Source organism: Streptomyces sp. NPDC048718 (assembly GCF_043198875.1).
Classification (GTDB): Bacteria; Actinomycetota; Actinomycetes; order Streptomycetales; family Streptomycetaceae; genus Streptomyces.
The window spans coordinates 1-57204 of record NZ_JBICVG010000002.1 but is presented as its reverse complement, the minus strand read 5'-3'; the positions used below and the strand labels follow the sequence as shown (position 1 = coordinate 57204).

The 57204-nt window shown below is 71.8% G+C and carries 45 protein-coding genes and 7 pseudogenes (1 of these 52 only partly in view); 28 read left to right on the top strand and 24 right to left on the bottom strand.

The window, feature by feature from the left end; all coding sequences use genetic code 11:
• A protein-coding gene (locus tag ACGFRB_RS03345) for a glycoside hydrolase family 6 protein (RefSeq protein ID WP_393238352.1) crosses the window boundary here: on the bottom strand, positions 1–32 show its beginning. The gene continues 1717 nt to the left of window position 1, outside the view; 32 of the gene's 1749 nt are visible here — the first part of the coding sequence; it begins with the start codon at positions 30–32; its stop codon lies off the left edge, out of view.
• Between the two features lie 17 nt (positions 33–49).
• Positions 50–511, bottom strand: a pseudogene (locus ACGFRB_RS03340) (cellulase family glycosylhydrolase); the annotation flags it as partial.
• A 345-nt stretch (positions 512–856) separates the two neighbouring features.
• Here ACGFRB_RS03340 and ACGFRB_RS03335 point away from each other — a divergent pair.
• Positions 857–3769: a glycoside hydrolase family 48 protein gene (locus tag ACGFRB_RS03335; RefSeq protein ID WP_393238349.1), complete on the top strand. Its 2913-nt coding sequence runs from the start codon at positions 857–859 to the stop codon at positions 3767–3769.
• Positions 3770–3979: 210 nt separating this feature from the next.
• Here ACGFRB_RS03335 and ACGFRB_RS03330 read toward each other — a convergent pair whose 3' ends face one another.
• Together ACGFRB_RS03330 and ACGFRB_RS03325 are read right to left on the bottom strand one after the other, a co-directional pair.
• The gene (locus tag ACGFRB_RS03330; RefSeq protein WP_393238346.1) at positions 3980–4519 is read right to left on the bottom strand and encodes a hypothetical protein; all 540 of its coding nucleotides are present in this window, start codon (positions 4517–4519) and stop codon (positions 3980–3982) included.
• Positions 4520–4747: 228 nt separating this feature from the next.
• Complete coding sequence (locus tag ACGFRB_RS03325) at positions 4748–5935, bottom strand: MerR family transcriptional regulator (RefSeq protein ID WP_393238343.1); 1188 nt, start codon at positions 5933–5935, stop codon at positions 4748–4750.
• 221 nt (positions 5936–6156) lie between these two features.
• On the opposite strand from ACGFRB_RS03325, the gene ACGFRB_RS03320 reads away from it, so the two are divergent.
• From ACGFRB_RS03320 to ACGFRB_RS03310, 3 genes are read left to right on the top strand one after another with little or no spacing between them, the layout of a single operon-like run.
• Positions 6157–7131: an RNA polymerase sigma factor gene (locus tag ACGFRB_RS03320; protein ID WP_393238340.1), complete on the top strand. Its 975-nt coding sequence runs from the start codon at positions 6157–6159 to the stop codon at positions 7129–7131.
• A complete protein-coding gene (locus tag ACGFRB_RS03315; RefSeq protein ID WP_393238337.1) occupies positions 7124–8920 on the top strand; it encodes an SDR family oxidoreductase in 1797 nt (598 codons plus the stop codon). Before ACGFRB_RS03320 ends, ACGFRB_RS03315 begins: the two co-directional genes overlap by 8 nt.
• 5 nt (positions 8921–8925) lie before the next feature.
• Positions 8926–10308: a cryptochrome/photolyase family protein gene (locus tag ACGFRB_RS03310; protein WP_393238334.1), complete on the top strand. Its 1383-nt coding sequence runs from the start codon at positions 8926–8928 to the stop codon at positions 10306–10308.
• A gap of 121 nt (positions 10309–10429) precedes the next feature.
• Here ACGFRB_RS03310 and ACGFRB_RS03305 read toward each other — a convergent pair whose 3' ends face one another.
• Both ACGFRB_RS03305 and ACGFRB_RS03300 read right to left on the bottom strand, forming a co-directional pair.
• Positions 10430–12037, bottom strand: coding sequence for an FAD-dependent oxidoreductase (locus tag ACGFRB_RS03305; protein ID WP_393238331.1), 1608 nt, complete (start codon positions 12035–12037; stop codon positions 10430–10432).
• A gap of 153 nt (positions 12038–12190) precedes the next feature.
• Positions 12191–13381: a lycopene cyclase family protein gene (locus tag ACGFRB_RS03300; RefSeq protein ID WP_393239413.1), complete on the bottom strand. Its 1191-nt coding sequence runs from the start codon at positions 13379–13381 to the stop codon at positions 12191–12193.
• A 519-nt stretch (positions 13382–13900) separates the two neighbouring features.
• Here ACGFRB_RS03300 and ACGFRB_RS03295 point away from each other — a divergent pair.
• Genes ACGFRB_RS03295 through ACGFRB_RS03280 form a run of 4 tightly spaced genes read left to right on the top strand, consistent with a single transcriptional unit; the run spans position 13901 to position 19066 of the window.
• On the top strand, positions 13901–15325 hold the full coding sequence (locus tag ACGFRB_RS03295) for a polyprenyl synthetase family protein (RefSeq protein ID WP_393238328.1): 1425 nt from the start codon (positions 13901–13903) through the stop codon (positions 15323–15325).
• Positions 15322–16911, top strand: a complete 1590-nt coding sequence (gene crtI / locus ACGFRB_RS03290; protein ID WP_393238325.1) for a phytoene desaturase family protein — start codon at positions 15322–15324, stop codon at positions 16909–16911. The genes ACGFRB_RS03295 and crtI overlap by 4 nt, the downstream gene beginning before the upstream one ends.
• Entirely contained in the window at positions 16908–18017 is a 1110-nt protein-coding gene (locus ACGFRB_RS03285) for a phytoene/squalene synthase family protein (RefSeq protein ID WP_393238322.1), read from the top strand. Before crtI ends, ACGFRB_RS03285 begins: the two co-directional genes overlap by 4 nt.
• Entirely contained in the window at positions 18014–19066 is a 1053-nt protein-coding gene (locus ACGFRB_RS03280) for a DUF5914 domain-containing protein (protein ID WP_393238319.1), read from the top strand. Before ACGFRB_RS03285 ends, ACGFRB_RS03280 begins: the two co-directional genes overlap by 4 nt.
• 336 nt (positions 19067–19402) lie before the next feature.
• On the opposite strand, the gene xylA is transcribed toward ACGFRB_RS03280, so the two are convergent.
• Positions 19403–20572: a xylose isomerase gene (xylA, locus tag ACGFRB_RS03275; RefSeq protein WP_393238316.1), complete on the bottom strand. Its 1170-nt coding sequence runs from the start codon at positions 20570–20572 to the stop codon at positions 19403–19405.
• 132 nt (positions 20573–20704) lie between these two features.
• Here xylA and xylB point away from each other — a divergent pair, with 132 nt between their 5' ends.
• Positions 20705–22258 (top strand): xylulokinase, encoded by a 1554-nt coding sequence (xylB, locus tag ACGFRB_RS03270; RefSeq protein ID WP_393238313.1) that lies wholly within the window; start codon positions 20705–20707, stop codon positions 22256–22258.
• 167 nt (positions 22259–22425) lie between these two features.
• Here xylB and ACGFRB_RS03265 read toward each other — a convergent pair.
• Positions 22426–22560 (bottom strand): annotated as a pseudogene (locus ACGFRB_RS03265) (lactate utilization protein C); the annotation flags it as partial.
• A gap of 88 nt (positions 22561–22648) precedes the next feature.
• Positions 22649–23104 carry a MarR family transcriptional regulator gene (locus ACGFRB_RS03260; protein ID WP_363008230.1) on the bottom strand — a complete coding sequence of 152 codons (456 nt, stop codon included), beginning with the start codon at positions 23102–23104 and terminating at the stop codon, positions 22649–22651.
• A 398-nt stretch (positions 23105–23502) separates the two neighbouring features.
• Between ACGFRB_RS03260 and ACGFRB_RS03255 the strand changes: the two genes are divergently transcribed.
• Complete coding sequence (locus ACGFRB_RS03255; RefSeq protein WP_393238310.1) at positions 23503–24963, top strand: MFS transporter; 1461 nt, start codon at positions 23503–23505, stop codon at positions 24961–24963.
• A gap of 199 nt (positions 24964–25162) precedes the next feature.
• Here ACGFRB_RS03255 and ACGFRB_RS03250 read toward each other — a convergent pair whose 3' ends face one another.
• Positions 25163–26029: a LysR family substrate-binding domain-containing protein gene (locus ACGFRB_RS03250; protein ID WP_393238307.1), complete on the bottom strand. Its 867-nt coding sequence runs from the start codon at positions 26027–26029 to the stop codon at positions 25163–25165.
• A 157-nt stretch (positions 26030–26186) separates the two neighbouring features.
• On the opposite strand from ACGFRB_RS03250, the gene ACGFRB_RS03245 reads away from it, so the two are divergent.
• Both ACGFRB_RS03245 and ACGFRB_RS03240 read left to right on the top strand, forming a co-directional pair.
• The gene (locus tag ACGFRB_RS03245; RefSeq protein ID WP_363008234.1) at positions 26187–26591 is read left to right on the top strand and encodes a DUF5997 family protein; all 405 of its coding nucleotides are present in this window, start codon (positions 26187–26189) and stop codon (positions 26589–26591) included.
• Between the two features lie 365 nt (positions 26592–26956).
• The gene (locus ACGFRB_RS03240; RefSeq protein WP_393238303.1) at positions 26957–29203 is read left to right on the top strand and encodes a PQQ-binding-like beta-propeller repeat protein; all 2247 of its coding nucleotides are present in this window, start codon (positions 26957–26959) and stop codon (positions 29201–29203) included.
• Here the strand turns inward: ACGFRB_RS03240 and ACGFRB_RS03235 are convergent.
• Complete coding sequence (locus tag ACGFRB_RS03235) at positions 29200–30036, bottom strand: methyltransferase domain-containing protein (RefSeq protein WP_393238300.1); 837 nt, start codon at positions 30034–30036, stop codon at positions 29200–29202. The two genes, ACGFRB_RS03240 and ACGFRB_RS03235, sit on opposite strands and share 4 nt — an antisense overlap.
• A 32-nt stretch (positions 30037–30068) precedes the next feature.
• A complete protein-coding gene (locus tag ACGFRB_RS03230; protein WP_393238297.1) occupies positions 30069–31022 on the bottom strand; it encodes a LysR substrate-binding domain-containing protein in 954 nt (317 codons plus the stop codon).
• 416 nt (positions 31023–31438) lie between these two features.
• Between ACGFRB_RS03230 and ACGFRB_RS03225 the strand changes: the two genes are divergently transcribed.
• A complete protein-coding gene (locus tag ACGFRB_RS03225) occupies positions 31439–32701 on the top strand; it encodes an MFS transporter (protein WP_393238294.1) in 1263 nt (420 codons plus the stop codon).
• Between the two features lie 267 nt (positions 32702–32968).
• On the opposite strand, the pseudogene ACGFRB_RS03220 reads toward ACGFRB_RS03225, so the two are convergent.
• Positions 32969–33265: pseudogene (locus ACGFRB_RS03220) on the bottom strand (YrdB family protein); the annotation flags it as partial.
• 78 nt (positions 33266–33343) lie between these two features.
• Positions 33344–33709 carry a hypothetical protein gene (locus ACGFRB_RS03215; RefSeq protein WP_363008243.1) on the bottom strand — a complete coding sequence of 122 codons (366 nt, stop codon included), beginning with the start codon at positions 33707–33709 and terminating at the stop codon, positions 33344–33346.
• A gap of 85 nt (positions 33710–33794) precedes the next feature.
• Between ACGFRB_RS03215 and ACGFRB_RS03210 the strand changes: the two are divergent.
• Both ACGFRB_RS03210 and ACGFRB_RS03205 read left to right on the top strand, forming a co-directional pair.
• Positions 33795–34052, top strand: a pseudogene (locus ACGFRB_RS03210) (2-phosphosulfolactate phosphatase); the annotation flags it as partial.
• 165 nt (positions 34053–34217) lie between these two features.
• A pseudogene (locus ACGFRB_RS03205) lies at positions 34218–34681 on the top strand (2-phosphosulfolactate phosphatase); the annotation flags it as partial.
• Positions 34682–34778: 97 nt separating this feature from the next.
• On the opposite strand, the gene ACGFRB_RS03200 reads toward ACGFRB_RS03205, so the two are convergent.
• Positions 34779–34970, bottom strand: coding sequence for a ferredoxin (locus tag ACGFRB_RS03200; protein WP_363008247.1), 192 nt, complete (start codon positions 34968–34970; stop codon positions 34779–34781).
• Positions 34971–34984: 14 nt separating this feature from the next.
• Positions 34985–36175 carry a cytochrome P450 gene (locus ACGFRB_RS03195; RefSeq protein ID WP_393238290.1) on the bottom strand — a complete coding sequence of 397 codons (1191 nt, stop codon included), beginning with the start codon at positions 36173–36175 and terminating at the stop codon, positions 34985–34987.
• Between the two features lie 345 nt (positions 36176–36520).
• Here ACGFRB_RS03195 and ACGFRB_RS03190 point away from each other — a divergent pair, with 345 nt between their 5' ends.
• Positions 36521–37057 (top strand): hypothetical protein, encoded by a 537-nt coding sequence (locus tag ACGFRB_RS03190; RefSeq protein WP_363008251.1) that lies wholly within the window; start codon positions 36521–36523, stop codon positions 37055–37057.
• 80 nt (positions 37058–37137) lie between these two features.
• On the opposite strand, the gene ACGFRB_RS03185 is transcribed toward ACGFRB_RS03190, so the two are convergent.
• Positions 37138–38178: a vWA domain-containing protein gene (locus ACGFRB_RS03185; protein ID WP_393238286.1), complete on the bottom strand. Its 1041-nt coding sequence runs from the start codon at positions 38176–38178 to the stop codon at positions 37138–37140.
• Positions 38179–38456: 278 nt separating this feature from the next.
• On the opposite strand from ACGFRB_RS03185, the gene ACGFRB_RS03180 reads away from it, so the two are divergent.
• Positions 38457–39032 carry a tetratricopeptide repeat protein gene (locus tag ACGFRB_RS03180; protein ID WP_393238284.1) on the top strand — a complete coding sequence of 192 codons (576 nt, stop codon included), beginning with the start codon at positions 38457–38459 and terminating at the stop codon, positions 39030–39032.
• A 161-nt stretch (positions 39033–39193) separates the two neighbouring features.
• Here ACGFRB_RS03180 and ACGFRB_RS03175 read toward each other — a convergent pair whose 3' ends face one another.
• The 3 genes from ACGFRB_RS03175 to ACGFRB_RS03165 form a co-directional block, all read right to left on the bottom strand.
• Positions 39194–40213 carry a carbon-nitrogen hydrolase family protein gene (locus ACGFRB_RS03175; protein WP_393238281.1) on the bottom strand — a complete coding sequence of 340 codons (1020 nt, stop codon included), beginning with the start codon at positions 40211–40213 and terminating at the stop codon, positions 39194–39196.
• A 297-nt stretch (positions 40214–40510) separates the two neighbouring features.
• Entirely contained in the window at positions 40511–40879 is a 369-nt protein-coding gene (locus tag ACGFRB_RS03170; RefSeq protein ID WP_363008259.1) for a nuclear transport factor 2 family protein, read from the bottom strand.
• 223 nt (positions 40880–41102) lie between these two features.
• Complete coding sequence (locus tag ACGFRB_RS03165) at positions 41103–41513, bottom strand: PPOX class F420-dependent oxidoreductase (protein ID WP_393238277.1); 411 nt, start codon at positions 41511–41513, stop codon at positions 41103–41105.
• A gap of 385 nt (positions 41514–41898) precedes the next feature.
• Between ACGFRB_RS03165 and ACGFRB_RS03160 the strand changes: the two genes are divergently transcribed.
• Entirely contained in the window at positions 41899–42681 is a 783-nt protein-coding gene (locus ACGFRB_RS03160) for a hypothetical protein (RefSeq protein ID WP_393238274.1), read from the top strand.
• Positions 42682–43333: 652 nt separating this feature from the next.
• Here ACGFRB_RS03160 and ACGFRB_RS03155 read toward each other — a convergent pair.
• Complete coding sequence (locus ACGFRB_RS03155) at positions 43334–43624, bottom strand: hypothetical protein (RefSeq protein ID WP_393238271.1); 291 nt, start codon at positions 43622–43624, stop codon at positions 43334–43336.
• Positions 43625–44570: 946 nt separating this feature from the next.
• Between ACGFRB_RS03155 and ACGFRB_RS03150 the strand changes: the two genes are divergently transcribed.
• From ACGFRB_RS03150 to ACGFRB_RS03140, 3 genes are all read left to right on the top strand, one after another.
• Positions 44571–45521, top strand: coding sequence for a dihydrolipoamide S-succinyltransferase (locus tag ACGFRB_RS03150; protein ID WP_393238268.1), 951 nt, complete (start codon positions 44571–44573; stop codon positions 45519–45521).
• Positions 45518–46120, top strand: a complete 603-nt coding sequence (locus tag ACGFRB_RS03145; protein ID WP_393238265.1) for a hypothetical protein — start codon at positions 45518–45520, stop codon at positions 46118–46120. Before ACGFRB_RS03150 ends, ACGFRB_RS03145 begins: the two co-directional genes overlap by 4 nt.
• 1123 nt (positions 46121–47243) lie before the next feature.
• Positions 47244–48064 (top strand): IS5 family transposase gene (locus tag ACGFRB_RS03140; protein WP_393238262.1). Its coding sequence is split into 2 segments (ribosomal slippage): positions 47244–47604 and positions 47604–48064, totalling 822 coding nucleotides; the frame shifts between segments, so codons are not numbered across the junction.
• A 200-nt stretch (positions 48065–48264) separates the two neighbouring features.
• Here ACGFRB_RS03140 and ACGFRB_RS03135 read toward each other — a convergent pair.
• Positions 48265–49227 (bottom strand): LysR family transcriptional regulator, encoded by a 963-nt coding sequence (locus ACGFRB_RS03135; protein WP_393238259.1) that lies wholly within the window; start codon positions 49225–49227, stop codon positions 48265–48267.
• An 89-nt stretch (positions 49228–49316) separates the two neighbouring features.
• On the opposite strand from ACGFRB_RS03135, the gene ACGFRB_RS03130 reads away from it, so the two are divergent.
• The 5 genes and pseudogenes from ACGFRB_RS03130 to ACGFRB_RS03110 form a co-directional block, all read left to right on the top strand.
• A complete protein-coding gene (locus ACGFRB_RS03130; protein ID WP_393238257.1) occupies positions 49317–50237 on the top strand; it encodes a zinc-binding dehydrogenase in 921 nt (306 codons plus the stop codon).
• Positions 50234–51226: an alpha/beta hydrolase family protein gene (locus ACGFRB_RS03125; protein ID WP_393238254.1), complete on the top strand. Its 993-nt coding sequence runs from the start codon at positions 50234–50236 to the stop codon at positions 51224–51226. Before ACGFRB_RS03130 ends, ACGFRB_RS03125 begins: the two co-directional genes overlap by 4 nt.
• Complete coding sequence (locus tag ACGFRB_RS03120) at positions 51223–51969, top strand: glucose 1-dehydrogenase (RefSeq protein ID WP_393238251.1); 747 nt, start codon at positions 51223–51225, stop codon at positions 51967–51969. The genes ACGFRB_RS03125 and ACGFRB_RS03120 overlap by 4 nt, the downstream gene beginning before the upstream one ends.
• 281 nt (positions 51970–52250) lie before the next feature.
• A complete protein-coding gene (locus tag ACGFRB_RS03115) occupies positions 52251–52706 on the top strand; it encodes a hypothetical protein (protein WP_393238248.1) in 456 nt (151 codons plus the stop codon).
• Positions 52707–52997: pseudogene (locus ACGFRB_RS03110) on the top strand (ATP-binding protein); the annotation flags it as partial.
• 44 nt (positions 52998–53041) lie between these two features.
• On the opposite strand, the gene ACGFRB_RS03105 reads toward ACGFRB_RS03110, so the two are convergent.
• Entirely contained in the window at positions 53042–53671 is a 630-nt protein-coding gene (locus ACGFRB_RS03105; protein ID WP_393238246.1) for a hypothetical protein, read from the bottom strand.
• Positions 53672–54029: 358 nt separating this feature from the next.
• Here ACGFRB_RS03105 and ACGFRB_RS03100 point away from each other — a divergent pair, with 358 nt between their 5' ends.
• Positions 54030–54416, top strand: a complete 387-nt coding sequence (locus ACGFRB_RS03100; RefSeq protein WP_393238243.1) for a hypothetical protein — start codon at positions 54030–54032, stop codon at positions 54414–54416.
• Between the two features lie 958 nt (positions 54417–55374).
• On the top strand, positions 55375–55779 hold the full coding sequence (locus ACGFRB_RS03095) for a DUF6193 family natural product biosynthesis protein (RefSeq protein WP_363012659.1): 405 nt from the start codon (positions 55375–55377) through the stop codon (positions 55777–55779).
• Position 55780: 1 nt separating this feature from the next.
• On the opposite strand, the pseudogene ACGFRB_RS03090 reads toward ACGFRB_RS03095, so the two are convergent.
• Positions 55781–56646: pseudogene (locus ACGFRB_RS03090) on the bottom strand (IS5 family transposase).
• Positions 56647–57204: the final 558 nt, after the last annotated feature.

Below are 57204 nucleotides of genomic sequence, written 5' to 3'. Positions count from 1 at the left end.
AGCAGTGCGGTGCGGCTGGTTGTGCGGCTCATGGGGGTGGGTGTCCCTTTCATTGTCCGTTCGGACCGCGCAGGTGGTCGCGCAGCCCGATGTCGAATGCGGTGGGGGTTTTGTCGTACGAACCGATCAGGGCGGGCCCGGAGGAGCAGTCCCAGGTGTTTCAGGTCCAGCCCAGGTAGGACAGGCCGTGCTCGTCGAACCACGTCATGACGCGGTCGGTGAAGCCGTGCCCGCACGTGTTCTCGCCGATCTCGCCCGCGATCAGGGGGACACGGGCGGCGACCGGGGCGAGCTGGGAGTTCCAGCACGTCTCGTCGACACAGGCGTTGAAGTTGTAGACGTGCCAGGCGGCGGCGATGCTGCCCGCCGGGTCGGTGGGGGCGTACGCGAGCCACTGGCTCAGGTCGTTGGAGTAGGCGAGTCCGGGCGCCAGGAGCACATTGCGTGCCCCGGTCGCGCGGACCGCGTCCACCAGGCCTTGCATGCCGGCGACCTCGGAGCCGATGCCGGGGCGGTGCTCGCCGCCGTGAGCGCCGCTCCCGCGAGCAGCGCCGGCAGACGTGGGGGATGTCGCATGAGCGATCCTCACGGCGAGGGCACCCCCGAACAGGGTGCCGACGGGCTGGAACCGCTCCCACTGGTCCGGCGACCGTAGCGCCAACTTCCGTTCAGCAAAAGGGAGTCGGTGAATTTTCACCGAGGTTGCCTTCGACTCTTCGGCTGTCTTGACGGGCTGTTCCCCGTTCTGCACAGTGGGAGCGCTCCCACTGGTTCAGAGCTTGACCGCGCCGCCCGTCCCCCCGGCCGGCGCCGGCACCACCCCCCTCCGCATCCGAGCCGCGAGGAGAACCACGTCATGCCACCACGACCACGTCGGTCGCGCGGTGCGCTCGCCGCCGCGCTCATCGCCACCCTCGCCCTGCCCGCAGGACTGCTGGCCGCAGGACCCGCCGCCACCGCGGCCGCCGCCGTCCAGTGCAGCGTCGACTACAAGACCACGAACGACTGGGGCTCCGGCTTCACGGCCGACGTGACCCTCACCAACCGCGCCACCACCCCGCTCGACGGCTGGAGCCTGAGCTACGCCTACACCGGCGACCAGCACCTCAGCAGCGGCTGGAACGGCACCTGGAGCCAGTCCGGCAAGACCGTCACCGTCACGGGCGCCGACTGGAACCGCACCGTGGCCGCGGGCAGCGCCGTCACCGCCGGCGCCCAGTTCGCGTACACCGGCACCAACGCGGCGCCGACCTCCTTCAGCGTCAACGGCACCCCCTGCACCGGCGCCCACCAGCCTCCCGTCACCGTCCTCACCAGCCCGTCCGCCGGCGCCGTGTACACCGTGGGCAACACGGTCCCGCTCGCCGCCACCGCGGCCGCCGCCGACGGCGCCACCGTGAGCAAGGTCGAGTTCTACAGCGACACCACCCTGCTCGGCACGGACACCACCGCGCCCTTCACCTTCGACGCGACCTCTCTCGCGGCCGGCACCCACTCGCTGTACGCCAAGGCGACCGACTCCCTCGGCGCCTCCGGTGAATCCACCCCCGTGGGCATCACCGTCGCCGCCGGACCCGCGCTCGTCGCCACCCCCGCCCAGCTCTCCGTACGGCAGGGCACGAGCGCCACGTTCGACCTGAAACTGTCCACCCAGCCCTCCGCGAACGTCACGGTGAGCGTCGCCCGCAGTTCCGGCGTCACCGGTCTCACCGCGAGCCCCGCGACCCTCACCTTCACCCCGGCGAACTGGAACACCGCCCAGAAGGTGACCGTCACCGCCGCGCAGACCGGCACCGGCAGCGCCGTGTTCACCGCGACCGCCCCCGGCCACACCAAGGCCGAGGTCACCGCCACCCAGCTGGCCGCCTCCTCCACGTACGAGGCCCGCTTCCTCGACCTCTACGCGAAGATCACCAACCCGGCCAACGGCTACTTCTCGCCCGAGGGCATCCCGTACCACTCCGTCGAGACCCTGATCGTCGAGGCCCCCGACCAGGGCCACGAGACGACCTCGGAGGCCTACAGCTACCTGGTCTGGCTCCAGGCCATGTACGGCAAGGTCACCGGCGACTGGACGAAGTTCAACGGCGCCTGGGACACCCTTGAGCGGTACATGATCCCGACCCACGCCGACCAGCCCACGAACTCTTTCTACAACGCCTCCAAGCCCGCCACCTACGCGCCCGAATGGGACGAGCCGTCCCAGTACCCGGCCCACCTCGACTCCGGCGTGACCTCCGGCAACGACCCGATCGCCGCCGAGCTGAAGAGCGCGTACGGCACCGACGACATCTACGGGATGCACTGGATCCAGGACGTCGACAACACCTACGGCTACGGCAACGCGCCCGGCAGCTGCTCCGCCGGCCCCACCAAGACCGGCCCCTCGTACATCAACACCTTCCAGCGCGGCCCGCAGGAGTCCGTCTGGGAGACCGTCACCCACCCCACCTGCGACGCGTTCACATACGGCGGCAAGAACGGCTACCTCGACCTGTTCACCGGCGACAGCTCGTACGCCAAGCAGTGGAAGTTCACCAACGCGCCCGACGCCGACGCCCGCGCCGTCCAGGCCGCCTACTGGGCCGACATCTGGGCCAAGGAGCAGGGCAAGGGATCTCAGGTCGCCGGCACCGTCGGCAAGGCCGCCAAGATGGGCGACTACCTGCGCTACGCCCTGTTCGACAAGTACTTCAAGAAGGCGGGCGACTGCGTCGGCCCGACCGCCTGCCCGGCCGGCAGCGGCAAGAACAGCTCGCACTACCTGCTGTCCTGGTACTACGCCTGGGGCGGCGCCACCGACACCTCCGCGGGCTGGGCCTGGCGCATCGGCTCCAGCCACGCCCACGGCGGCTACCAGAACCCGCTCGCCGCGTACGCGCTGAGCAGCTACGCCCCGCTCAAGCCCAAGTCCTCCACGGGCGCGGCCGACTGGGCCACCAGTCTCACCCGGCAGCTGGAGTTCTACCGCTGGCTCCAGTCCGACGAGGGCGCCATCGCGGGCGGTGCCACCAACAGCTGGCAGGGCCGCTACGCCACCCCGCCGGCCGGTACCCCCACCTTCCACGGCCTGTTCTACGACGAGCAGCCCGTCTACCACGACCCGCCGTCCAACCAGTGGTTCGGCTTCCAGGCCTGGTCGATGGAGCGCGTCGCCGAGTACTACCAGCAGACCGGTGACACCCAGGCCAAGACCGTCCTCGACAAGTGGGTGTCGTGGGCGCTGTCGAAGACCACGATCAACCCCGACGGCACCTACCGCATCCCCTCCACCCTCCAGTGGAGCGGTGCCCCCGACACCTGGAACGCCACCAGCCCCGGCGCCAACAAGAGCCTGCACGTCACCGTCGCCGACTACACCGACGACGTCGGCGTGGCCGCCGCCTACGCCAAGACCCTGACCTACTACGCGGCCAAGTCCGGCAACGCCGACGCCAAGCGCGTCGCCAAGGCCCTGCTCGACGGCATGTGGACGCACGACCAGGACACCCTGGGCATCGCCGTCCCGGAGACCCGCACCGACTACAAACGCTTCAACGACCCCGTGTACGTCCCGAGCGGCTGGACCGGCACCATGCCCAACGGCGACCGGATCGACTCCTCGTCCACCTTCTCCTCCATCCGCTCCTTCTACAAGAAGGACCCCGCCTGGCCGAAGATCGAGGCCTACCTGGCGGGCGGCGCGGCCCCCGTCTTCACCTACCACCGGTTCTGGGCCCAGGCGGACATCGCCCTGGCCATGGGCTCGTACGCTCAGCTGCTCGAATAGCCCGCCCCGCGTTGAGCAGACGCTGTTCGTACGAATCGGCCGGGCGGTCCCGCGTGGGGGCCGCCCGGCCGCACGCCGTCCACCGGACGCCGTGCGGAGGCCGGTCCCGTGCGGAGGCCGGTCCCGGGTGGACCGGTCGGCGGGTGGAACGACCGACGGGGGTGCCGGCGCGGGGGGCGGTTGGGCGCCCGCGCGGGCAGGCCCCTGAGGCTAGGAACGCTCGACTGCGTCGAGGGCGTGTTCTTTGAGGAAAGCGCCCGCATGGGCCGCGGCTTCCTGCACGGTCGCGTGGCGCGTCCCCTCGGTGATCGCGGCGGATGCTCCATCAGCACCCACGCCCGTCCAGCTCCAGTCACCGGAAGGTGCCTGCACCAGTTCGGCGGTCCCCCCGAACAGCGCGAGCGTGCTCCTGCCCGCCGACGCGGGCGCCGAGCGGCTGACCGCGTCGGGCCATTTCTTACGGGCACCCTGCCGGGTGATACCCCAGACAGCGCCCAACTGCTCGTAACTGGCGCCGTAGGAACCGGCGGTTGCCGCCGCGTGCGCGGTCAACCGCCTGACCTCGGCATCCACCATCTTCCAAGCGGCCAGGACGGACAGTGTCACTTCGAGGGGATCTGCTTCCCACATGCGGTCCGCGGGCAGCCCGGTCTGTCGGGAGCGGATCGCCGTGGCCAGCGGATTCAGGGCGTCATGCAGCGCCTTGTCGAGTTCTGCCTGCTCTTCCGGGGTGATCTCGGAGACGGTCATGCGACAACTATAGTTTCCCAATCTCCAGTTGGAAACCAAAGTTTCCAACTGTGTCCCGCTCGCTCGCGGCCCGACCATATCGGCGACACGGCCCTCCAGTGCTGTGCCAGGCGTCTTTCGCCGGCGGCCCGCCCGTTCCGCCGGATGATGTAGCGGCGGACACGCGGCCCCGTTCCCGATGGTGGACTGTGTCGGCGCCACGGGGGGCGAACGTTGCTTGACGAGACGCTAGCCCGACCGGAAACCGCCCCGGACGGTGCCGTCCGGGGCGTACAGACCGTGCAGCAGCCCGACGGCGTCCCCGAGCCCCGCGCAACGGGGGAAACCGCGCACCCCCCGCCGGTCCCAGCCCGGCCCCGCGGGCAGCACGAGGGGACGCCCGCGCGCACCGGCGGCACCCCAGCGCAGCCCGTCGAGCCGCCGCGCCAGCGCGGCCGATGCCGTGGAGCGGGCCTGAGACCACAGCACGACCGCCGCCGGACCGGTTCGCCGTACACACGCCAGGAGCGCTTCCACGGGAACGGCCGCCCCGAGCATCCGGCACGGCACGCCCCGCTCGGCAAGAGCGGCGTACAGGGCCTCGATCGGCAGCGCGTGCTGCTCGTCGGGCGCGCACGCCAGGACGACCGGCGGCGCCCCGGCCGGGACAGCGGCCCGGGGCAGCAGCAGCGGCGCGCTGCGCAGGGCGGTGGAGACATGCCAGGACAGCAGGTGCTCCACCTCCACGTAACGGTCGGCGGAGGACGCCCACTTACGGCCCACGGCACGCAGGGTCGGCACCATGATCTCCTCCCACGCCCCGACCAGCCCGTGGGTCCCGACGGCCTCCAGAAGCCCGGACTCCACCCGTGCGGAGTCCAGCCGCACGGCGGCGCGGGCCAGGCCCCGGCACTCCAGCCGTACGTCGCCCAGGGGCAGACCGCTGCCGGCTGCGCCGCGCCGTGGCACCGGGGGCACGGGGGCGGCCGGGGCGCGCCGGTGCGGTGAGGCGGGTGGGGCGGATGAGTTCAGTGAGTCCGGTGAGCTCGGTAGGTTCCGTGAGGTTTGTGAGTCCGACGAGTCCTGTGCGCCCAGTGTGTTCCGTGCGCTTCGCGGGTCCGGTGGGAGCGGGGCGGCAGGCGGCACGGGGACGGGGGAGCCGGCCGGTCCGGGCCCGCCGTTCCCGCTCTGTGCGAGGGCGACCCGGGCCGCCTCGGCGGGCGGCGCGCCGCCCGCCGTCAGCCGGCACATGTGCTCGACCAGGGCGACGTCCGCCGGACTCCAGCGGCGGTGCCGGCCCGCTGAGCGGGCCTCGGGCCCCAGTCCGTAGCGCCGGTCCCAGGAGCGCAGCGTCGTGGGGGAGACCCCCAGACGCCGGGCCACGGCTCCCGTGGTCAGTCCCGGCGGCGCCGTCGCCCGCGCGGCCTCTTCGGTCATGGCTGATGGCCCTTCGGTGGGACACGACCCGGCGGGGCCCGCGTGGCCCGGCCCCGCCCGCAGGCTACTCGATGCGCAATCGACGCACGTTGTGATCGTCACCGACCGGATCACAGGCTGGATCACGCCGGGGCGAGCCGTCCCGGAGCGAGCCGTTCCGGTGCGACGGACCGGCTTCGGGACGGCAGTCGCGCACCGGGGCCGAGCAAGGAGGCGATGCCGTGAATCCCTTCACGACGGGTCAGGACGCCCCGGCCGCTCCCGCCCCGCCGCTCGCCAGCGGCGGGACTGCCCGGCGGGCCCCGTCACCCGCCACCGGCCCGCGCAAGACGCCGAAGAGACCGATGCCGCCGATGCCGCCGAAGACACGGACCGGCACTGCCGTCGACATCGCCGACGCCATCGATACCGTCGGCGGCGTGCACACGGACGCGCTTGCCCACGACTCCGGTGCCGTCGTACGCACGTACTCCAGCGACGCCCCCGCCGTCACCCGCACCGGCTCCCGCACCGGCATTCGTACGCGCACCGGCACGGGCGTTCGAGAGGACGTCTCCGGAGCCGGCCCGGCCGCTCAGGCGCCCGGGCCCGGCACGCCCACCGACGACTGGACCGACCTGCACACCCGCTGGAGCGGCCTCGTCCACGGGCTGGCCCGGCAGGCGCTCGGCGACCCGCGCGAGGCCGAGGACGTCGTCCAACAGGTGTTCACCGCCGCCTGGCGCGGCCGGAGCGGCTACACACCCGAGCGCGGCACCTTCTCCGCCTGGCTGGTCGGCATCACCCGCCGGAAGATCGCCGACGCGCTGGCCGCTCGTGCCCGCCGTGCCGAACTGGCCGTGGCGGCCGCGGGACTGCGGCCCGTCCCGGTCCTCGCCCCGGAGGACGACCCGGAGCGCGCCCTCGACCGGATCGTGATCGCCCACGCACTGGACGGTCTCAGCGAACCACAGCGCCGCGTGCTGCGCCTGGCCTTCTACCAGGACATGACGCAGACCCAGATCGCCCACGCCACCGGCTGGCCGCTGGGAACGGTCAAGAGCCACGCCCGGCGCGGGCTGGACCGGCTGCGGCACAGCCTGGAGACGCGGACTCCGCCGGCCGGCGGGACGCGCGGCCTCGCCGCGACCGGGCGAGGCTGTCCGGTGACGGACGACGGCAGGGGAGGGGACGAGGGAGGAGACGAGCATGCGTGACGACGACGCTCCGGGTACCCGGCGGCCCGAGGAGGCGGCGACGGGCCGCGACGGCACCCCGGAGGACCACCGCCCGGCGGGCACCCCGCTCACCTGTCTGGTGACCGGTGCGACGGGATACATCGGCGGCCGACTGGTGCCGGAACTCCTGGCGCGCGGCCACCGGGTGCGCGCTCTGGCCCGTACGCCGGACAAACTGCGCGACCAACCGTGGGCCGGGCAGGTCGAGACGGTCCGGGGAGACGTGACCGACGCCGCCTCGATGGCCCGGGCGCTGGCCGGCGTGGACGTGGCCTACTACCTCGTCCACGCCCTCGGCAGCGGGCACGACTTCGAGGACACCGACCGCGCCGCCGCCCGCGTCTTCGGCACCCAGGCCCGCCGCGCGGGCGTCGGCCGCATCGTCTACCTGGGCGGGCTCACCCCCGGATCCGTACCCGAACGGGAGCTGTCACCCCATCTGCGCTCCCGTGCCGAGGTCGGCCGGATCCTCCTCGCCTCCGGAGTGCCGACGGCCGTCCTGCGCGCCGCGGTGATCATCGGGTCCGGCTCGGCGAGCTTCGAGATGCTGCGGTATCTCACCGAACGGCTGCCCGTGATGGTCACCCCTCGCTGGGTGCGCACCAGGATCCAGCCCGTCGCCGTCCGGGACGTCCTGCGGCTGCTGGCCGGCTGCGCCCACCTGCCCCGCGACGTGAACCGCTCCTTCGACATCGGCGGCCCCGAGGTCCTGACCTACCGCGACATGATGCGCCGCTACGCCGCCGCGGCCGGGCTGCCCCGGCGGGTGATCCTGCCCGTGCCCGTCCTCACCCCCGGCCTGTCCAGCCACTGGGTCGGCCTGGTGACCCCGGTCCCGGCCTCCCTTGCCCGGCCCCTCACCGAGTCCCTGCGGTACGAGGTGGTGTGCCGCGAGAACGACATCGAGCGGTACGTGCCGAACCCGCCCGGCCACCCCCTGCCCTTCGACCGGGCCGTCGCCCTCGCCCTGCGCCGGGTCCGCGAGGCCGGCGTCGCCACCCGCTGGTCCTCGGCCTCCGTCCCCGGCGCGCCCAGCGACCCGCTCCCCACCGACCCGGACTGGGCGGGCGGCAGCCTCTACACCGACGTCCGCGAACGCGAGGCCGCCGCCTCGCCCCGGGCGCTGTGGGAGGTCGTCGAGGGGATCGGCGGCGAGAACGGCTGGTACTCCTTCCCGCTCGCCTGGGCGGTACGCGGCCTGCTCGACCGCTTCGCCGGCGGCGTCGGCCTGCGCCGGGGCCGCCGCGACGCCCACCGGCTGAGGGTCGGCGACTCCCTGGACTTCTGGCGGGTGGAGGAGATCGAACGCGGCCGGCTGCTCCGGCTGCGCGCCGAGATGCGTCTGCCGGGCCTGGCCTGGCTGGAGATGCGGGTCTGCGACGACGACGGCGCCACCGCCACCGGCACCGCCACCGGCACCGCCACCGGCACCGGCACCGGCACCGGCACCGGCGGTGACAGTGGGTGGGGCGGTGCCGGCCGGGCGGAAGGCCGGGACAGCGCTCCCGGCCAGAGCACGAGCGGGCCCGTCCGCTACCGGCAGCGCGCCCTGTTCCACCCCCACGGGCTGCTCGGCCACGCCTACTGGTGGAGCGTCCGGCCGTTCCACGCCCTGGTCTTCGGCGGGATGGCCCGCAACATCGTGCGCGCCGCCGAACACGCGGCACCGGCAAAGGACCGGCGCGGCGCGGGCGCGCCCGCGTCCCCCGACCGGACCGGGAACCCCGGCGCCCGCACCGGTCCACGACCCCCCTCCGGAAGAAGCTGACGCCCATGCGCGTGTCCGTCGTCCTGTTCACCGCCGATCTGCGCCTGCACGACCATCCGCCGCTGCGGGCCGCCCTGGAGTCGTCCGACGCGGTGGTCCCGCTGTTCGTCCGGGACCCGGCGGTCGAGGCCGCCGGATTCGCCGCGCCCAACCGGCGTGCCTTCCTCGACGACTGCCTGGCGGACCTGGACACCGCGCTGCGCGAGCGGGGCGGCCGGCTCGTGGTCCGTTCCGGCGACCCGGCCGAGGAGGTGTGCCGGGTGGCGGCCGGGACGGACGCCGTCGAGGTCCACATGGCGGCCGAGTGCAGCGCGTTCGCGGCCCGCCGCGAGGAGCGGCTGCGCACGGCCCTGGAACGGGACGGCCGCCGGCTGTCGGTACACGACACGGTCACCACCGTCGTACCGCCCGGCCTGCTGACCCCGGCCGCCTCCGACCACTTCGCCGTCTTCACCCCGTACCACCGGCACTGGGCACAGGTGCCCCCGAGGCCGGTGTACGGCGCCCCGCGCACGGTCCCCGTGCCCGGCACGGCCCGCGGCGAGAGGCTCCCCGCGGGCCGACGGGGAGCGGCGACGTCCCCGGGCCTGCCGCCCGGCGGCGAGAGCCGGGCCCGCGCGGAGGTGACCGCCTACTGGCGCCGGGGCCTGGATTCGTACGACACGACGCGCGACGACCTGGCGGCCGACGCCACCTCACGGCTCTCGGCCCACCTCCACTTCGGCACCCTGTCCCCGGTGGAACTCGTACACCGGGCACGGCGGCACGGCGGCGCGGGCGCCGAGGCGTTCGGCCGGCAGCTCGCCTGGCGCGACTTCCACCGCCAGGTGCTCGCCGCACGGCCGCACGCCGCCCACGCCGACTACCGCACCAAGGGCGACCACTGGCGGTCCGAGGACACCGCCGGCGCCGACATCGACGCCTGGAGGGAGGGCCGCACCGGCTACCCCGTCGTCGACGCCGCCATGCGGCAACTGCGTCACGAGGGCTGGATGCACAACCGGGCCCGGCTGCTCACCGCGAGCTTCCTGACCAAGACCCTCTACGTCGACTGGCGGATCGGGGCCGCCCACTTCCTGTACTGGCTGGTCGACGGCGACCTCGCCAACAACCAGCTCAACTGGCAGTGGATGGCCGGCACCGGCAACGACACCCGTCCCAACCGGGTCCTCAACCCGCTTGCCCAGGCCCGGAAGTACGACCCGCAGGGGGACTACGTACGCCGCTGGGTTCCCGAACTCGCCGGGCTCCGTGCCCCTTCGGTGCACGCACCGTGGCGCCTTCCCGACGAGGAACGCGCCGTCCTCGACTACCCGGACCCGATCGTCTCCCTCTCCGACGGACTCGACCGCTTCCGCCACGCCCGGCGCCGGGGCACCCGGCCCTGACCGGCACCCGGCCCGGGCGCTGACCGGCAGCGGCTTCGAGCGGCGGTGGACGGCGGCCGACTCACCGGCGGCCGGTACGACGACGGAACCGCTCCCCGCCGACCGCCGCCTCCGCCCAGGGTCAGCCTCCGCCTCCGCCCGCCCTCTGTCGGCGGCCGTCCCCGCCCCGCGCCGCGGCCCAGCGCAGCAGCGCCGAACGCCCCCGGTCCGGAACCGTCCACAACGGGTGCCCGGCGAGCCCCCACCGGCGCAACAGCGTGTTGGCCGCGAGGAAACCACTGGTGGCCGCCCGTTCCATCAGGGCCACCGGCAGCCCGGTGCGGACCGCGTCGCCCGCGACGACCAGTCCGGGGGTGGGGGTGTCCACCGTGGGCCGGTCGCCGTGACCGCCGACCGGGAAGAGGGGGCAGTCCGACCGCCACTCGTGCCGGGCGTCGACCACCCCGGCCTGCCGCGTCTCCGGGTACACCCGGTGCAGTTCGCCGAGCAGCTCCTTCGGGACGGTCGTCCGGTCGGCGTCACCGGCCTGGGCGTAGGCGTGCAGTTCGACGACCGAACCGCCGGTGCGTGCGGCCCAGCGGGCGGCCTCGCCCTCCCAGGCGCTGAGCACACTGACGTTGTCCAGGGCGCCATGGCCGCTGGTGCCGAGAAAGCCCGGCCGGTCCGCCCGTACGGGGGCGTCCAGCCACAGGCGGGAGACCAGGAACGGGGGCGCCGTCCGCAGCCGCGCCACGCGCTCGCGCCAGCGCGCGTCCCCGAGCCCGCCGGAGCGGGCCACCAAAGAGCGCAGACCGGCCGGGTCGAGGGCGAGCACGACGGCGTCGTACGGCTCCTCGTCCACCTCCGAGGCCACCGTGAAACCGCCCTCGGGGCGGACGGAGACGGCCCGCACCGGGGTCCCGGTGCGCAGCCGCGCGCCGAGCCGGCCGAGCCGTGCCGCGAGCGGGTCCCACAAGGCCTGGGGAAACGGCTCCCGGGGTACGTCGAACAGCAGGCCCTCGGCCGAACCGAGGAAGTAGATGTGGAACATCAGCGCCATCTCCGCCGCCGACAACTGCCGGGGATCGGCGAAGAAGCTGCGCGAGAACACCTCGAACGCCAGATGCCGGGCCGCCGGCGGAAAGCGGACGGACTCCAGGAAGTCGTACGCGCTGATGCGGTCCAGCCGGTCGTACACCGCGGGCACCCGCACATCGAGCAGTGGCAGGGCCGCGCCCGGCCGCATTCGGAGCAGGTCGCGCGGGCCGAACGAGTCGCTCAGCGCCACGAATCCGAGCGCGCTCAGCGGCGGGGTGCGCGGCACGCGCCGGAAGCCGTCCCGCCGGCCGTCGGAGTGGACCAGGGGATAGTCGGGCAGTCCGGTCAGCCGGTCCAGACCCGGGTCGGTGCGGCGCAGCAGGGCACGCAGGTTGTAGTACTGCCGGAAGAAGGCGTGGAAGCCACGGCTCATCGTCACCGTGGTCCCGTCCGCGAGCCGGGTGGGCCATCCCGCCAGCCGTCCGCCGAGCTGCTCCTCGCGCTCGCAGAGGGTGACGCGCACCCCCCGTTCGGCCAGGGCGGTCGCGGCGGTCAGCCCCGCGATACCGCCGCCGACGACCATCGCGCGCGGCGCGCCGCTCCCTTCCGCGCGGGCGGCGCCGGGTGACGCGGGCAGCAGCCGGGCGCGCCGGTCCCGGCCCGGCCGCGTCCTGGAGATACCGGAGGCGAACCGGCCGGCCGGGCCGGTCATCGCGCCGCCCGCCCGGAGCGCCGGACGAGCGCGACGAACCCTGGGCGAGGGGCGAACCGGACGAGGACGGGGGCCGGATCGGGGGTGTGCGGTGCGGACATGGCATCTCCGGGGTCGGTGTCGGGACGGCCTGAAGGGGCGTGAGGGGGAGTCTCAGGAGGTGTCGGGGCCGCGTCGCGGGACGAACGGCAGGCCGAGGGCCGAGCGCAGCATCGCGGGTACGGGCACGTGCAGGCCCATGGACAGGTCCTCCGCCAGGCTGGTGCGGCCGTCGAGGAAACGCAGCAGCCGGCCGGCGGGCACGCGCGTGAAGAGACGCGTGAAGAAGGCCGGGCCGTCGATCCGGCCCCGGTCGAGGGCATGCAGCAGAACGGCGTCCATCAGCAGTGAGCGGGCGGGGTGCGGGCACGGCGGCAGCGGGTGCCGTCCCGTGTGCAGCGCGGCGGCCACCGCGGCGGTCTGCCGGCCCACGGCGCCGAAGGCGTACCCGGTCGCGGGCCGGATCGCACCGGCCGCCGCCCCGATCCGGAAGACGGACGCGGCGCTCCTTCGGGGGAAGACCGCGTCGGTCATCGGGATCACCCCTTGTTCGTACGCCGTGACCTCGTGGTCGCCGATCCGCAGCACCCGCCCGGTGTACTCCCCGAGCGCCCGGTCGTAGGCGCCTTGGCCGAGCGGACGGCGGGAGAACTCCGTGTACTCGACGAGCGCCTCGCACGGGCCGGTCGGCAGGACGTAGCCGAACGAAAGACCGTGCGCGGGCTGGGGGGTGCGGAAGTCCATCAGTTCGACGGCGGCCGTGTCGAACACGGGCCGGCGGGCCCGGACGAACCAGCCCCGGAAGTGCTGGAGCAGCGTCGTGCGGGCGGGCGGCAGAACACGCGGCGGGCGGGAGTCGAACACCCACCGGGCCCGTACGCGCACCTGGCCGCCGTCCGCCCGGCGGGCGTGCACCAGCGCGCCCCCGGGCAGCGGTTCGATCCGCTCGACGACGGCCTCGACGGTCCGTACGTGCGGGCTGCCGGCGAGCGCTCTGCCCGTCAGTTCCTCGAACGCGGCGGAGGACAGCATCTTGTACCGCAGCGGCGCGATGCCACGGTCGACCGCCCGCCCGTCGTGCGAGCGCACCCGCAGCCGCCGCCAGCTCGCGGACAGCACCTCGTCGTACGGCCCGGGGCCGGTCTCCCAGTAGCACCAGGTACGCCGGGGCGCGCGGAACGGCCCCGGCGGCGCCGCGAGCAGCACCGCCGTCACCTGGTGGGCCGCCTCGGGCGGTCGGGCGAGCCGTAGGGCGAGCGACAGTCCGGCGGCCCCGGCGCCGACGATGGCGACATCCGATTCCATCTCCCCGTCCGTCTTTGGCGTCACGTCCGGTGTACCTCCGTCTCCAGCCCGTGGTCCGGTCCCGGCCCGGTCCCGACCCGTCCGGTGTTCTTCCCGGTTTCGCCCGTGCGGTCCGGGGCCAGTCGGGGTGGTGGTTCGGGTCCCGTTCCTTCTTCCCGCCGGCCGGCCCGATCGGATGCGGGCGGAGCCCGCCGCGTACCCCCGTCGCCGCCGATCCACCGGACAGCGCATCCGCCGAGGCCCTCCATACGGAATGTGTCGCGGAGAAGGAAGCACGACCAGCGTGAGCACGGTGCGCGAAGCCCGGCTCCACCGGCGAGAGGACCCGCGATGCGTATCGACCAGGCGAGTGGCCGCCATTCGGCGGATCCGCTCCGCAGACCGCCCGCGGCGGACCGCTCCCCGGAACCCGGCGAACCCGCCGCGACTCCGAGCCCGGGCCCGTCTCACGCCCCGTCTCACGCCCCGGATCAGACCCCGGGTCCGGCCGCGGCCCAGGCACCGGTCACCGCGCGCGCGGTGGACGAGGACGTGCCGGGCGCGGTAGGCCGGGAACTCGACGCCCTGCTCGCCGGCCGCCTCGGCGACTGCCGCGCACTGGATCCGGTGTTCGCACACGACATCGCCGAGCGCGTCGCCCGCTTCACGGCCGCCGGCGGCCGGCGCATCCGCCCCCTGCTGGTCTGGTGGTCCTTCCGCGCGTGCGGCGGGGACGACACCCGGGTGGCCGCGGTACTGCGGACGGCGGCGGCCCTCGAACTGCTCCAGGCGTGCGCCCTGGTCCACGACGACCTGATGGACCGGGCGTCCACCCGCCGGGGCGCGCCCGCGCTGCACACGGACGTCACCCGTCAGTACACCGTCACGGTGTCGCCGCTCGCCGCCCACCGGCTCGGCGCCGGTGCCGCGGTGCTCGCCGGGGACCTCGCCCTGGCCTGGGCGGACGACGCGTTCACGGGCGCACTGCTGGATCCGGCGCTCTCCTGGGACACCGCGCACCGGCTGAAGGATGTGTGGGCCGCGCTGCGGACCGAGATGGCGGCCGGCCAGTATCTCGACCTCCAGGGGCAGGCCACCGCCGACCGCACCCGGGTCCGGGCCGTGCGGGCCGCCTGTCTCAAGAGCGCGCGGTACACCGTCGAACGCCCCGTCGAACTGGGCGCGGTGCTCGCCGGAGCCGGCCCCGACACCCTCGGGGCGCTGCGCCGGGCCGGCCGCTGCGCGGGCCTGGCCTTCCAGCTCCGGGACGACCTCGACGATCTCTTCGCCGACCCCTTCGCCACCGGAAAGCCCTCCGGCGGAGACGTACGCGAGGGCAAGCCGGCCTACCCACTGGCCGTGGCCCGGGGGCTCGTCGCCGCCGCGGGCGACCGGTACGCGCTGCGCGTGCTGGAGGAGGCGCGGGGCCGCGCCGACCTCACCGACGAGGAACTCGGCGAGGTACGAGACGTGGTGGTCGCCACCGGCGCCCGCGATCTGGTGGAGAGGCGGATCGCCCGGCTCTCCGAGCGGTGTCTGCGCCTCTACGACGAGACGCCCCCGGACCCGGCCGCACGCCCACGGCCCTTGGCCCGGCGCGATCCGGCATCGTACCCGCTGACGCCCCGTACGCCGGCACCACACGCACCAGGAGCGGGCGGCCTCGCACCGCACGATCCCGTACCGCTGTACGACCCCGCACCACCGGCGGATTCCGCACCTCCTGCCGATCCCGCCCGGCCCGGCCCGGCACCGTACGCATCCGCACCCCATGAATCCGCACCGTATACACCCGCACCGCACACACCGGAACCGTCCGCGGCGGCCCGGTTGCGGGCGCTGCTCGCCGAGATCACCGGTGCCCAGGGCCGGGCCCCCGGCCGGCCGGATCCCTCCGGCGCGGCGGGCCGGCCTCCGGCCCCGGACTCCGTCCTGACCGGCACGGGCTCGGAGCCGGGCCGGTGACCCGGACCGTCACCGGCCCCACCGACCACGTCGTGGTCGTCGGCGCCGGTCTGGCCGGGCTGTCCGCCACCTTGCATCTGCTCGGCGCGGGCCGCCGGGTCACCGTGATCGAGCGCGACGCCCGCCCCGGCGGCCGGGCCGGGCGGCTGGAGTTCGGCGGCTACCTCGTCGACACCGGCCCCACCGTGCTGACCATGCCGGACATCGTCGACGAGGCCTTCGCCGCGGTCGGCGCCGCCCTGCGCGACCGGGTGGAACTGATCCCGGTGCGGCCCGCCTACCGGGCCCGGTTCGCCGACGGCAGCGCCCTCGACGTGCACACCGACGCCGAGGCGATGGAGGCGGAGGTCGAACGCTTCGCCGGCGGGGCCGAAGCCGCCGGGTACCGGAGGCTGCGCGACTGGCTGGGCCGGCTGTACCAGGCGGAGCGGGGCCGCTTCCTCGACGCCGACTTCGACTCGCCGTTCTCCCTGCTCACTCCCGATCTGGTACGGCTCGCCCTGCTCGGCGGATTCGGCCGCTGGGAGGCCCGCGTCGCCCGCCATCTGCGCGACGAACGGCTGCGCAGGGTCTTCTCCTTCCAGTCCCTGTACGCCGGTGTGTCACCCGAACGGGCCCTTGCCGCGTACGCGGTCATCGCCTTCATGGACACGGTCGCCGGGGTGTACTTCCCCCGTGGCGGGATGTACGCCCTGCCCCGGGCCATGGCCGACACCGCCGCCGAGCACGGGGCGGTCTTCCGCTACGGCGAACGGGCGACCCGCCTGGAACGCCGGGGCGACCGGATCACCGCCGTCGTGACGGACCAGGGCCGAGTCCCCTGCGACGCCGTCGTCCTCACCCCCGAACTCCCGGTCGCCTACCGACTGCTGGGCCGCGCCCCGCGCCGCCCGGTACGCCTGGCCCACGCCCCGTCGGCCGTCGTCCTGCACGCCGGCTGCGACCGCACCTGGCCGGAACTGGCCCACCACACCCTGTCCTTCGGGAACGCGTGGCGGTCCGTCTTCCGCGAACTGACCCGAACCGGCGAGCTGATGAGCGATCCCTCCCTGCTGATCACCCGGCCCACCACGACCGACCCGGCGCTCGCCCCGCCGGGCCGCCATCTGCACTACGTCCTCGCCCCCTGCCCCAACACCGCCATCGGCCCCGGCGGCGCCGATTGGACGGACCTGGCCCCGCGTTACCGGGACGGCCTGCTGCGGGAACTCGACCGCCGGGGCCTCGCGGGCATCGCCTCCGCCATCGAGGCCGAGCACCTGGTGACCCCGGCGGACTGGTCCGGACAGGGATTCGCGGCGGGCACCCCGTTCTCCGTCTCCCACACCTTCGCCCAGACCGGTCCGTTCCGGCCCCGCAACCTGGTCCGAGGCACCGCCAACGCGGTCCTGGCGGGCTGCGGCACCACACCGGGCGTGGGCGTGCCCCCCGTCCTGCTGTCCGGAAAACTGGCCGCGGCCCGCATCACCGGCAGCCCCGGACCAGGCCCAGGCCCCGGCCGACGCCCCGGCTCCCGGCCCGGATCCCGCCCGCGCGCGGCCTCCGGCGGACCAGGAGCGCCGGTCGTCACGGAGGTCCGGCCATGACGGCACGCGAACTGAACGCCGCGGGCATCACCGACCCGGTCCTGCGGGCCGCCTACCGCCACTGCCGCGTGCTGAACGCCCGGCACGGCCGTACGTACTTCCTCGCCACCCGTCTCCTGCCCCCGGCCCGGCGCCCCGCCGTGCACGCCCTGTACGGCTTCGCCCGCTGGGCCGACGACATCGTCGACGCCTTCGACGCCCTCGATGCCCGTGACCCGCGTGACCCGAGTGCCTCGCGTGACCGGCTCGGGGCCCGCGGCATCCAAGTGGCCCGCCGCGCCGCTCCCGTCGGTGTCCCCGGCCCGTCCGGGGCCCCCGGGACCGCCCGCAGGGCCGCGGCCCTCGACCGGCTGAGCGAGGACCTCACCCGGGGGCTCACCGGAGGACACGGCGTCGCACCGGCGGTCGTCGCCCTCGCGGACACCAGCCGCCGCTACGCCATCGACCACCGGCACTTCGCCGACTTCCTGACCGCCATGCGCAGCGATCTGACGGTCACCGAATACGCCTCCTACGACGATTTGCGCGCCTACATGCACGGTTCGGCGGCCGTGATCGGGCTGCAACTGCTGCCCGTCCTCGGCACCGTGGTGCCCCGGGCGGACGCCGCTCCGTACGCGGCCGAACTCGGCGTCGCCTTCCAGCTCACCAACTTCCTGCGGGACGTGGGGGAGGATCTCGACCGGGGCCGGATCTACCTGCCCCAGGACCTGCTCGCCGCCCACCGGGTCGACCGGAGTCTGCTGCGCCGCTGCCGGGACAGCGGACGTACGGAGGCCCGAGTGGTCGCCGCCCTGCGGGAGTTCGCGGCGCTCACCCGGTCCGCGTACCGGCGAGCCGCGCCCGGTGTGCCACTGCTCCAGCCCGTAGCCCGCCCCTGTGTCCGTACGGCGCTCGTACTGTACGGCGGCATCCTGGACGCCGTCGCCGCCGACGGCTGGACGGTGCTGCACCGCCGCGCCGCGGTACCCGGCGGGCGCCGTGCCCTCGTCGCCGCCGACGGCCTGCTGCGCCTCGCCACCGCCCGCCTCGCAGCCCGGTGCGGGACGCGGCCCGCCGCGACCGGGCACCCTGGCCCGAACTCCTTTCCCGGGGAGGTCTCGTGACCCGCCCCCTCCCGCCCCGGCGCGAACGCCTGCCGGTGCGCCTGCGCCGGGCCCCCGTCTCCTGGGAGCGGCAGCGGCCGGCCTGGCGCGACGCCCGGCCCGCGCTGATCGCGGCCGCCCTCGCCCGGGCGGAGGCCCGGGCGAGCGGCAACTGGTACGTCGTCGGAGCCACCCGCGAACTGCGCCCGGACCGGCCGCTGGGCCGTGTCGTCGCGGACCGCGAAGTGGTCCTGTGGCGCGACGCGCGGGGACGCCTCGTCGCCGGACCCGGAGTGTGCCCGCATCTGGGCGCACCGCTGCGGGACAGCCCGGTGTGCCGAGGCACCCTGGTGTGCCACTGGCACGGACTGGCCCTCGAAGGGGGGCCGTTCGCGGGCTGGACACCCTGGCCCGCCCATGACGACGGGGTGCTGCTGTGGGTCCGGCTGGACGAGGTGGGCGGCGAGGAGGCCACCGACGCGCCGCGGGTGCCCGACCGCCCCGCGACCGGCCGGGCACTGACGGCCGTGTACACGGGGACGGGCCGCTGCGAGCCGCAGGACGTGGTCGCCAACCGGCTCGATCCCTGGCACGGGGCCTGGTTCCACCCGTACTCCTTCGCGGACCTCACCGTGGTGAGCGCCCCAGGACCCGACGAGGACGGCGATAGCGCCGAGGCCGGAGCGGCCGAAGCGGCGGGCCACGCCGACGCGTTCGTCGTCGACGTGTCCTTCCGGCTCGGCGGACGCCTTGTCGTGCCCGTCCGCGCGGAGTTCACCGCGCCGGGCCCGCGTACCGTCGTCATGCGGATCGTCGAGGGCGAGGGGGAGGGTTCCGTCGTGGAGACCCACGCGACCCCGCTCGGCACCGACGCACTGGGCAGGCCCCGCACCGCCGTGGTGGAGGCCGTCCTGGCCACCTCCGGACGGCGCGGATTCCCGGTGGTACGCCGCGCCGAGCCGCTGCTGGCCCCGTTACTCCGCGCCACCGCGGGGCGTCTGTGGCGCGACGACCTGGCCTACGCCGAGCGGCGCTGGAGTCTGCGCTCCACGGGCCGTTTCCCGGGCTGAGCCGGTCGCCGCGACGCGCCGTCCCCCGCCTCATCCGCACGACCCGCCCATCGCCCCTCGGGAGACGGGGGATCCGAATTCTCATCGGGTTCGCATAGTCCCAGGCCGGAGCGGTGACCGAGGCCTCTTCGGGCTCCCGGGCGGGCGGCCCGCACGGCGACACCGGCCACGAACCGCCGCCCCTGGCATCCCGGGATGGTCAGCCCCACCCCGCCCCGGGACCAGGAAGCCCTGGACGCCCCGGGGCCAGGGCCCGCCCCCGGTGGCCGGGCAGCCCCGGCCACCGGAACGGACGACCGCCGGGGCGCCGCCGATCCGCCGCCGGTCCGCCGTCGCTCAGCGCACCGCGAGCAGGTGCTCCAGCGCCAGCTGGTCGAGCCGCTCGAAGGCCATCGAACGCTCCGCCACACCGTCCGCGTCGAAGGTCTCGTACGCGGTCGGGTCGGCGAGCAGTCCGGCGAGACCGTCCGCGGCCGTGGGCTGGGCCAGCTCGTCCAGACGGGACGCGGCGAGCGCGGCGACGACCTCCGGGTCGGCGCGGAAGGCGGCCGCCCGCTCCTTGAGGATCAGGTAGTTGCGCATGCAGTTCTTCGCCGACTCCCACACCCCGTCGAAGCCGTCGGTGCGCACCGGCTTGAAGTCGAAGTGGCGCGGACCCGTGTAGCCGGCCGTCTCCAGCAGGTCGACCAGCCAGAACGCCTGGCGCAGATCGCCCGCGCCGAACCGGAAGTCCTGGTCGTACTTGATGCCCGACTGGCCGTTGAGGTCGATGTGGAACAGCTTGCCCGCCCACAGCGCCTGCGCGATGCCATGCGGGAAGTTGAGCCCGGCCATCTGCTCGTGCCCCGTCTCCGGGTTCACCCCGACCATGTCGGGCCGCTCCAGGCGCTCGATGAAGGCCAGCGCGTGCCCGATGGTCGGCAGCAGGATGTCGCCGCGCGGCTCGTTCGGCTTCGGCTCGATGGCGAAGCGCAGATCGTAGCCCTGGTCGGTGACGTACTGGCCGAGCAGGTCGAAGGCCTCCTTCATCCGGTCGAGCGCCACCCGCACGTCCTTCGCCGCGCCGGACTCGGCGCCCTCGCGCCCGCCCCACGCCACGTACACGGAGGCGCCCAGCTCCACGGCCAGGTCGATGTTCCGGATCGCCTTGCGCAGCGCGAAGCGGCGCACGTCGCGGTCGTTGGCCGTGAACGCGCCGTCCTTGAACACCGGGTGGGTGAAGAGGTTGGTGGTGGCCATCGGCACCTTCAGGCCCGTGCGGTCGAGCGCGGCCCGGAAGCGCTTGACCGCCGTCTCCCGCTCGCTCTCCGACGACCCGAACGGGATGAGGTCGTCGTCGTGGAAGGTGACGCCGTACGCGCCGAGGGCGGCCAGCCGCTCGACCGACTCGACCGGGTCGAGCGCCGGCCGGGTGGCGTCGCCGAACGGGTCACGGCCCTGCCAGCCGACCGTCCAGAGGCCGAAGGTGAAACGGTCGTCGGGGGTGGGGAGGAGATGCTGGGCCATGTCCGGCTCCTTCGCGCGGGGTGCCAGATCCGGCGGCGAGGCTGGCCGCCGGATTTGTTTTCTGAGATAACTAATACCCCCGGGGAGCCGTCGGGCGCCAGAGCCCGCACCCGGAGAAGGACGAGGTGTCCCATGGCCGACCACTCGGAAACCGCACCGCGCCACCCGCAAGAGGTGCCGGAAGCGCACCATCCGGGCACGGCCCGCCCCCACCGTCCCGTGGTCGTCGGCGTGGACAGCTCCACGCAGTCCACCAAGGCCGTCGTCGTCGACACCGCCACCGGCGAGCTCCTCGGCCTCGGCCGCGCCCCGCACACCGTCACCGGCACCCACGGCGCCCGCGAGACCGACCCCGAGACCTGGTGGACCGCGCTCGCCGCCGCCGTCGCCGAAGCCCTCGCCGAGGCCGGTGTCCCCGGCCGCGCCGTCACCGGCATCGCCGTCGCCGGCCAGCAGCACGGCCTCGTCGCCCTCGACACCCCGGGCGGCCGCCCCCTGCGCCCCGCCCTGCTCTGGAACGACACCCGCTCCGCGCCCCAGGCCGCCGCCCTCACCACCGCCTTCGGCGGCCCCGGAGCCTGGCTGGAACGCACCGGATCGGTGCCCGTCGCCTCCGTCACCGCCACGAAATGGCAGTGGCTGCGCGAACACGAACCCGCCGTCGTCGCCCGCACCGGCGCCGTCCGCCTCCCGCACGACTTCCTCACCGAACGGCTCTGCGGCGAGGCCGTCACCGACCCTGGCGACGCCTCCGGAACCGGCTGGTACGACACCGGCCGCGCCGCCCACGACCCCGCCCTGCTCGACCTCCTCGGCCTCGACCCCGCGCAGCTCCCGGCCGTCGCCCCCACCGGCGGCACCCGGGCCGGCACCCTCACCCGCGCTGCCGCCGACACCCTCGGCCTGCCCGAGGGCATCGCCGTCGCCGCCGGAACCGGCGACAACATGGCCGCCGCCGTCGGCCTCGGCCTCGGCGCCCAGGGCCTCCTCGACCACCCGGTCGTCAGCCTCGGCACCTCCGGCACCGTCTTCGCCGCCACCCGTACCCGCCCCGCGAGCCCCGGCATCGCCGGCTTCGCCGCCACCGACGGCACCCATCTGCCCCTCGGCTGCACCCTGAACTGCACCCTCGCCGTCGACAAGGTGGCCGCGCTGCTCGGCCTCGACCGCGAGGACGCCACCCCCGGCGACGGCCTCGTCCTCCTGCCGTACCTCGACGGCGAACGCACCCCCGACCTGCCCCACGCCGCCGGACTGCTCACCGGCCTGCGGCATGCCAGCACCCCGCAGGCCCTGCTCGGCGCCGCCTACGAGGGCGCCGTGTTCACCGTCCTGCGGGCCCTCGACGAACTCCTCGCCACCTGCGGCCTCGACCCGGCCGACCCGGTCGTGCGCGACCGGCCCCTGCGCCTGATCGGCGGCGGCGCCCAGGGCCGGGTCTGGACCGAGACCGTGCGCCGGCTCTCCGGCCGGCCGCTGATCGTGCCCGCCGCCACCGAACTCGTCGCTCTCGGCGCCGCCGCGCTCGCCGCCGAGGCCGCGTCCGACGGCACCGACGCGGTCGCGATCGCCGGAGCCTGGGGCACCGGCACGGGACGGACCCTGCCGCCGGCCGACCGGGACAAGGAGACCTGGGAGCGGATCGCGGACGTCCTGGACCGGGCGACGCCGACGCTGCTCGGTTAGGGGTTGTCCGGCGGATCTTGGCCGGGGCCGGGGCGTCTGGCACGGCACCTGGCTGCGTTGCCGAAATGCCTGAACAGCTCCGCTGTCAAGACACTCCGGCGCCTTGCCCCGCACCGCACCAGACGCCCCGGCCTGTCCGACCCTGATCCACCGGACAACCCCACCCCTCAGTCCGTCTCCGCCGGCAGGATCCCCTCCAGGCGGCGCGGTCCGTGCATGCCCTTCAACTGGTCGAGTTCGATGTCGCTGGTGGCGGACGGTCCGGAGATCCAGGTGAGCGGGCGGGCCGGGGCCGGCCGGTCCGGGGCCGAGGCCGTCGCCGGGGCGCCTGGCCCCTGCCCTGGGGTCAGAGTCAGGGTCAAGAGGTCAGGGGAGGGCAGGGATCAGGGGTCAGGGGCGGGGCCAGGGCCGCCCGTCGAGCCGTTCGATGTCCCGGTTGAAACGCTCCAGCACGGCGGCGAGACCGGCCACCTCTTCGGGCGTCCAGTCGGCGAGCACCCGCTCCAGGCCCTCCACGTTGTACGTCCGGTCGGCCTCCAGCCGCTGTGTCCCCTCCTCGGTGATCCGGAACTTGCGGGCGATGCCGCCTTCCGGGTCGGGGATCCGTTCGACGAGCCCGGCACGCAGCATGGCCGCCGTCTGCCGGTTCAGCGTCGAGGCGTCCAGACCGAACGCCTCGCTCAGCTGGCTGATGGACATCGGCCCGTCCATGCTGATCCGGCTCAGCAGGACGTACGCACTCCGGTCGAGCTGCCAGCCCGCCGCCCGGGCCCGCGGAGTGTGCAGGTGGGAGTGGCGCGCCAGGAGCATGGTCTCGAACTCGATCAGATGCGTGGGCTTGTCCATCGGGGTCCTGTCGCAGCGGGGCGGTGTCGTCGGGGCGGGAAACGGAGTCAGGGGTACGGAGCAGGGGCGGGGGACTGGCGGCGGAAGGCGGGCGGAGGGGAGCGGGCCCCGCCCAGCATAGGCAGCCCCGCCGGGGACTCCTCCATGACCCGGCTTGTGCATCATGCACATAATGTGTACGTTGCACAATGCTCGTGCCGCCGTACCGCGCCCTCCGGCGCCCCGCCGGCCCGTCCGCCCGCAGGCGACGGCCCGTACCCGCTGATCACGGCACCGCCCGACTGCCCGACTGCCCGACCGCACGACCCCGACGTACGACGACCCCGGCGTACGACCCGGATCCGGGTCCACCACCCGGACCCGGGCCCGGATCCACCACCCAGACCCACGGAGAACCCATGTCCGCCAGCGCCCCCGCCAGTCGCCCCCAAGGGGGCGGCGGCATCGTCGGCGTCCTCGCCCTCGCGGGCATCGTCGCCGCCCTCATGCAGACGCTCGTCGTCCCCCTCATCGGCGACCTGCCCACCCTCCTGCACACCGGCCCCTCCAACGCCTCCTGGGTGATCACCGCGACCCTCCTCGCCGCGGCCGTCGCGACGCCGGTCGCCGGACGCCTCGGCGACATGTACGGCAAGCGCCGCCTGCTGCTCGCCTCCACCGCGCCGCTCATCGGCGGCTCGGTCGTCTGCGCCCTGTCCTCCTCCGTCGCCCCGATGATCGTCGGACGCAGTCTGCAAGGCCTCGGCATGGGCATCGTCCCGCTCGGCATCAGCCTGCTGCGCGACGTCCTGCCGCCCGAGAAGCTCGGCTCGTCCATCGCCCTGATGAGCGCCTCCATGGGCGTCGGCGGTGCCCTCGGCCTGCCGTTCTCCGCGGCCGTCGCCGAGCACGCCAGCTGGCGCGTGCTGTTCTGGGTCGCCGCCGGCCTCAGCCTGGTCGTCGCCGTTCTCGTCTTCCTGCTCGTTCCGGCGGGCCGGACCACCGGCAAGGCCGGCCGCTTCGACGTGCTCGGCGCCGTCGGCCTCGGTGGCGGACTCGTCGCCCTGCTCCTGGCCGTCTCCAAGGGCTCCGGCTGGGGCTGGGGCAGCCCCACCACCCTCGGCCTGTTCGCCACCGCCGCCGTCGTCCTGCTCGCCTGGGGTGCCTGGGAACTGCGCACCCGCGACCCGCTGGTCGACCTGCGCACCACCGCCCGCCCGCAGGTCCTGGTGGCCAACGCGGCCTCGATCCTGGTCGGCTTCGCGATGTACGCGCAGTCCCTCGTCGTCCCGCAGCTGCTCCAGCTCCCCGAGGCCACCGGCTACGGCCTCGGCCAGTCGATGATGGCGATGGGCCTGTGGATGGCCCCGGCCGGCCTCATGATGATGGCCCTCGCCCCCTTCGGCGCGAAGCTCTCCGCCGCCCGCGGCCCGAAGGTCACCCTGTCCGTCGGCAGCCTCGTCATCGCCCTCGGTTACGGCTCCTCGATGTTCCTCATGGGCTCCACCTGGGGTCTGCTGATCGTCACCCTCGTCTGCAACACCGGTGTCGGTCTCGCGTACGGCGCGATGCCCGCGCTCATCATGGGCGCCGTGCCGCAGCACGAGACCGCCTCCGCGAACAGCTTCAACACCCTGATGCGGTCCATCGGCAGCTCCGTGTCGGCCGCCGTCATCGGTGTCGTCCTCGCGCAGCTGACCACCGACCTCGGAGGGCACCTGTTGCCCTCCGAGAACGGCTTCCGCGTCGCCCTGCTGATCGGCTGCGGCGTCGCCCTCCTGGCGTCCCTCGTCGCCGCGCTCATCCCGGTCCGACCGCTCACCGACGCCCCGGAGCCGGCCGGCGCCGAGACCGCGCCGGCGCGCGAGACGGCTGCCTGACCGACCCCCCGACCACCCACCCCCCGACCGACCGGGCCGGCTCTCCGTCCGGCCGGTCAGGCGGTGGAGGCGGGCCCCTGCAACGACGGTGTGCCCGGCTCCCCGCACAGGGGAGCCGGGCACACCGTCGTTCGTCAGGATGAGGCCAGGGCCAGGGCCAGGGCCTGGATCCCCGGAAGCCCCGGGACCGCTCGGGCGCTCAGGAGCGGCGACGCGGCTTCCCGGAGCGTCCGCCGCTCTTCGGCGCGCCGCCTCCGGTCGTCCGCCGCCCGCCGCCCGGCTTCTGGCCCTGGCGACCCGGCTGCGGCTGCTGTCGGGTCTTGCGCTGCGCGGAGCCCCCGGCCTTGGCGGCCTTCTGCCCTTGGCCGCCGGTCTTCGCGGCGTCCTTCGTCCGCTCCTCGGGCCGCCGTCCCCGCGAGCTGTTCACGGTGCGCCCGCGCACGATCCCGATGAAGTCCTCCACCAGATCGGTGGTGGCGTCCTCCGGCCATGACAGGGCCACCCGCGATTCCGGCGTTCCCGTGATCGTCCGGTACGTGAGGTCCTTGCGGTGGTGCAGCCGGGCCAGCGACTGCGGGACCACGAGCAGCCCGATCCCGGCCGCCACCAGCTCGATCGCGTCCCCCGTCGTCGCCGGCCGCTCGAACGCGGGCAGCCCCGGCGGGCCCTCGCGCCCCTCGGCCGCCCAGTCCAGCGTGTCGTCCTGCGGATGCAGCACGATCTCGTCGGCGATGTCCTCGACGGTCACCTCGTCCGCCGCGGCCACCACGTGGTCCTTGGGGCAGACGACGACGGTCGTCTCCGCGTACAGGGGGATGGCGCTGAGCTCCGTACGGTCCACCGGAAGGCGGACGAGGCCGGCGTCGGCGCCGCGCTCGCGCAGCAGCACCACCGCCTCCGCTGACTCCACCTGCACCAGTTCGAGGGGGATGTCGGGCAGCCGCTCCCGCCAGATCCGCACCCACTTCGCGGGTGTCACCCCGGGTACGTACGCCAGCCGGAAGGAGACCGGGGAGGCGGGGGGCGCCGAGGGGGCAGGGGAGTCGGGGGAGCCGGGGGAGACCACGGATCCCGTGGATCGCGTGCTCTCCGGGGCTTCCCCGGAGGCCTCCGGAGCCGGGGAAGGGGCGGGGGAGCTGGGGGAAGATGCGTCCGAGCCTGTCACCAGGCCAGATTACCGGCCGTGGTCGGAAGGGGCGGCCCTGCCCGATATTCTTGTCGGTATGACCCAGCACCAGAGCGCCCAGACGATGAAGCCCGCCACGGCGGCGAAGAAGCTGGGCGTGTACCTCGACGCCACCCCTGACGAGTTCCGCGCGGGTACTGTCTCCCGCGCCGAGCTGAACGCCCTCCAGACCGACCCGCCGGAGTGGCTGCGCGACCTGCGCCGCGACGGCCCGCACCCCCGCCCCGTCGTGGCGGCCAAGCTGGGTGTCTCCATCTCCGGTCTCGTCCGTGGCGGTGTCACCGACGCCCTCACCACGGCCCAGATCGACGCACTCAAGGACGAGAACCCCGAGTGGCTGCAGAAGGAGCGCGCCACCCAGGCCGAGGTCCGCAAGGAGACCGCCCGCATCAAGGAGGCGCAGGCCGAGAAGGCCGCCCGCGCCGCCGCCGAGCGCGACTGACCCCTGTCCGCCGTACCGGGCGGCCCCTGGGCACCTCGGTACGGCGAACGAGTCCGGCCCGTGGCCCGTCGGCCACGGGCCGGACGCATGTGAGCCCGCGTCCCGCTTCGCTCCCGCGACCGCACCCTCTCCTGCTTCTGACGGCGTCTCTTCCCCGGCCCCCGGCGGACGGCTGCCACCCGGTGAGCGCCACCCGGATCGAGGAGCCGCACACCGCACCCGAACCGCCCTGATGGTGCGACTCTCCTGAAAACACCGCGAGTTGAAAGTTCTGTGACGACCTTGTTGCAGGTCAGGGGCTGCGTGTAGACACCACCGAATGGCAGACTGACGCGCCGCATCAGCTGCCTATGGGGGGGTATGTCATGCAGCCGACTCAGCCGAACGGTCCCTACCTCGGGCCAGACGGAACGGCTCCGCCGCCACAGATCGAAGCGGGCCGACTCGTCGGCCGCATCCGGAGTCTGTCCAAGATCTCCGTCCTCGGAATACTCTTCGGCGTCCCGCTGACCGCGGGCGGTACCCACTACGGGATCACCCGAGCACCCACGGGTTTCGCCGCCGCACTGATCGCCGCACTGATCGGCGCGGCGCTTCTCGCCGGCGGACTGCTCGGGTACGCCCGGGTCCTACGGCTGCGGCGCCGGCTGCGGACCCTGCTCCCGGCCGGCCGACGCTCCCCGATCGCGCATCTGCCCAGCGCCCGCCGCGCCGCGACCCTCGCCGCGTACCTCAATGGGGTGCTGGTCCTGCTGGGCCTCGGCGGTGCCGGCTGGCTGCTCTTCATGGGTGGATCCTGGGGCGCGTACGGCAACCCGTTCGGCTTCGGCGCCCTGGCGATGGGCGTGGTGATCCCTCTCTCCCTGGGCCTGGCCGCCGCCTCCACCCTCCCCGACCTGCTGCGTGTCGTCCCCCTCGGGGCCCGTACGGGGCAGGGGCTGTACGGCGTCTTCGTCCTCGTCGCGGTCCCCATGATCGTCAAGGGTGACGGACCGCTGCCCCGGCTGGCCGGCGCGGCGATCGCCGCCGTCGCCCTCGGGGCCGCGGCCCTGCTCGGCCGGTGCTACCAGCGGATGGGCGGGCCCGAGACCCAGGCGGGCGCCCGGCCCGGCGAACACCCGCCCGAGCGGTCCGGGCCCGGCTTCGGACCCGCGCCCGCGCCTCCGACCGGCGCCCCGCACCCGCACCCGGGCCCCTACGGGAACCCTCCGCAGAACCCTCCCCACGCCGGCACCCCCTACGGGCCCTCGGCGCCCCGCCGCGGACGGGGCGGACTCGTCCTCACCATCGTCCTGGTCCTCGTGCTGCTCGCCGGTGGCGGCGGCCTCTTCGCCGCCAAGAAGTACGGACTGCTCGACGGTGACGGTGTGACCACCGATGTCACCGAAAACGCCACGGCACCCGCGTACGGCATCGGCGGCGCACGCGAGGCCCAGTGGGCGGCCCCGGCGACCACGCCCGAACACAGCGGCGGCTTCCTGGTGAACGGCGGCGACGGCGTCACCGTCCACCTCGACGACACCACCGCCACCGGCTACGACCTCGCCACCGGCAAGCAGAGCTGGGAGATCAAGGACCGGTCGGGCGCCTTCCACCTGTGCGCCGTCTCGCCCACCGCCGCCCACGAGGTGATCGCCCTGGTCATGCGGCGCGGGACGCAGGGCCCCTGCGGCGCCGTCGTCGCCATCGACACCCGGAGCGGGAAACAGCTGTGGTCCCGGCAGATCCTCGCCACCGACGACCGGAGCGGGATGGGTGGCGCCGTCGTACGGGTCACCCGGGACGTCGTCGTCACCGGCACCCGGACGGCACCCGTCGTCCTCGACGCCCGCACCGGACACGTCCGCTGGACCGGCGCCGACCAGCCGCTCGCGGACGGCGAGGCCCGCACCCTCGGCAGCCTCGACGTGACCGGCGACACCCTCGTCGCCTCCTACGAGGGCGACTCGGCGGACCCGAGTACGGTCCTGCGCCGCTTCGACCTGCGCACCGGCAGGGTCACCGAACGCATACCCGCGCCCAAGCCGCCGCGGCACGACGGCGGAGCGCCGTCGACGACCGTCGTCAACGCCGACCCGCTCGTGGTCGCGCTCGAGCCCAACGGCGGTTTCGATCACTTCACCTTCGCCCGAACCGGCGGCGCGTGGAAACTGCTGCACACCGAGGCCGTGCACGGACTGAGCCCGCGCCTACAGGACCGGCAGCCCGGCATGGTCGCCGGTGGCGTCCTCGTCCAGGCCTACCGCGTCGACGACCCTTCACTCGACGTCGGCTTCGACAGCGTCGTCGTCGGCTTCGACCTCGAGTCCGGCGCGCCGGCCTGGCAGCACACCCTGCACCGGGACGCCGGTGACGTCATCCTGCTGCCCGGCACGGTCAAGGGCGCGATCCGCGCCGTCGCCTCCGACAACGACACCGGCCTGCAGCTGTACGCCTTCCCGCTGACCGGCGGCGAACCGGTCCGGGGCGGCCGCCTCACCATCGACCCCGCGCTCCCGGGCGCGCCGCCCCACTCCGGCGCGCTGACGCAGGCCGTGGTCCAGGGGGACCGGCTCGTCGTGTCGGACGAGGCGAACAAGTTCCTGGCCTCGTTCCCCTTCCCCCGTCCCTAGGAGCCGCCCCCGGCCGCCGGGCCGGGTTTCCGCATGATCAGATGCAGCAGCCGGGCGGTGTGCTTGTACGGCTCCCGCCCGGCCGCCGCGATCTCCAGCCGCTCCAGACGGGCGTAGTACGCGGGGTCGCTCTTGAGCACGTCGTCGGGGATGTAGTCGCAGAACACGCGGATGCCGTAGTGGTGGACCTCACCGCAGCCGAGACCGTGCAAAGCCGAGGTCAGCTCCTCCGCCGTGTGCATCCGCAGCTCGGCGTCGAAGAGCTCGGTGTGTGCCGTCCGCGCGTCCAGAGCCCGGAGTACGACGTCCGGATCCATGGTCCGCACCGCCGAACGCAGCGCCTCGGAATGCCGGTTCATCGCGATGACGGAGAGAAGCCCGCCCGGCCGCAGCGCGCCGAGTGCGGTGCCGAGTGTCCCGGACGTGTCCGTCGTGTACGGCAACAGCCCGTGACAGAGCACGAGATCGAAGTCGCCTGACGCCAACTCCCCTGGGAGAGCCGCGACATCGGTCTCCGCGCAGATGACCCGGTCGGCCACACCGGCCGAGGCCGCCCGCCGGGCGGCGGTGGCGAGCATGGCCGGCGCGTAGTCGGCGATCGTGACCCGATGGCCCCGCGCCGCCAGCCACACCGCGTCTCCTCCGTCTCCCCCTCCGAGATCGAGTACGCGCAGCGGACCCGCCCCCGACGCGCCCAGGTGGCCGGCGAGACCGGCCTGCGCCACGGCGTAGCGCAGACGCCCCCACGGCGCCTCCTGCCACTCCTGCCACGCGGAGACACCCTGGTCGAAACTCTCGGCACCCCGCACCGGGGCGGCATTCCGCTCGATCATGCGCCGACCCTACGCGGCCGACGGTCTGCCCCTCATCCGGTCGCGCGGTTCTCCGCGCCGGGGGAGCGGATCGTCAGCAGGGACTTCGGTACGGCCTCCCGGAGCGCCTCGGTGAGGGCCGCGACCGACGGATGGGCGCCGGCGCCGCCACGGAAGGCGATCCGGGTCCTGCGGCGGACCGGAAGAGCCGTCAGAGACACTCCCGGTGGCGGCTGTGTCGCACCCAACTGCGGTACGACGGCCACACCGTGACCCGCCGCCACGAAGGCCAGGACCGTCGCGAACTCGTCCACCTGATGCCGTACGCGGGGCACGAAGCCCGCTGCCCGGCACATCTGCTCGGTCACCGCCCGGCACATCGTGTCCGGCGCCGCCATGATCCACGGAGAGTCCCGCCGCAGCGCGAGCACCTCCAGGCCGCCCGCCCCGACCGAGGCGCCGGGGCCACCCCGCTCGTCGCGGCACGCCAGGTACATCGCCTCCTCGCACAGCGGCACGCCGGCGAGCCCCGGCTCCGGCGGCTTCGGCACCAGGTCGTAGTCGTGGACGAGCGCCACATCGAGGTCCCCGGCGCGCAGCGCGTGCGCCACCCCCGACGGGTCCATCTCGCTCACCATCGGTTCCAGAGCGGGGAACCGGGCCGCGAGCAGAGCGAGCGCCTCGGGAACGAGGGCACGTGTCGCGGTCGGGAAGGCCCCGATCCGCAGCGGCCCCGCCGGACCGTGCCGCGCCTCGGCGAGTTCGGCCTCCGCCTGCTCCAGACGCTCCAGGACCGCCTCCGCGTGCCGGACGAGGTTCCGGCCGGCCGGCGTGAGCCGCACTCCGCGCCCGGAGCGTTCCAGGAGCGCGACCCCCGCCTCCCGTTCCAGCGTGCCGAGCTGCTGCGACACGGCCGACGGAGTGAATGCCAGGGCCTCGGCGACAGCGGCGATGGTGCCGCGCAGATCGAGTTCGCGCAGCAGTCGGAGACGTCGTACATCGAGCATCAGCTCAGCTTACGTATCTCGCCGAAAACACGAACCGGACCTTGAGGCTGGCATGGAGCCACCAGGACTGTCCGCGGGCCCGGTGGCGTGTGCCGCCCGGAGTGCCCGCCGGCCCGTCTGCCGGCGGGGCCGCGGGCGAACCCCGGCGTGCGCCCGGGCCCCGGACGGAAAACCGTTTGCCCCGCCGTCCGGCGCGTGGATAGCGTCCCCCGCGTGACGAGCCCCGAATCGGAGAGAGCCAAGCCGTCGGTCACCCGGCGGCGGAGTCAGAGCTGAGCCGGAACCACCAGGTTCCCGGCCGGCTCCGCCGTGCGTGACCGCAGACGCGTCCCGGATCCCAGTGGGCATGTGCGCGCGACGCGGCGCCCGGCCCGCGGATCCGACTGGTCCGCACTCTCGTCACCGGAGCCGACACCATGCCCTTCCTCGTCCATGTCCTGGGTCTCGCCGTCTTCGCCCAGGGCACCTCCGAGTTCATGCTCTCCGGACTCGTCCCCGGCCTCGCCCGCGACCTGTCCGTGTCCCCATCGACCGCCGCCGGTCTGACCTCGGCGTACGCGATCGGAATGATCATCGGCGCGCCAGTGATGGCCCTGCTCGCCGCGCGCGGGCGCCCGCGCCCCGCCCTGGCCGGTTTCCTGACCGCCTTCGTGGCCGTCCACGCCGTCGGGGCACTGACCACGGACGTCACCGTCCTGTACGCCACCCGCGTTGCCGCCGCCGCGGCGAACGCCGGATTCCTCGCGGTGGCCCTGCCGTACGCCGCCGCCCTCGCCGGACCGGCACGGCAGGCCCGCGCGACCGCGGTCCTGCTGTCGGGCGTGACCCTGGCCTGCGTCGTCGGCGTCCCGGCGGGCGCGGCGCTCGGCGAACACCTCGGCTGGCGCTGGGTGTTCTGGTCCGTCGCCGTCCTGTGCCTGCCCGCGCTCGCCCTCCTCGTCCGCTCGGCCCCCGTCGCCCTCGCGGCCGGACCCGGACAGGTCTCCGGAGCGATCCCGGACCCGGACGCGGGCCCCCTGCCCGGCGCCGCGGACGCGGGCGTCACCCCGCCCCGTACCACGTCGACCGATCCCGCCCCGAACCCCGCCGACCGTGTCCGGCGCGAACTGCGCACCTTCCGCTCGCGCCCACTGCGCGGCACTCTCCTCTGCGCGGCCCTGGTCAACGGAGCCACTTTCGCGAGCTTCGCGTTCCTCGCACTCGTCGCGACCGAGGTGGCCGGACTGCCTCCGGCCGCCGTTCCCGCGCTGCTGGCCGCCTTCGGAACGGGAGCGTTCGCCGGCGTCACCGTCGCGGGCCGGGCCTCACTCCGGGTGCCCGTCGTCCTCGGCGTTCTCGTCCCCGCATGGGCCATGTTCGCCCTGGTCGCCGCGTATCCCCTGGCCTTGTTCGCGCTCGCGGCCCTCCAGGGCGCGCTGTCCTTCGCGCTCGGTACGACACTCGTCAGCCGCGTTCTGCGACTCGCCTCCGAAGCACCCACGCTCTCCGGCGCCTCGGCCACGGTCGCCCTGAACACCGGAGCCTTCGCGGGTCCCCTGCTGGCCGCCGCCGCGACCGCCCACACGAACGACCCGCGCGCCGCCCTGTGGACGAGTACCGCTCTCTCGGTGGTGGCGGCGGTCCTGACCTGCCGTCATAGCTTCGCCACCAGCACGCGCCGCACCGGAGTGGGTCGTTGACCACGGAACCCTGAGGACGCCGAGGACCTCGGCCGGCCGCACCCACCCCCGCCGTGATCCGCTCCCCGCCGCACGAAGCCCGCGCTGCGGGGCGGGCAGGGGTGCCGGGCCCGGTGGGCGGGCGCGGGCGCCCCGGCCGGGTCGGATAAGAGAGGCCGCCTCGCACCCGGACCCCGGCAAGGCCGGCCGGCGATCGCCCGGCCGGCCGACACCACCGCTACCGGGGGCCAGTGCCGCGAGATCGGTGTTCACCATGACGGCGATCCCGAACACCAGCGCCCAGGCAGGCCGTTCCACCGCCCACAGCGCGGTCGCCGCAGCACCGAAGACCAGCGCCTTGACAGCGAGGACACCGGCCCGCGGCAGTGTGTACGTCGCCTTGGGCGAGGCGAACAGGCCCCAAACGACAGCCGCCGCTACGGGCGCCGCGACGGCGAGAACCATCCTCAGCGCCATGTGCTCCACACTGCGCCATCCCCACCAGGCGAGGCACACGAGCGCGACGAGTTCCAAGAGGAAGGCGATGCCCTCGTTGGCCCAGTACAGCGGAGTGGGGAGTCTCATGCAGGCCACCTTGCAGCACACGATCTTTCGAACGCGACGGGGGCGAATTCACCGCCACCCGGCGCGATCCGACGGACCCTAAAGGTCGGTCAGCTCCTCCGCGTAGACCGTGGACAGCGGCTGCGGCCCCACGTACTGCTGGCAGTTGCACTGCCCCGCCTCGAACCGCAGCGGCTTCTTGTTCTCGTCCCAGGCGACCGGGATCTCCACCCGCTCGTGGCACCGGCCCTTCTTGTCGTGCTTGGCCAGATGATGCGTGCATCCGCACACCGGCTCCGGCGTCCGGCTCGCGGCATCCAGCGCCAGCCGCTCCTGCCGGCCGGCCTCCAGCAGTTCCATCTTGCGTTCGTGCCGGTTCCTCATCGCGGTACGGATGTTGTCCGCGGCCCAGGCGAACCCGCCGGTCCAGAAAAGGACGAGCGGAATCCAGATCCAATTCCCCATAAGACTTCTCTCTCCCCGTTCACTCATGTGCTTGTCGAGCAGGATAGCGACGGGAACCGGAGCCGATGACCGGCAGGATGACGGCATGACACATCGGTTCACCGGCATCCCCGAACCCGCCGTCGCATCCGCCGCCGGCCCCGCCCCGGCCCGCACCGCAGACATCGCCGTCGTCATCGACGTGATGCGCGCCTTCACCGTCGCCGCCTGGGCGTTCGCACGCGGCGCCGAGCGGATTGTCCTGGCCGAGACCGATCGGTCCGCCCTGCAGCGGAAGGCGGCGCACCCCGACTGGCTCGCTCTGAAGGACGGCGCCCCGGCCCCCGGCTTCGACCTCGTGAACTAGGGGCTGTCCGGCGGATCTTGGCCGGGGCCGGGGCGTCTGGCACAGCACCTGGCTGCGTTGCCGAAATGCCTGAATAGCTCCGCTATTAAGACACTCCGGCGCCTTGCCATTCACCGCACCAGACGCCCCGGCCTATCCGACCCTGATCCACCGGACACCCCCTAGCCCGGACTGATCCGCTCTGCCGACCTCACCGGCCGCACCCTGATCCAGCGGACGACGGCCGGAACACGCGGTGCCCTGGCGGTCGCCCATGCCCCGCTCGTCCTCTGCGCGAGCTTCGCGGTGGCCGGCGCGACGGCCCGCGTACTTCAAAGCGAAGGCGACACACGGCAGGTGACTTCGTGATCACCGGCGAGGACGGCCACGCGGAGGAAGACCTGGCCTGCGCCCACTACATCAGCCGCCGTGCCCACCTTGCGCCAGCGGACGCCGCGCCGCCGGACCCGGAGCCCTACCTCCACCGCGCCCGCACCTCCCGCGCGGCCGGCGAACTGGCCGAAGGGCTGCGGCGCGGGTACCGGGGCGTGCACCGGGACGACATCGAACTCTGCCTGGAAACCGACCGTTTCCCGTACGCCATGGCGGTGCGACGCGAAGGTGCGATGACGGTCCTGCGCCCGGTGCACCCCATGGCCCCGGCATTCCCTCAGGGACAACGGCGCGGGCCCGGCCGGGCCGACATCGTCGACCGGCCGGGCCCGCACCGCGGGGCATGGGACGCTACTCGCTCACGGTGATCGCCTGCACGGGGCAGGCCCGGGACGCCTCACGGACGAGCGGCCCGCCCGAACCGGCCTCGTGCCCCGGCACGACCATGCTGAAGCCGTCCTCGTCCTGCGTGAACACCTCGGGTGCGACCAGTGCGCACTGGCCCGCGCCGATACACACCCCCGAGTCGACGGAAATTCGCATCCGGCTGCTTCCTCTCACCACGTGACGGGGAGTTCGAGCATCCCCTGGATCGTGTCTCCCGGCTTGAACGGGATCTCCTCGGCCGGCGCGGCGAGCCGCAGCTCCGGCAGCCTGCGCAGCAGCGTGCCCAGCGCGATCTCCAGTTCCATCCGGGCCAGGTTCTGCCCCAGGCACTGATGGATGCCGAAGCCGAACGCCAGGTGGTGCCGGGCCGAGCGCGACCAGTCCAGCCGGTCCGGATCCGCGTACGCGGCGCCGTCCCGGTTGATCATGGACGTCGAGAACAGCACGCCGTCGCCCGCCCGGATCACGACATCCCCGACCGGCACGTCCTCGCGGGCGACCCGCACCAGCCCGTCCGCGATGGACAGGTACCGCAGCAGCTCCTCCACCGCCGCCGGAACGAGCCCCGGGTCGGCTCGCAACTCCGCCAGCCGCTCCGGGTGTTCGAGCAGGGTGAACACCCCGAGCGAGATCATGTTCGCCGTGGTCTCGTGCCCCGCCACCAGCAGTATCGTGGCGAACTGCACCAGCTCCTGGTGATCGGGCCTGCCGTCCGCGAGCTGCCGGGCGACCAGATCGTCGAGCACCCCCTCGCCCTTCTTCGTCCGCTTGGTCTCGATCAGCTTGCCGAGGTAGTCCTCCAGCAGCTCCAGAGCCTTCTCGGAGTCCTCGGCGGTCGGACCGCGCAGCAGCCGGCGCGACTGCTCCTCGAAGAACTCGTGGTCCTCGTACGGGATTCCGAGCAGCTCGCAGATCACGATCGACGGCACCGGCAGCGCGAAGGCGCTGACCAGATCGGCCGACGACCCGGCCGCCACCATGGTGTCCAGCAGCTGGTCCACGATGGCCTGGATCCTCGGCCGCATGTTGTCGGCCCGCCGGAGCGTGAAGCTCGGGATCAGCATGCGCCGCTGCTCGTTGTGCTCCGGGTCGTCCCAGCCGAGGAGCGCTCCCCGGCGCCTTCGTCGCATCGGCTCGGCCCGTTCGAGCGGCATCGGGAAGTCCGCCCGCGTGGAGTCGGTGGACAGGCGCTGGTCCGCGAGCAGGGAGCGGGCGGCCTGATGCCCGGTCACGAACCAGACCTCACGCCCGTTCCACAAGGTCACCCGCGACAGCGGACGCTCCTCGCGCATCGGCTCGAAGGCGGTCGGCGGGTGGTAGGGGCAGGTTCGGTTCTGGGGATAAGCCACGGCTTCGGTCATGAGGGACCTCGCAGAAGGCGCTCGTCGGTTTCGGTCGTGGTGCCGTCCCCACTACATGCCCAAGGCATCTATTCGGTCTACACATACTTCGGCCAAACCGCTGGAACGGATGGGGCCATGTGGCGGAGGGATCGGGCCGGGGCTCCGGGGGCCGGGCACCACCCCCGCCGCCGTTCGCCGGCCGGGAGGGTGTGTGAGGCGGATGGTGTGGCGGTCTGAACGAATGTGCGTGCCGGTCCGGCCCGGAGAGCAATCGCATTCCGGAGCCGGTGACCTGGTCGGCGGTCTACTGTTATGGAATATGTCACGCCGCCCCGTCGAGGGCGCGCGAGGAGGGGATTTCTGATGCCATCGCCTTGCGGTCCCGAAAATGCTCCGACCGGTGATGTCGGAGCGGCCCTGATGATGATCGATTCCCGGCTCAGAGCCGTCCACGGCGGCAAGACGGAGACCGATCGCGAACAGCAGGAGATGATCGAACAGTTTGCCGCTTCCCTCGGTCCGGGGGGAATCGACGAGCTTCTGGACGGCGCCTGCACGCTGATCTACATGTACATGCAGTGGCTGAGAATGGCCTACGAGGATCATGACAAGGACGTGATCGAGTACGTGGTGCCCAATCTGGTCGCGACGATGCGCATGATGACCAAGAGCATCCGTCCCGAGGTCATTCCCACCATGGCCGGACTCGTCATCGCGGCGGGCACGGGCCTCAGCCCCAATCTCTGGCGCAAGCAGTACGGCTACTGGACCAAGGACGAGATGACTCCCCTGGAAGCCACCGCCTTCCTGCTCGCGGACCACATCAACAACATCACCGAAGACGCCGACTTCGCCACCCGCCTCATCGCCACCGCCTTGTCCGAGGCGCTCGAGGACTGACCCGGAACCCGGCGCCGCAGTCACCGGCGGGGCTCCTGCGGACCGGCGTACCACCGTCCCGCAGGGGCCCGCCGCGGACGTCAGAGCATGAGCAGCAGCCGGGTGTTCGCGACGAGCTTGCGGTTCACGCTGGTGCTCTGCACGAAGATCGTGAAGTCGTCGTTGTGGTCCGGCTTGACGCGGACCTCGACGTCCGGAAGACCGAGCAGGGCCCGGGCCTCCGGGCCGGTGAACACCTTGTCGGTCTTCTTCTCCAGCACCGCGATCTGCTTGCGCGCCTGTATCTTCTCCGACTTGCCGAGCTGGTAGAACGCACCACCCGTGCGGTACGTGTGACCGGACTCGACGACCCAGTCACGGATCCCCGCGTCCCGCGTCACCGGGATCAACGCGTACTCCGACGGCTTGGCCGGCGTGAGCCCCGCCGCCTTGATGGTGTCCTTGTTGATCGCGTCCCCGCCCGTGGAGAACACCGCCCGTGACCCCCGGATGCCCTGAGCCCGCCCCACCATGAACTTCTCGGTGGCCGCGCGGATGACCTGCCCGGCTTCCTCGAGACCCCGCGTGCTCGTGGCATCCCAGATGGCGATGTTGTCCTTCGGGAAGCCGCACCGCATGGCCTCGCGCTTGCCCATCTGATCCGGCACCAGGACGGCCAGCGTCCAGTTGTCCTCCTGCGTCTCGATCATCCCGGCCACGGACTCGACCAGCTTCCGGGCATCGCTCGAAGGAGCGTCCGGGCCGCGATGACTCGCGTTCTCCTGCCCGTCGGTGAGGACGAACGTCAGGAAACTGTGGTCACCGTACAGCTGAGCCGTCTGTGCCAGTTCCCGCTGGGACTTCAGAGTGGCGGCCAGGAGCGCGGTCATTCCACCGACCCGGTACAACTGCTTCAGCGACGGCATCCGCAGTACGTCCTTGTCGTAGACGACGCACTCCACTTTGTCCGAGAAGACGTACACCGTCACGCGGGTTTCCTGGTCCAGTTCCCCCGAACGGCGGGCCAGATAGGCGATCTGCTGATCGGCGACTTCGACGACCTTGCTCCGCAGATGCGACATGGACGAACTCGCGTCCAGCACGAGAGCCACGTGATTGATGTAGTTCTGATTCCCGGACATGACAACTCCCCCTCATTCCGATTCGACATCCCTACCGTCTCACCCACCACTGACAATCGGCCGTGCCGCGATCGGCAGGGGCAGGGGAGCAGGGGAGCAGAGGGAGTCGTGGGGACGCAGCCGGAGAGGCCCACGATGTCCGGAACCGCCTCCCCGTCGCCAACGGCAGCCCGGACAGGAAGCGGTGACACCGGATCGGTGAAACGTGATCGGTAAAGCGTTCGACAGGGAGGCCGGAGATGGGGACGATGAGGGCCTTCCGTGCGGAGAGGTAGCTCATGACCACCGTGGATCCTGCCCGGCGTGCCCCGGACACTGTTCCCGTACCCCCGAGTGCCGACTGGGAAGCGCGTATCACCGCGCTGTGGGCCGCTCTCGACGACATGCCGCCGCGGGAGTTCAGGGCTCGGGTGAAGGCACTCACCGACGAGCTCCCCCCTGGCCACCCTGTCGCCGCCTTCGAGCGTGCCTCGGCTCACGACTCCACGGGGCAGGGGGATCTCGCCGCCCCGCTCTACCGGGAGGCACTGGACGCCGGGCTCGACGGCTACCGCCGCCGGCGTACCTCGGTCCAGCTCGGCAGCACACTGCGCAACCTCGGCTCTCTCGACGAGAGCCTCGCTCTGCTGAAAGCCGAACGCGACAGGGACCCCGCACTCCTCGACGAGGACACCGCCTCCCTGACGGACGCCGTCGACGCGTTCTACGCACTCGCCCTCGCCGACGCCGGCCGCGAGCGCGAGGCACTGTCCCTCGCGCTCACCGCTCTTGCTCGTCACCTGCCCCGTTACAACCGTTCCCTCGCCCGCTACGCGAAGGTCCTCGACACCCCGCCCGCCCACCAGGAGCCCTGACCCACCCCAGGCGGGCAGCTCTCCCCGGACCGTGACCGGCCCGCCTGGACCAGGTTCTGCTCCGCGTCTCCGGAGTGATGCCGGCCGGTGCGCACGGCCCCGGCCCGCACGTCGCCCCCTGTCCGCCGCTCGCGGACCGGGTCCGTACCCGCGCCGGCGGTTCAGTCCGTTCCGTCCGCGCGCTCGGACCCGCGGCCGCCCACAGGAGCGGGCCACCGGCGATCGCCCTCGTCATGCCAGAGCGGCCGAGGGTCGACACGCAGCCCCAGAACCTCCGGCCGGGCGTAGTGGCCGCGCGAATCGACCCAGACCTTGACGGCATCGAGATCGGCGAGGTCGATCGACGCCGCCACCAGCCGCTCCTCGGGGCCGGTGTGCGGGCCCGCGAGATACCGGGCGAAGGGGTGGACCACCGCCGACCAGCCACCGCCCGCGGTGATGTGCTCCTGCGGGCCGAGAGTGGACGTCATCCAGTCCAGACACGTCCGATCGACCGGATTGCCCGCGGAGACGACGAACGCCTGCGCGGTGAGGGCGTGCGTCTTCATCATCGCGTCGATCTGTACGTCGGCGACAGCCTCGAAGCCGGCCATGGTCGACAGCCCGGGCCAGGCCGCCGCGTGGATCTCCTGCCCCTGGACGATCAGCGCCTGCCGGGCGAGGTTCATGGTGTGTTCCCAGCAGACCAGCCCACCGACCCGGCCCAGCGCACTGTCGAACACCCGCAGCGTGGCACCGCCGCCCTGAGCCCACACGATCCGCTCCGCGTACGTGGGCTGAAGCTTGCGGTGCACCCCGAGCAATGCCCCGTCGGGGTCGATGAAGACCTGACTGTTGAAGCAGGTACGGGTGCCCGAGAGACGCTCGCTGACGCCGAGGACCACCCCCACGCCGGCCCGCCGGCAGGCCGCCTGGACCCGGGCGATCTGAGGCCCCGGCACTTCGACGGACGCCCCGGCATAGGCGGCGTTGGCGGCCTGCTGGTCCAGCGGGGCGTACGCCTCGATCCAGTACGGGTAGCCGGGCACGAAGGTCTCCGGGAACACCAGCAGGTCGACGTCCTCCCGGCCGGCCCGCTCGACGAAACCGACGGCTTTGTCGACCGTCGCCTCCGTGTCCATGAACATCGGCGCGGCATGGACCGCCGCGACCGTTCGCCTCCTGGCAGCGGGAGAGGGCATGGGATCCTCCTTGAGAGACGACACGACCAGCCCGGCCCGCAGGCGGGGGCTCGTCGGCGACCGACGGACGAACAGCGGCACCCGGGCCCGGCACACCGCCCCCCCCGAGCCGTTCGCGGGCGCGGCAGGAACGATCCCGGACGCGCGCAGTGTGCCACGCGCCACCACCCCTCGTACGGCACTTCCCCTCGATCCGCCGCCTGCCGCACACCCACCCCGGAGCCGCGGCGCACGTTCGTCCTCCCTGCGCCCGGCGCATGCCGGGTGCGGGGAGGTTGAAGGGAGAGCGACGGTTCGTCAGGCGCCGGGAACCCGGTCCAGGAAGCCGTGCACCGAGACGATCCGGCCGGTCCCGGAAAGGGCGATGACATCGAATCCGGCGGCGGGGGAGGACCCGTCGGCGGTGGAGACGAGATCCCAGGTGAAGCGGGCGACGTCGTGGTGGCCGTCCACCGTGCCGGTCAGCTTGAACTCGTGGCCGGGGAACTGCTGCCGCGCCGCGGTGATGCCGGCGACGAGCTGCTCGTGTCCGCGGACGTCCATCAGCGGGTCGGTGTAGGTGCCGTCCTGCTCCCAGGCATCGGCGACAGCCTTCACGAGGGTGTCCGAGTCAGGGGCGTTCCAGGCCGCGAGGTAGCGGTCGACCGCGGTTTCGAAGACGTTCACTGGAAGGATTCTCCTCAAGGGTGGGTTGCACGCCGCAGTCCCGAAGCGGCTCGCCGCCCATCCTGTGCCAGACCTCCCGGGCCGGTCGATTACCAGCGAGGTAATGGACCGGCCGACGGACTCTTCCGATTCACGCGCGCATGGATCGTGTCCGTGGCTTCGACGCCCCTGTGCGCAGCGCGTGGCAACAGCGCGCCGCGCCCGGAGACTTGGTGACGAAGGGTCAGGCGGTCGCGGTGCCGATCACCTTGGTGGGGCTGATCCGGACGACCACGCGGACGACCTCTGCCGGAAGGTCGAGGTACTCCTGGCCGGCGCCGGGGCCCTCGTACTGCTCGGCGAGAGCGACCGCCACGGACCGGCCGATGTCCTCGGTGATGGTGGCGAGGCCGCGTATCTCGACGTACCGCAACGGGTCGGCCGGATCGTAGACGGTCAGACTGGCACGAGGCTCGCGGCGCAGGTTGCGTTCCTTACGACGGCCGGCAGCGGTGGAGACGAGCAGGTCGTCTCCGTCACGGCCGACCCAGACCACTGACGTCTGCGGGCTCCCGTCCGGATTGACGGTGGCGAGGACGGCGGGAACCGGTCCATCCAGCAGTGCCCGGACGGAGTCGTTCAGCAGGAGTGTCATTCGGGCGAAGCTATCGGCAGCCCGACCCTCTCGCACCTGGATTTCGTCCGGCCCCCGCAGGCGTGCCCCCGCAGCCCCACGAGTTGGTCTCACCCTCGTTCCGCACTCCAGGGACCGCCGCAGCACCGTCACGCTCGTGATGGTTGCGCCTCTTGGTGCTCGCGTACGCAGGGTTGATCGCGGGTCTGGCTCTGCTGGCCGACGCCGTGTGATGGGGGCGTCGGGGCGGGGTTGGCGACACGTCCAGGGCGCTTGGTCTTCGCGGGGCCGGTACGGCGAGAGCGCGGGGGCACGTCATGCTCTCCTTGAGTTTGCCGTGGTTGCCGGGCGTGGGGGTCCGGTCTTGGGAGGGTGTGTTCCGGTGGTGGATTGTGATTCTGGGCGGATGCGTGAGGACGCAGCCGCTTTGGCGGCCGCGCGGTGGCCTTTCGCCCCGGCCAGGGAAGCCGACTGGCTACGGGATCTGACCTCCGACGACGGCCTCACCGGATTCATGCCACCGGCACTGCCCGACGCGGCCTGGGTACTCCACTCCATGTACGAGCACGAACTCGGACCTGTGGGAACACCCTTCGCCGAGTACCGGCGGGGCGTACTGGCGGGAGAGCGGCCCGAGCTCGTCGCGGGCCTGGACCCCGGGGAGGCGATGGGCATGCTCCCAGGCGAGCACCCCGGGCCTCGTTGGCGCCGGCTGCGGTGGGCGGAGCTCGCACAACGGACCGGTGAACCGGCCGTACCCGAGGGGGACCTGCCGTGTCACACTTCCTTCCCCTCGATCACGCCGGAGGCTTGGCCGGTCGGCATCACCGTCCCGTCCGAGGGCAGCATGGACCGGGCCGCCTGGAACCGCCTGATCGCGATCCTCACCAGACACAGCCCTCAGGGTGCCGACACCCCCTGCCTGGCCCATTACAGTCCGCTGCTGCACATGAACGAGGACTTCGCCTCACACATCCGCTCCGGCACGCTCGCGTACGCCCAAGCGCTCTACGACCACCCGGAAGAGGAGCACTGGAGCCCGTCCAACCTATGGTCCCGGGACCGATCCTGGGTCGTGTGCACGGACTACGACCTGTGGGCCACCAAGGTGGCCGGTCCCGCTTCCCTTGTTGAGGCTCTTCTCGACGACACGGAGATCGAGGCCGTCCGGTTGTTTCGGGATGTCTGAGGCGGTCTGCGACGCTGGGTTTCGGGCCCGTGCCCGTCCGCCCGGTCGGGTTGTGTTGGTTTTGTTCGGGTGTCTTGTTTCCTTTACGCGTTTTGTGTGGTTTTGGTTTTGGGGTTGTTAGGGTGGGGTGTGTGGTGGGTGTTGAGGAGGTTTTGAGGCTGACGGTGGTGGCGTTGATGGCGTCGGTGGGTGAGCGGCAGGGGGATCTGGCCGCTGTGCTGGGGCAGGCTCAGGCTCAGGTGTCTCGGAAATTGTCGGGGAAAGCGCATTTGTCGTTCGCGGACGCGGATGTTCTGGCGCGGCATTACGGTCTTCATGTTCTGGATCTTCTGGCCGGTCCTGCGCATGCGGTCGGTGTGTGGCGTGGTGTGGTTCCCAGTCTCCGTCACGTCGTGGGGGTGTTCCCGGGCGCTTCGCCCGTTCCTCAGCCTCCTGCTACCGCTGGTTCCCGATCTCCCGCTGCCGTCTCCGAGACGCCCGCTGCCGTTCCGGTGGCGTCGGACGCGGTTCCGGTGGTATCGGTTGATGCCCGGCCTGTCCGGGAGTCTGCCTCCCCCTCCATCGCCGTCTCCGAGGCCCCCGCTGCCGTTCCGGTGGCGTCGGACGCGGTTCCGGTGGTATCGGCTGATGCCCGGCCTGTCCGGGAGCAGGTTCACTCTTCCACCGCTATTCCGGTGGCGTCGGTGGCTGTTGATTCGGTCCGGGAGTCGGGCCGGCCCTCCGTCGTCGTCTCCGGGACGCCCGCTGTCGTCTCCGGGACGCCCGCTGTCGTCTCCGAGGCACCCACCGTCTCCGAGGCACCCGCTGTCTCCAGGACACCCGCTGTCGTCTCCGGGACGCCCGCTGTCGTCTCCGGGACGCCCGCCACCGTCTCCGGGACCCCTGTCGTCTCCGAGGCGCCCGCTGTCGTTCCGGTGGCGTCGGTTGATCCTCGACTCCTCACCGCCACCCCTGTGGAGCCGGTCGTTGTTTCTGAGCCGGTGGTCGATTCCGTGACACCGGCCGTTGTTTCTGAACCGGTCGCCACCCGCGTGGCTTCGGCAGGTCCTCGTTCCGGCGGGGTGCCGGCTTACGCTCCTCCGTCCCCGGTGGCAGGGCCTGTATTCCAGCGGCCGGTCAGGCCCTGTGTCCTGTGTGGGTGGCCCGCTGTCGAGGAGATCGATGGTTTCCCGCAGCATTTGAGCGTTGAGGAGTGCGCCGCGGCCGCCTCTGTCACTGCCGTCGCTGCTGTGGAGGGCATTACGCCCTCCACCTTCACCGGCCTCGTCACCGGTAACCCGGCCATCTCACCCCGCACCGGCCCGTCGGCCTCCACCCGTACCGAGGCGTCCCCCGGTGCAGCCGCTGAACCGTCTTCCGTCACGGTCGGCACGCCGTCTCCTGTCACGGGACCGTCTGCCGTTTCAGCCGGCGAGCCGTCTGCCGTCACGGTCGGCGAACCGTGTCCTGCCCCGGTCACGGGACCGTCTGCCGCCACGGTCAAGCCCGCTGAACCGTGTCCTGCCACGGCCGGCGAGCTGTCTTCCTCTACCTGTTCCGGACCATCTCCCGCCATGGCTTGCGCGCCGTCTGCGTCCCCGGCGACGGCCGCCGGGGCCGCTGAACCGTCCCCGGCCACTGCTACTGAGACGACTTCCGCCGCGGCCGGTGTGCCGTCTGTCGCGGTGGCCGGTGTGCCGTCCCCGGCCGTTCCCGCCAGCGCGGTTGAGTCGGCTCTCGCCCCTGCCACGACCACTGGACCGCCTGCCGTCCCGGCCGTCAAGCCGTGTCCTTCCACCCCTGCCGAATCGTCTCCCGCCCCTGCGTCGATGACGGAACCGTCGGTTGTGGTGTCCAGGGCAGGGGTTCGGCCGGTCCGGACCACACCGGGATACGCCTCGACCGCTCTGGTGGAAAGGATCACGGGACGGGTCCATGAAATACTGGACGCGTGTGAGGGCGATACCGAGACCGCACGGGCGGGGTTGGTCCGCGCGGCGATTCCCGACGTGATGGCACTGCTGAGGATTTCCCGTGTCGGTGGCCGTTACGAACATTCCGAGTTTCCCCCGACCGCCGACATCCTGAACAAACGCTCACAAAAGGGCGCGGATCAGATCTGGGAAGGCCGCCCGAAATGGCGGAACACGCAAGCCATCAGAGCGGTGAAGAACGGGGCACGGTTCGAGGTGACCGTACTCGACATGAACGCCGCTTATCTTTCGGCGTTCAAGTGCTGGCTCCCGATCGGCCAGCTCAGAGAGGAAACACAGGGGACACACGACCGGAAGAAATCCGGTGTCCATCTGATCACCCCGCCTGTCTGGGACCACCCCGATCTCCCCAACCCTCTCGGGAACCGTCAGGAACCAGGAGAGCTCTGGGTCCCCGAACCGCTGCTCCGTCAGCTTCTGGACTGCGCACGCCCCGACCGCCCCGGCGGCGCCCTGTGTGATGCTCCGGTCATCCACCGCTCCCTCGTGTCGGGCGCGACGGAAACCCTGCTGGAAAAACTTCGCCGCGCTCTCGCGGAAACCCGGAAGACCGCGCTGGTCGAAGGCGACGAACTGACCGTGGCTTATGTCAAGGCGATGTATTCTAAATTCGTGTCCACTATCGGCGAGTCCAGTGCGAACCGGGAGCTGCGCCGCCCGGACTGGATGCACATCATCCGGTCGAAAGCGTTCACGAACCTGTGGCTCAAAGCCCATAAAGCACACCAGGCCGGACTGCAGGTCGTGCAGATCTCCGGAACCGACGAGCTTCATGTGACCGGGGACTGGCGATCCGTGTTCGAAGAGGGTTCGGATCTCGCCCAGGTGAAACAGAAAGACACGTATGTTCTCGGGGGTGACCGATGACGGGGTCACCTGATCTGTGGGCCCGGTGGGGCGAGTTCGGAAAATACGAGGCGAGGGGTATTCCCGGGGGGCAGGCCCTGATCCTGGAACTCAACCGCATCGTCCACGGCTCCGGTATCTCCTCACCGGTCACGACCAGGCGAGGACTCTCCGCCCGCCTGCGCTACCTCGACAGCCCCGCCGGCCGTGAAGCGCTGGCCGCGCAAGGCGTCTCCCGCCACACCATCCGCACCTGGATGAAAGACAAAGGAAACATTTCCCCCACCCAAAAGAGCCGCCGGCGTATCGACGCCGCCTACTGGCAACGCCGCCGTGAAAACCTGATCCGCTCCGGCTGGCTCAAGCGCCACCTCGACAACGACGGCCGCGGCCGCCGAGTCGAGATCTACCCCGTCGACCAAAGCCACGTACCCGACAAACGCCACCGCGACCTGTCCCAGCGCTCCCTCACCGTCCGGTACATCTGGAACGACCTCGTCGACGCCTACGCCGCCCAGGACGCCGATGCCATCGACGAAATCTGGGACGACGTCATCACCGACCTCGACTCCGACTACAACGCCTACGCCCACGTCTCCGCCGTCGGCATCGGGGCCTGAACCACGCCCGAGCGAGGGACAGACCGGTTTCTTTCTCTCCGTGGGCGGCGGACGCGACCAGGGCGCCCCTCATGTCGCCTCTGCGCCCGTCCGCGTGTGCCCGCGGGTCGACCCCCGGACGTGCCCGCGGGTCGACCCCCGGACGTGCCCGCGGGTCGACCCCCGGACGTGTCCGCGCGCTCTGCCCCCGGACGTGTCCGTGTGTGCCCGTGTGTGCCCGCGGGTCGGCCCCCGGACGTGTCCGCGCGCCCAGCCACCGGACCTGTCCGTGCGCGCACGGACGCGCCCGTACCGGAAGATGGACGGGCAGTCGTCTCGGGTACCCCCGGACACCTCGGCGCCCATGCGAGGTCTCGTGTGCAAGGTTCGCGGCCCGTCCTCCTGGCCGACCTCGGAGCCCATACGACAGCGCGTCGGCGTACGGACACTCCTCCCGCTGCGTACGGATGAAGAGTGACAGCTGTCGATGCGCTGAGCCCCGCCACTGCCGGCTACTCGGCCGGTGAGAGAGAGGCGGCAGACGCCCCTGGAGCCCCAGCTCAGACACCAGCCGCAACCAGCCGGATGATCACCTGCTCGCCGCCATGACGGCCTGTCCGCCATGCTCCCGCAGCATCCGCAGGGCAGTGGCAGGCAGGCGGGGTGCTCTCCCCTCTTCACACCGGTGATCATGACGAGACGCTTGGCGATGCCACGCAGGCCCATCTCCTGATCACGCAGGCGGAGAGCCACGGACAACATGCCGTCGCCGACGCCCCCGCCGCCGCCGCTGGTCTCGCCACGCTCCCACGCGGACTCGCGGCCTTCGAGAGCGCGATCGCGGATGCACTCGCACTCCATGCCGGACATGACCGCGAGCACGGTGAACACGATGCCTGACGGGCCGTGGAAGCCCTTCAGCCTTCCAGAGAGGAACCCCAGACCGGCACCGCCTGCCTTCAGCTCCTCAACGAGCACGGCGAGTCCGACGCCCCGGCCGAGACGCTCGTACCCGTGGACGACGAAGGCGACGACACCGAAGGACCCGATCTCCCCGGCCGGCCTCACGGCAGCCTCCAAGAGGGGCTAACAGAAAGCTTCGTTGAGGCCATGTCTCCTTCCCTGGCTGCTCGTTGATCGGGTCATGGGGAAGGGGAAGAGGCCTCCGTGGGTGGTGTCGGATGACCTGTGGGGGCGGATCGAGCCGTTGCTGCCGGCCAGACAACGCCGGGCGCGGAACCCGGGGCGGCTGCCGTTGGATGATCGTGGCTGCTTGCAAGGGATCTTGTTCGTGCTGCACACCGGGATCCAGTGGGAGTGGCTGCCGCAGGAGCTCGGCTTCGGGTCCGGGATGACCTGCTGGCGACGGCTTCGGGACTGGCACGAGGCCGGGGTGTGGGACCGGCTGCACCAGGTACTGCTGACCGAACTGCACCGCGCCGGGAAACCGGACTGGTCCAGGGCGGTGATCGACGGCTCGCACCACCAGGCCCGTCGGGGCGGCCCAAAACCGGGCCGAGCCCGGTCGACCGTGCCCGGCCCGGCTCGAAACACCACATCATCACCGACGCCGGCGGCACCCCTCTCGCCATCACCCTGACCGGCGGCAACCACCACGACGTCCCCCAGCTGCCGCCCCTACTCGACGCCATCCCGCGCATCCGGGGAAGGACCGGCCGCCCTCGCCACCGGCCCCGACAGCTGATCGCCGACCGGGGCTACGACTACGACAAGTACCGCCGCCTACTGTGGAAGCGCGGCATCAAACCGGTCATCGCCCGCCGCACAGTGCCCCACGGTCCCGGCCTGGGAACCGTCCGCTGGGTCGTCGAACGCACCAACGCCTGGATCCACGGCTTCCGCCGACTGCGGATCCGCTGGGACATCCGCGACGACATCCACGAAGCCTTCCTCAAACTCGCCTGCTGCGTGATCACCTACAGACGAGCCAAAGCATTGTGTTAGCTCCTCTAAAAGCCGTCCAGCGGAACTGGCCGGAGCCGTGACACCCGACACCGCACCCGGCCGCGTTGCCGAACTACCCGAACAGCTCCGCCACCACGACACTCCAGCGCCCTGCCATCCCCCCCAGGCCCTGGCAGGCCCGGAGAGACCCCCTGCACCAGACGCCCCGCCCCACCCGACCCCGAGCCACCGGACAACCCCTAACGCCCTCGATAACGAGGCCGGACCGATCCGGAACCAGGGCCACTGACCGGCGGCTCGGGCAGCCAATCACGAGCCGGGTCGTACTCCAACCACCGCCCACGCCCACCCCCTTCCGCACAAGCGGCGGTGAGACTGGCCAGTCCAGGGTGCCCATTACCACTGCGCCACAACAGCGACCAGGCATACAACGGCGTAGGACCGACCAAAGGAACGCTCCTCACCCCGGCCACCTCCGGCAGCGGAACATCCGCAGGCATCAACGAGAACCGCGACGGCGCCTCCGCCACCTCGGCAAGGAAACGGGCAAGCCCCAAATTGACACTCGACGCCGTGCTCCGGATCCCGAACCGGTCGGCGAACCGGCCGAGGAAGTCGAGCCGCTCCAGCGGCCCGGGCGCCCACAACACACTGCCGCGCAGCTGATCCGGCCGCAGCACCCGCTCAGCCGCGAGCGGATGGTCCTCACTCACCAGGGCATCCACCGGCTCCAGACGGACGAGACGATGGGCAAGGCCGGCGGACAGCGGAGGATGGACACGACCAAAAGCCGCATCAATATCACCACGCAGCAGCGCCGCCATCACCGACGGCAGGTCACGCCCATGCCCCAACGTCAACTCACCGGCCCCCCCAGCAACCTGAGCCAGCGTCCGCATCGGCGCATAAAGGTGACCCCAGACGTCCACACGCAACGGATACTCCATACCGACCACCGCCGCGACAGCACCGTCCGCGACAGCCACGACCCGCCGGGCCGGCACAAGGAAACGCTCCCCGGCCTCGGTCAGACGCACGCCGCCACCGCGCCGGAACAACTCAACACCGAGCAACGACTCCAGCCGCGCAATCCTCTTGGACAGCGCCTGCTGGGAGATGGCAAGAGTCCCGGCCGCCCGCCCGAAGTGGAGCTCTTCGGCAGCCCGCACAAAAGCACGCACCTGCGCCACATCGAGATCCATGGCCCCCACCATAGGCGACAACCAAACGTTGTCGACTGCGCTCGTTCATTGTTGGACCGTGAGGCAGCCGCGAAGGTTGCATCCCCTTCATGCGAAGACTGATCCCCACAGGACAAGCGGCGCGACCGGTCGCCTTCACCGAGGCCCCCCAGCCAGTACCGGGGCCCGACGAAGCCCTGATCAAGGTCGAAGCGATCGCTCCGAACCGAGGCGAGACCTTCCTCCTCGAGCACCCCACACCGGACCTGCTACCCGGCAAGGACATCGCAGGACTCGTCGTACAGGCAGCGGCCGACGGCTCCGGCCCCGGCATCGGCACCCGAGTGGTCGCACACCCCACACAAGGAGGCTGGGCCGAGTACGCCACCGTACCCACACACTCCCTCGCAGTACTCCCGGACACCATCGACAACGTACGGGCGGCAGCCCTGCCCCTCGCCGGAATCACCGCCCTGCGGCTGCTGCGCACCGCAGGTTCCCTGGCCGGCCGACGGGTACTGCTGACCGGCGCCTCAGGCGGCGTCGGACACTACGCCACCGAACTGGCCATCGGAGCGGGAGCCGAACTGACCGCGGTGACAGCCACACCGGAACGCGGTGAACGACTCGCGAAGCTGGGTGCGACAGTGGTGCACAAGGCCGCGGCAGCCCAAGGACCATTCGACGTCGTACTGGAATCCACCGGCGGACCGGAACTGCCCATCGCCCTGTCGAAGGCAAAACCGGGCGGCACACTCCTCTGGTTCGGCCAGGCGAGCCGCACCCCGGCGACCCTCGACTTCTTCCAACTCCTCGGCGGGCCCGACCGCGTCACGATTCAGCACTTCCACTACGCGGGCGCCCCCTACGGCCCCGATCTCGCAACCCTGATCAGGCTCGTGGAACAACACCGGCTGCACCCGGAGATCGGCCGCGTCACCGACTGGACACACACCGCCGACACCCTGGTCGACCTACGAGAGCGCCGGATTCGCGGCAAGGCCGTCCTGCTGACCAGAGGAACACCATGAACACTAACGAATTCGCCGCCGCCCAGTGGACACGCGCCACCGGCACAGGCGTGGACCCCCACGAATACCAGCGCGTCACCAACGACCTCGCTTCCCTCACCGACTGGGGCCCATCCTTCACGCGCACCGCCCACGACTACCTCCGGCGCGCTCAGGACGCGGCATCACCACTCTCGAAGGGGGAACACCTCCTCATGGCAGCCCGATGGTTCCACCTGGCCACCCTGGCGCCCTACCCCCAGGCACATCGTGCCGCCACCGCGGCGGATCACGCCTTGAGCCAAGCCCTCACCGTGCTCGAGCCCAACGCGCGGCGCCTAAGCGGCGAGGGATTCACCGGCTGGCTACGCGGCCCCGCCGACGCGCCGGGAACCGTGGTCCTCATCCCCGGCCTCGACTCGGCCAAGGAAGAGTTCCTCGACCTGACCTCCGCCCTGCTGGCCAGAGGCCTCGCCGTGTTCGCCATGGACGGCCCCGGACAGGGCGCGCTCGCAGCCACCACGACCCTCGTCCCCCACTACGAACGCGTAGTGAGCCGGATCATCGACGCCCTCGGCACCGCACGCATCGGCCTCGTCGGCCTGAGCCTCGGCGGCTACTTCGCGGCCCGCGCCGCAGCACTGGAACCACGCGTGGCCGCCCTCGCCACCGTCAGCGGCCCCTTCCGCCTCCACTGGGAACAGTTGCCCCCGCCCGTCCGGGACATCATGGCCTCGCGCACCGGCAGCGGCCACGCCGCCCACGAATTCGCACGCCAGGTGGACCTCGCCGCCCTGGCACCCCGCATCACAGCCCCGCTGCTGGTCGTGGACGGAGGCCAGGACACCATCCCCGGCGTGACGAACACAGAGCCCCTGGCCCGCCTGGCTCCACACAGCAGCTACCTGTCCATCCCCCACGGGGACCACCTCCTCGGCAACGCCCGGCCCGACTGGCTGCCCCACCTCAGCGACCACTTCGCCAACACCCTGACAGGAGAACCGGCATGAACCGCTTCACCGACAAAACCGCCCTCATCACCGGCGGCACCAGCGGCATGGGGCTCGCCACCGCACACCGTCTCATAACCGAAGGCGCCCACGTCATCGTCACCGGCCGCACCCGCACACAACTTGACGCAGCCGTCGAAGAACTCGGCCCCCGCGCCTCCGGCGTCGTAGCCGACGCCACCGACCTCGACGCGGCGGACACGCTGATGGAAACCGTCCGGGACCGCCACGGCCGCCTCGACACCCTCTTCGCGAACGTAGGCACAGGCACATTCCTGCCATTCGAAAACATCACCGAGCAAGACTTCGACCACAGCGTCGACACCAACTTCAAAGGCGTGTTCTTCACCGTCCAAAAGGCACTGCCACTACTGACGGATAGAGGCTCGATCGTCATCAACGCCTCATGGACCCTCCACCGAGGCAACAGCGTCCTCACCCTCTACTCGGCAACCAAGGCCGCCTCGCACAACCTGGCCCGAACCCTCGCCGCCGCACTCGCCCCCCGCGAGATCCGCGTGAACTCCGTCAGCCCCGGCTACATCGACACCCCGATGTACCCCGCCGACGCACTGACCCAAGCAGAAACGAAGACGGTCACCAGCCAGATCGTCGCCGGCCGCTTCGGACGCCCGGAAGAGGTCGCCGCAGCCGTCGCATTCCTCGCCTCACCCGACGCGTCATACATCAACGGTCAGGACCTCGTCATCGACGGCGGCCTGATCAGCACCGTCCCCGCCTGACACCCGACCAAATCCACAACCCTACGCACCTCCGCCAGAGCCGCACGGCCTCTCTCGCCCCGACCTCCACGCCCTACGACGACACCCCGCCCGGCCGGAGCCACCCCGCCCCGTTCGATCAGACGCCGGTGAGGTCCTGAAGCCGCCACAGCCCGTCATCGTGTCTCCCTAGCCGATCGAGCAGCAGCTTCCACCGACGCACGAGGGTGAGGCACGGCAGGAGCCGGCCTCAGGGCGAGGCACTTGCCCACGCCCAAGCGGAAAAGCCGTACGGATTTACATTGGACCAGAACAGCGCGGTCAAGCCGCGCCCGTCCTCGTCGCTCAGCTTCGTCGCCCAGGCCCAGGCGGGTTGGGGCGACGAGGGCGTGATCCTGACCCAGGTGGGCATCTTGAAGGCCTGCTCGTTCCCTATACGGCACTGTCGTGCGTTCGCCTCTTTCTGTGATGTCCTGATGATGATCGTGTACGACCGCACAAAGAGCGTCGTGCGAGGCCGTGCCGTCCTGGGGGAGGCGGTTCCGCCGTACCCGGAAACGGTCGGGTTCGCGGGCATCGAGTGCGGTGGCCCCCCTCCCACGGTCGACGAACTCGCTCTGCCCCACCTGGCCGAAGCGATCAACGAGTACATCCGGTGGGCCTGCGAGGGGAAGACGGGTAGCCTCGACTTCCTCGACTTGGCGCTGCCCCGGGAAACCGGCCACCCACGACGGCCGACGCTTCGCCAGGGCCCGTGACTGTCCCGGCCGCCGCACCACAAGACGCTCGACGAGTACGAGTACGACTTGTCCTCCCGCTTGTTCTCGACCCGCGCGAGGTCAGGGTTCTCGCCACCCTCTCGTTTACCGACGGCAGGGCGGGCGTTGCCCTGCTCGGGCTGTCCGGGGTTCGGCAAGACGGCTGTTGCTGCCTGCCGGGTCGGCTACCCGGTCTGCTTCACCAGCCTCGACGACATGGTCCGCGAACTCGAAGCTGCCGAGGTAGCCGACTGGTTGACGAACAAGCTCGTGAGCCGAAGCGCGGTAGTCGTCACTGACAGCGTTGCGGGCGGTCGCCGAGATGACTGCGCGCTTCAGGTGGCCGGCGAGCGGCCAAGTTCGCCGGCGGAGTGTTCGGCGTCATGTGTCCGGCGGGTCCAGAGGGTCAGGTCGCTGCTGGTGGCGACGGCGAGGGTGCGTCCGGACGGTGAGAAGCCGGCGGCTCGCAGTTCGGAGTAGTTGGAGTCGAAGATGTGCCACCAGCCTTCGCCGTGCGGTTTGTTGTGGGGGGTGCCTCCGTCTGTGGAGAGCAGGATGCGGTCGTGCGGCCACTCGGGGCTGACGACCTCCAGGGTCCAGCCGTCCTCGGTGGTGGTGTGCAGGCCGCCTCCGAAGAGTCCCGCGATGCATACTCGGGTCGAGGCGATGGGGCCGAGCCCTGGGCAGGAGAGATCCGGCGCTGCGTCCGGGGTGCTGCCGTCTGGGTCAGGGTCACGGTCCCGGGCGATCTTCTCGCCGGTGACGGCGTCGAAGAGCCCGTGGCCGTGGACGGAGACGACCATGACCAGGTCGCGGCCACCGTCGGGAGCGAGAGCGAAGCCGATGCCGAGCAGGCCACCGATAGGGATGAGCCCGTTCGGGACCGGGTGCCAAGGGACAGGCGGGGCAACGACAGGTACGGACAGAAACCGCTCTCGCAGACTCTGCTGGTAGTCGGAGATCAAAGTTCCTTCTCGCCTCGGCTGCACGTTGACCGCCCCAGGGCGATGACGCGAATCGTGCCAGGTTCGCACGAACCTCGCACTCGACCGTCCCCATTCGCTGGTTCAGCCGGTCCCGATGGTGACAACTCCTGAGCATTGGCTCGGCTCGGCATCTGTCCGAAGTCCTCGGCGTCGACCAGGACCTCGCCATCGTTATCCTCGACCGCCTCCTGCACCACTGCGAAGTGATCTTCATCAAGGGGCCTTCCGGCTCGAGAACCGCCTCAAGGCCGTCCAGCAGGACACCGACGTGGTGTGATCAGGCACCTTGCGCACCCCAGGCCGTCTCGGCCTGGGGCACGGCAGTGAGAATGAAGGTGTGTTCACACGCGAGTGGCCGCAGCCGCCGACCGATGTCCGGCTTGCCCCGTACCGCCGAGCTGCCGCACGCCTCATGGACGGAGACGAGCAGATCGGTGTGCTCGTGATCCGAGTCACCACATGGCGCTGGAGGGACGGGCCCTTCTGGCGAAGGCGGCGGGGCAACCCTCAAGAGCTTCCGGAGTGGGCGCTGTCCCGTGTCGCCCCAGACGGAAGGCTGCCTGACGTCGAGGGCGGGATCATTGCGGCCGGCGGACTCGACGAGGAGCTTGCCGACTGGTCGGCGGGGATCTTCCGGCTGCGGGGCCGGCGGTTCAGCCTCGCCTGGCTTGGCGAAGAGGAAGCCGACGCCGCCCATGATGAGCACGGCTGGACGATCGATTGATCATCCCTGCCCTTACACGACGGAACGGGGGACATCCACATCCGTACGCGGCTCGACAGGACAGTCCGTACGCCGCCGCGGAGGCGGGTCCCCTCCACGCACGGCCCCGGTTCACGCCCGGCGGGAGCGAACCGGCCCCTGGCCCACCGACACCGTCCACGGCGCCAGCCGTGATCGCTTGCCGCCCTGCGCGGGGCACTGGCCTGGAACGCGACTCTTACGGAGGCAGGAACAACCCGGCTGCGCTGTTGTAGGGGATCGAGCGGCTTTGGCCCTGTCGGGGTGTTCCGGGCGAGGCGTAGAGGTTTTGCGGATTTCGCATTCCGGCATCCGAGCGTTCGCTTTTGCGTTTTCCGCATAGGGCATGACGGCAGGGCCGGGAGTGTTCCGGTATGAGTTTTGCGGATTTCTCATACGGCTTCGTCCGCACGGCACTTGAACACGTCGGCGTCCGGGTTCCGAGCCCTCTGCGCCCCCGCCAGGTGCCCTGCTGCTTCAAAGGGCCCCTCCGCTCGCTGTGAGGGCGGCGGTTGACCGAGTTCCCACGCTAAATCTGCTGCTGCCAGCCCGTGTTGTAGCCGCTTCTGACGGCTACAACACCTGTCACCTCTCGTGGTGCCGCGCAGCGGCACAGATCGGTGAGAGAGGCCACAGTGGTGCGGCCCGTGGCCGGCCTTGGATTCGCCGAAGTGGAGTCTGGGAGGTCGCGGATCGGGTCCTGAGACCCTGTCGGGCTGTCAGAAGATTTTCGGACGCGGCGAGTTGCTCGATTCACTCAGACAGTGTTTGAGATCTGCTCTGCCTTGCGGCTGAGGGGCCGCCGGAGTGGCCGATGCTATTGAGGGGAGCTACCTGACGGAGGTGTCAGATGCGGTTCCGGTGAGGCAGTGCCTCATCAGCGAGGAAGGCGAACGGCGGCCCACGAACCAGCCGTTGCAGAGTCAGCTAACGTCGGAGCATGGCAGAGAAGGACATACTCGGGACAGCATCAGACGACCCTGTGGCAGCCAAGTGGCAGGCCCTGCGGGACATGGACGCGAGCCTCATCGACAAAGCCCTGGTAGAGGCGGCATACGCAAACCCCGCCCTCCGGGTTCTGTTTCCGCTGGTCAGCCATGGATCGCTGCAGTTCAGCCGGTGCACCCGTTTCCCTTGGTCGCAAGACCTGCCCTCGATCTTCCCCTACGACGGCGAACGGCACTTCCGCGTTTGTCGGCTGCATGAGCCGCGCGGTTCGGGGCGGGAGCAGATCGGTGGCCCGGTTACTGCCGATGAGGCCGTGGAACTCATAGCTTCGCACCTTCCCGCAGGCTGTGGTCCTGCCCTTGACGGCACGCCCGACGACCTCGAAGCGCTGAGCTGAGTCAACTAGCTTGTCTGGCTGCGGTGCGTACGAGCGGGTGCGGGCCCTGCCGCGTCGCCGGTTGGCCGCGGGTGAGCCGGCGGACCATGATGCCGATCATCGTCCAGCGGATCACGGTCTCGGACCGGGCCGGAATGGTCTCGTAGTCCCGGGCGAGGCGGCGATGGGCGGTGAGCCAAGAGAAGGTGTGCTCGATCGCCCACCGCTTGGGTGGGACCTGGAAGCCGTGCTGGCCAGGGTCTCTACGAACGATGTCCAGCTCGCGGCCGAGGATCTGGGCGGTCCAATCGACCAGGCGGCCGGCGAAGCCCTGATCCGCCCAAAACTTTTGGATCCGCGGGTGGTCGAGCCGGGCCCACAAGAGAGCGGTCGACGGGCGCCGTCGCGGTCCTGGACGCTCGCGGCGACTACGTGGACCGCAATCAGCAGGCCGAGGGTGTCGGTGACGAGGAACCGCTTGCGACCCTTGACCTTCTTGCCGGCGTCGAAGCCCCTGGTTACGGCGGGGACGGTGTCAGCGGTGCGGACGGACTGCGAGTCGATCAGGCCGGCGCTCGGCTCGGCATTGCGGCCGTCAGCCTCGCGCACCCTGTCCCGCAGTGCGTCGTGTACGCGCTCGACGGTGCCGTCGTCGTGCCACCAGGCGAAGTACCAATACACCGTAGGCCAGGGCGGGAAGTCCTTCGGCAGCTGCCGCCAGGCGCACCCGGCCCGCACCACGTAGAAGATTGCGTCCACGATTTGACGCCGCGGATGCTTCTCCCGCCGTCCGCCCTTCGGCCCCACCCGCGCCGGCGGCAGCAACGGCTCCACCAGCGCCCACTGTTCGTCCGTCAGGTCCGACGGATATCCACCCCCCAGAACCACTCACGGACAGTTCAACGAGCACGTCAGCCCACGGCAACGGCAGATCTCAAACGCGGTCTCAGGGGTGAAGAGCCCTTTGCGGATTTCGCATTTATGGATTCGCTCGGCCCTCTTGCCGCCATGTGATCACCTTGATAGGTGTAGACCACTCGTTTCTATCGAGATGGGAAAATAGTAACGATAAGTGTTCATGCCAGAGGGATTGAACATGTACCTGAGCGCAGGAGCACCGCAGCTGGAAGACGGCGCCACCCCACCCCTTGGCAGCCAGCCCCAGGCCCCGCAGGGGCCCGGAGAACACAGAGAGACGAGCCAGGTGACGTGCCATCAACTACCGCTCTAGAAAGGGATGTCGGTGCCCAGAAAGAGAATTGACGACAGCAAGAACGACCAAACCGACCAACTCGCCGGCCAGCAGACCCTGAACAAACCGCACCACCCCGCAGCCACCGCAGGTGGCTGCCCAACGGGACCACTTGGTCCGGCGCCGCGCAGCGGCGCAGTTCCCTGGGAGTGACGCAGTCACTCCGCGTCGTGTCTCCGCAGGAGACCGCGCGC

Excerpts from the sequence above, each read along its gene's own strand:
- ACGFRB_RS03335 (WP_393238349.1), top strand. The coding sequence starts at position 857 with ATGCCACCACGACCACGTCGGTCGCGCGGTGCGCTCGCCGCCGCGCTC.
- ACGFRB_RS03330 (WP_393238346.1), bottom strand. The coding sequence starts at position 4,519 with ATGACCGTCTCCGAGATCACCCCGGAAGAGCAGGCAGAACTCGACAAG.
- ACGFRB_RS03325 (WP_393238343.1), bottom strand. The coding sequence starts at position 5,935 with ATGACCGAAGAGGCCGCGCGGGCGACGGCGCCGCCGGGACTGACCACG.
- ACGFRB_RS03315 (WP_393238337.1), top strand. The coding sequence starts at position 7,124 with ATGCGTGACGACGACGCTCCGGGTACCCGGCGGCCCGAGGAGGCGGCG.
- ACGFRB_RS03310 (WP_393238334.1), top strand. The coding sequence starts at position 8,926 with ATGCGCGTGTCCGTCGTCCTGTTCACCGCCGATCTGCGCCTGCACGAC.
- ACGFRB_RS03305 (WP_393238331.1), bottom strand. The coding sequence starts at position 12,037 with ATGACCGGCCCGGCCGGCCGGTTCGCCTCCGGTATCTCCAGGACGCGG.
- ACGFRB_RS03300 (WP_393239413.1), bottom strand. The coding sequence starts at position 13,381 with ATGGAATCGGATGTCGCCATCGTCGGCGCCGGGGCCGCCGGACTGTCG.
- ACGFRB_RS03285 (WP_393238322.1), top strand. The coding sequence starts at position 16,908 with ATGACGGCACGCGAACTGAACGCCGCGGGCATCACCGACCCGGTCCTG.
- xylA (WP_393238316.1), bottom strand. The coding sequence starts at position 20,572 with ATGGCCCAGCATCTCCTCCCCACCCCCGACGACCGTTTCACCTTCGGC.
- xylB (WP_393238313.1), top strand. The coding sequence starts at position 20,705 with ATGGCCGACCACTCGGAAACCGCACCGCGCCACCCGCAAGAGGTGCCG.
- ACGFRB_RS03260 (WP_363008230.1), bottom strand. The coding sequence starts at position 23,104 with ATGGACAAGCCCACGCATCTGATCGAGTTCGAGACCATGCTCCTGGCG.
- ACGFRB_RS03255 (WP_393238310.1), top strand. The coding sequence starts at position 23,503 with ATGTCCGCCAGCGCCCCCGCCAGTCGCCCCCAAGGGGGCGGCGGCATC.
- ACGFRB_RS03245 (WP_363008234.1), top strand. The coding sequence starts at position 26,187 with ATGACCCAGCACCAGAGCGCCCAGACGATGAAGCCCGCCACGGCGGCG.
- ACGFRB_RS03240 (WP_393238303.1), top strand. The coding sequence starts at position 26,957 with ATGCAGCCGACTCAGCCGAACGGTCCCTACCTCGGGCCAGACGGAACG.
- ACGFRB_RS03235 (WP_393238300.1), bottom strand. The coding sequence starts at position 30,036 with ATGATCGAGCGGAATGCCGCCCCGGTGCGGGGTGCCGAGAGTTTCGAC.
- ACGFRB_RS03230 (WP_393238297.1), bottom strand. The coding sequence starts at position 31,022 with ATGCTCGATGTACGACGTCTCCGACTGCTGCGCGAACTCGATCTGCGC.
- ACGFRB_RS03225 (WP_393238294.1), top strand. The coding sequence starts at position 31,439 with ATGCCCTTCCTCGTCCATGTCCTGGGTCTCGCCGTCTTCGCCCAGGGC.
- ACGFRB_RS03215 (WP_363008243.1), bottom strand. The coding sequence starts at position 33,709 with ATGGGGAATTGGATCTGGATTCCGCTCGTCCTTTTCTGGACCGGCGGG.
- ACGFRB_RS03200 (WP_363008247.1), bottom strand. The coding sequence starts at position 34,970 with ATGCGAATTTCCGTCGACTCGGGGGTGTGTATCGGCGCGGGCCAGTGC.
- ACGFRB_RS03195 (WP_393238290.1), bottom strand. The coding sequence starts at position 36,175 with ATGACCGAAGCCGTGGCTTATCCCCAGAACCGAACCTGCCCCTACCAC.
- ACGFRB_RS03190 (WP_363008251.1), top strand. The coding sequence starts at position 36,521 with ATGCCATCGCCTTGCGGTCCCGAAAATGCTCCGACCGGTGATGTCGGA.
- ACGFRB_RS03185 (WP_393238286.1), bottom strand. The coding sequence starts at position 38,178 with ATGTCCGGGAATCAGAACTACATCAATCACGTGGCTCTCGTGCTGGAC.
- ACGFRB_RS03180 (WP_393238284.1), top strand. The coding sequence starts at position 38,457 with ATGACCACCGTGGATCCTGCCCGGCGTGCCCCGGACACTGTTCCCGTA.
- ACGFRB_RS03175 (WP_393238281.1), bottom strand. The coding sequence starts at position 40,213 with ATGCCCTCTCCCGCTGCCAGGAGGCGAACGGTCGCGGCGGTCCATGCC.
- ACGFRB_RS03165 (WP_393238277.1), bottom strand. The coding sequence starts at position 41,513 with ATGACACTCCTGCTGAACGACTCCGTCCGGGCACTGCTGGATGGACCG.
- ACGFRB_RS03160 (WP_393238274.1), top strand. The coding sequence starts at position 41,899 with ATGCGTGAGGACGCAGCCGCTTTGGCGGCCGCGCGGTGGCCTTTCGCC.
- ACGFRB_RS03145 (WP_393238265.1), top strand. The coding sequence starts at position 45,518 with ATGACGGGGTCACCTGATCTGTGGGCCCGGTGGGGCGAGTTCGGAAAA.
- ACGFRB_RS03135 (WP_393238259.1), bottom strand. The coding sequence starts at position 49,227 with ATGGATCTCGATGTGGCGCAGGTGCGTGCTTTTGTGCGGGCTGCCGAA.
- ACGFRB_RS03130 (WP_393238257.1), top strand. The coding sequence starts at position 49,317 with ATGCGAAGACTGATCCCCACAGGACAAGCGGCGCGACCGGTCGCCTTC.
- ACGFRB_RS03125 (WP_393238254.1), top strand. The coding sequence starts at position 50,234 with ATGAACACTAACGAATTCGCCGCCGCCCAGTGGACACGCGCCACCGGC.
- ACGFRB_RS03120 (WP_393238251.1), top strand. The coding sequence starts at position 51,223 with ATGAACCGCTTCACCGACAAAACCGCCCTCATCACCGGCGGCACCAGC.
- ACGFRB_RS03095 (WP_363012659.1), top strand. The coding sequence starts at position 55,375 with ATGGCAGAGAAGGACATACTCGGGACAGCATCAGACGACCCTGTGGCA.